The organism is Paraburkholderia sp. A1RI_3L (assembly GCF_048957895.1).
Classification (GTDB): domain Bacteria; phylum Pseudomonadota; class Gammaproteobacteria; order Burkholderiales; family Burkholderiaceae; genus Paraburkholderia; species Paraburkholderia kururiensis.
The window spans coordinates 1-50,130 of record NZ_JARCHA010000023.1; the positions used below are offsets into that span (position 1 = coordinate 1).

44 protein-coding genes and 1 pseudogene are annotated in these 50,130 nt (G+C 66.0%); 20 read left to right on the forward strand and 25 right to left on the reverse strand.

What is annotated here, in order from left to right; all coding sequences use genetic code 11:
• Window positions 1–385 (forward strand): T6SS immunity protein Tli3 family protein (locus tag PXJ20_RS31245; protein ID WP_421057472.1); only part of this gene is annotated, 385 nt, incomplete at its 5' end.
• Between the two features lie 42 nt (window positions 386–427).
• Window positions 428–685 (forward strand): PAAR domain-containing protein, encoded by a 258-nt coding sequence (locus tag PXJ20_RS31250; RefSeq protein ID WP_421032270.1) that lies wholly within the window; start codon window positions 428–430, stop codon window positions 683–685.
• A 15-nt stretch (window positions 686–700) separates the two neighbouring features.
• Here PXJ20_RS31250 and PXJ20_RS31255 read toward each other — a convergent pair.
• From PXJ20_RS31255 to PXJ20_RS31285, 7 genes and pseudogenes are all read right to left on the reverse strand, one after another.
• A pseudogene (locus tag PXJ20_RS31255) lies at window positions 701–1,184 on the reverse strand (transposase); the annotation flags it as partial.
• 100 nt (window positions 1,185–1,284) lie between these two features.
• Complete coding sequence (locus tag PXJ20_RS31260; RefSeq protein WP_421032271.1) at window positions 1,285–2,484, reverse strand: porin; 1,200 nt, start codon at window positions 2,482–2,484, stop codon at window positions 1,285–1,287.
• Window positions 2,485–2,546: 62 nt separating this feature from the next.
• Window positions 2,547–3,065 carry a TIGR00725 family protein gene (locus tag PXJ20_RS31265; RefSeq protein ID WP_421032272.1) on the reverse strand — a complete coding sequence of 173 codons (519 nt, stop codon included), beginning with the start codon at window positions 3,063–3,065 and terminating at the stop codon, window positions 2,547–2,549.
• A gap of 7 nt (window positions 3,066–3,072) precedes the next feature.
• The gene (locus PXJ20_RS31270) at window positions 3,073–3,912 is read right to left on the reverse strand and encodes an ABC transporter permease (protein ID WP_277598218.1); all 840 of its coding nucleotides are present in this window, start codon (window positions 3,910–3,912) and stop codon (window positions 3,073–3,075) included.
• Between the two features lie 40 nt (window positions 3,913–3,952).
• Window positions 3,953–5,041, reverse strand: a complete 1,089-nt coding sequence (locus tag PXJ20_RS31275; protein WP_026121654.1) for an extracellular solute-binding protein — start codon at window positions 5,039–5,041, stop codon at window positions 3,953–3,955.
• A gap of 115 nt (window positions 5,042–5,156) precedes the next feature.
• A complete protein-coding gene (locus tag PXJ20_RS31280) occupies window positions 5,157–6,197 on the reverse strand; it encodes an ABC transporter ATP-binding protein (RefSeq protein ID WP_421032273.1) in 1,041 nt (346 codons plus the stop codon).
• Between the two features lie 4 nt (window positions 6,198–6,201).
• Entirely contained in the window at window positions 6,202–7,050 is an 849-nt protein-coding gene (locus PXJ20_RS31285) for an ABC transporter permease (protein WP_277598215.1), read from the reverse strand.
• Between the two features lie 161 nt (window positions 7,051–7,211).
• Between PXJ20_RS31285 and PXJ20_RS31290 the strand changes: the two genes are divergently transcribed.
• The 3 genes from PXJ20_RS31290 to PXJ20_RS31300 all read left to right on the forward strand — a co-directional run bounded on the left by PXJ20_RS31290 (window position 7,212) and on the right by PXJ20_RS31300 (window position 10,973).
• Complete coding sequence (locus PXJ20_RS31290; RefSeq protein WP_017775750.1) at window positions 7,212–8,204, forward strand: LysR substrate-binding domain-containing protein; 993 nt, start codon at window positions 7,212–7,214, stop codon at window positions 8,202–8,204.
• Window positions 8,194–8,454, forward strand: a complete 261-nt coding sequence (locus PXJ20_RS31295; protein ID WP_421032274.1) for an endonuclease NucS domain-containing protein — start codon at window positions 8,194–8,196, stop codon at window positions 8,452–8,454. The genes PXJ20_RS31290 and PXJ20_RS31295 overlap by 11 nt, the downstream gene beginning before the upstream one ends.
• A 692-nt stretch (window positions 8,455–9,146) precedes the next feature.
• Complete coding sequence (locus tag PXJ20_RS31300) at window positions 9,147–10,973, forward strand: ATP-dependent nuclease (protein ID WP_421032275.1); 1,827 nt, start codon at window positions 9,147–9,149, stop codon at window positions 10,971–10,973.
• A 410-nt stretch (window positions 10,974–11,383) separates the two neighbouring features.
• On the opposite strand, the gene PXJ20_RS31305 is transcribed toward PXJ20_RS31300, so the two are convergent.
• From PXJ20_RS31305 to PXJ20_RS31320, 4 genes are all read right to left on the reverse strand, one after another.
• Window positions 11,384–12,247 carry a universal stress protein gene (locus PXJ20_RS31305; RefSeq protein WP_017775756.1) on the reverse strand — a complete coding sequence of 288 codons (864 nt, stop codon included), beginning with the start codon at window positions 12,245–12,247 and terminating at the stop codon, window positions 11,384–11,386.
• A complete protein-coding gene (locus PXJ20_RS31310; RefSeq protein ID WP_199541860.1) occupies window positions 12,244–12,786 on the reverse strand; it encodes a universal stress protein in 543 nt (180 codons plus the stop codon). Before PXJ20_RS31310 ends, PXJ20_RS31305 begins: the two co-directional genes overlap by 4 nt.
• A gap of 69 nt (window positions 12,787–12,855) precedes the next feature.
• On the reverse strand, window positions 12,856–14,118 hold the full coding sequence (locus PXJ20_RS31315) for an acetate/propionate family kinase (protein WP_421032276.1): 1,263 nt from the start codon (window positions 14,116–14,118) through the stop codon (window positions 12,856–12,858).
• Window positions 14,119–14,163: 45 nt separating this feature from the next.
• Window positions 14,164–15,003, reverse strand: coding sequence for a universal stress protein (locus tag PXJ20_RS31320; RefSeq protein ID WP_017775759.1), 840 nt, complete (start codon window positions 15,001–15,003; stop codon window positions 14,164–14,166).
• A gap of 451 nt (window positions 15,004–15,454) precedes the next feature.
• Here PXJ20_RS31320 and PXJ20_RS31325 point away from each other — a divergent pair, with 451 nt between their 5' ends.
• The 5 genes from PXJ20_RS31325 (at window position 15,455) to PXJ20_RS31345 (ending at window position 20,461) form a co-directional block, all read left to right on the forward strand.
• On the forward strand, window positions 15,455–16,069 hold the full coding sequence (locus tag PXJ20_RS31325) for a hypothetical protein (RefSeq protein ID WP_421032277.1): 615 nt from the start codon (window positions 15,455–15,457) through the stop codon (window positions 16,067–16,069).
• Complete coding sequence (locus tag PXJ20_RS31330) at window positions 16,059–16,805, forward strand: beta-ketoacyl-ACP reductase (protein ID WP_017775761.1); 747 nt, start codon at window positions 16,059–16,061, stop codon at window positions 16,803–16,805. The genes PXJ20_RS31325 and PXJ20_RS31330 overlap by 11 nt, the downstream gene beginning before the upstream one ends.
• A complete protein-coding gene (locus PXJ20_RS31335; RefSeq protein WP_421032278.1) occupies window positions 16,802–18,748 on the forward strand; it encodes a PHA/PHB synthase family protein in 1,947 nt (648 codons plus the stop codon). The genes PXJ20_RS31330 and PXJ20_RS31335 overlap by 4 nt, the downstream gene beginning before the upstream one ends.
• Window positions 18,745–19,788: a bifunctional enoyl-CoA hydratase/phosphate acetyltransferase gene (locus PXJ20_RS31340; protein WP_017775763.1), complete on the forward strand. Its 1,044-nt coding sequence runs from the start codon at window positions 18,745–18,747 to the stop codon at window positions 19,786–19,788. Before PXJ20_RS31335 ends, PXJ20_RS31340 begins: the two co-directional genes overlap by 4 nt.
• A 238-nt stretch (window positions 19,789–20,026) precedes the next feature.
• Window positions 20,027–20,461 carry an Hsp20/alpha crystallin family protein gene (locus PXJ20_RS31345; protein WP_421032279.1) on the forward strand — a complete coding sequence of 145 codons (435 nt, stop codon included), beginning with the start codon at window positions 20,027–20,029 and terminating at the stop codon, window positions 20,459–20,461.
• A gap of 308 nt (window positions 20,462–20,769) precedes the next feature.
• Here PXJ20_RS31345 and PXJ20_RS31350 read toward each other — a convergent pair whose 3' ends face one another.
• Complete coding sequence (locus tag PXJ20_RS31350) at window positions 20,770–22,167, reverse strand: MBL fold metallo-hydrolase RNA specificity domain-containing protein (RefSeq protein WP_126878295.1); 1,398 nt, start codon at window positions 22,165–22,167, stop codon at window positions 20,770–20,772.
• A gap of 246 nt (window positions 22,168–22,413) precedes the next feature.
• Between PXJ20_RS31350 and PXJ20_RS31355 the strand changes: the two genes are divergently transcribed.
• The 6 genes from PXJ20_RS31355 (at window position 22,414) to PXJ20_RS31380 (ending at window position 28,703) form a co-directional block, all read left to right on the forward strand.
• Window positions 22,414–22,956 carry a flavodoxin family protein gene (locus PXJ20_RS31355; RefSeq protein ID WP_421032280.1) on the forward strand — a complete coding sequence of 181 codons (543 nt, stop codon included), beginning with the start codon at window positions 22,414–22,416 and terminating at the stop codon, window positions 22,954–22,956.
• A gap of 19 nt (window positions 22,957–22,975) precedes the next feature.
• A complete protein-coding gene (locus PXJ20_RS31360) occupies window positions 22,976–23,437 on the forward strand; it encodes a CBS domain-containing protein (protein WP_421032281.1) in 462 nt (153 codons plus the stop codon).
• 186 nt (window positions 23,438–23,623) lie between these two features.
• The gene (locus PXJ20_RS31365) at window positions 23,624–25,711 is read left to right on the forward strand and encodes a phosphate transport regulator (RefSeq protein ID WP_421032282.1); all 2,088 of its coding nucleotides are present in this window, start codon (window positions 23,624–23,626) and stop codon (window positions 25,709–25,711) included.
• A complete protein-coding gene (locus tag PXJ20_RS31370) occupies window positions 25,708–27,540 on the forward strand; it encodes a PEP/pyruvate-binding domain-containing protein (RefSeq protein WP_421032283.1) in 1,833 nt (610 codons plus the stop codon). Before PXJ20_RS31365 ends, PXJ20_RS31370 begins: the two co-directional genes overlap by 4 nt.
• 185 nt (window positions 27,541–27,725) lie before the next feature.
• Window positions 27,726–27,977, forward strand: coding sequence for a hypothetical protein (locus PXJ20_RS31375; RefSeq protein WP_017775770.1), 252 nt, complete (start codon window positions 27,726–27,728; stop codon window positions 27,975–27,977).
• Between the two features lie 183 nt (window positions 27,978–28,160).
• Window positions 28,161–28,703 (forward strand): hypothetical protein, encoded by a 543-nt coding sequence (locus PXJ20_RS31380; protein WP_421032284.1) that lies wholly within the window; start codon window positions 28,161–28,163, stop codon window positions 28,701–28,703.
• Between the two features lie 19 nt (window positions 28,704–28,722).
• On the opposite strand, the gene phaZ is transcribed toward PXJ20_RS31380, so the two are convergent.
• Window positions 28,723–30,105 (reverse strand): polyhydroxyalkanoate depolymerase, encoded by a 1,383-nt coding sequence (gene phaZ, locus PXJ20_RS31385; protein ID WP_421032285.1) that lies wholly within the window; start codon window positions 30,103–30,105, stop codon window positions 28,723–28,725.
• Window positions 30,106–30,156: 51 nt separating this feature from the next.
• Entirely contained in the window at window positions 30,157–30,504 is a 348-nt protein-coding gene (locus PXJ20_RS31390; protein ID WP_017775774.1) for a hypothetical protein, read from the reverse strand.
• Between the two features lie 376 nt (window positions 30,505–30,880).
• Here PXJ20_RS31390 and PXJ20_RS31395 point away from each other — a divergent pair, with 376 nt between their 5' ends.
• The 3 genes from PXJ20_RS31395 (at window position 30,881) to PXJ20_RS31405 (ending at window position 35,118) form a co-directional block, all read left to right on the forward strand.
• Window positions 30,881–31,516 carry a hypothetical protein gene (locus PXJ20_RS31395; protein WP_421032286.1) on the forward strand — a complete coding sequence of 212 codons (636 nt, stop codon included), beginning with the start codon at window positions 30,881–30,883 and terminating at the stop codon, window positions 31,514–31,516.
• 120 nt (window positions 31,517–31,636) lie between these two features.
• Complete coding sequence (gene ppsA, locus PXJ20_RS31400) at window positions 31,637–34,060, forward strand: phosphoenolpyruvate synthase (RefSeq protein WP_421032287.1); 2,424 nt, start codon at window positions 31,637–31,639, stop codon at window positions 34,058–34,060.
• A 5-nt stretch (window positions 34,061–34,065) separates the two neighbouring features.
• Window positions 34,066–35,118 (forward strand): 1-phosphofructokinase family hexose kinase, encoded by a 1,053-nt coding sequence (locus PXJ20_RS31405; RefSeq protein WP_421032288.1) that lies wholly within the window; start codon window positions 34,066–34,068, stop codon window positions 35,116–35,118.
• Here the strand turns inward: PXJ20_RS31405 and PXJ20_RS31410 are convergent, their stop codons facing one another.
• The 11 genes from PXJ20_RS31410 to PXJ20_RS31460 all read right to left on the reverse strand — a co-directional run bounded on the left by PXJ20_RS31410 (window position 35,119) and on the right by PXJ20_RS31460 (window position 49,415).
• Window positions 35,119–35,814 carry a response regulator gene (locus PXJ20_RS31410; protein ID WP_421032289.1) on the reverse strand — a complete coding sequence of 232 codons (696 nt, stop codon included), beginning with the start codon at window positions 35,812–35,814 and terminating at the stop codon, window positions 35,119–35,121.
• On the reverse strand, window positions 35,811–37,688 hold the full coding sequence (locus PXJ20_RS31415) for a type IV pili methyl-accepting chemotaxis transducer N-terminal domain-containing protein (RefSeq protein WP_421032290.1): 1,878 nt from the start codon (window positions 37,686–37,688) through the stop codon (window positions 35,811–35,813). The genes PXJ20_RS31410 and PXJ20_RS31415 overlap by 4 nt, the downstream gene beginning before the upstream one ends.
• A gap of 181 nt (window positions 37,689–37,869) precedes the next feature.
• Window positions 37,870–38,391 (reverse strand): hemerythrin domain-containing protein, encoded by a 522-nt coding sequence (locus PXJ20_RS31420; RefSeq protein WP_421032291.1) that lies wholly within the window; start codon window positions 38,389–38,391, stop codon window positions 37,870–37,872.
• A 145-nt stretch (window positions 38,392–38,536) separates the two neighbouring features.
• Window positions 38,537–38,947 carry a SirB2 family protein gene (locus PXJ20_RS31425; protein WP_199541873.1) on the reverse strand — a complete coding sequence of 137 codons (411 nt, stop codon included), beginning with the start codon at window positions 38,945–38,947 and terminating at the stop codon, window positions 38,537–38,539.
• A 66-nt stretch (window positions 38,948–39,013) separates the two neighbouring features.
• Window positions 39,014–39,832, reverse strand: a complete 819-nt coding sequence (locus tag PXJ20_RS31430) for a peptidylprolyl isomerase (protein WP_421032292.1) — start codon at window positions 39,830–39,832, stop codon at window positions 39,014–39,016.
• A 22-nt stretch (window positions 39,833–39,854) separates the two neighbouring features.
• A complete protein-coding gene (gene narI / locus PXJ20_RS31435) occupies window positions 39,855–40,571 on the reverse strand; it encodes a respiratory nitrate reductase subunit gamma (protein WP_042301657.1) in 717 nt (238 codons plus the stop codon).
• Window positions 40,568–41,323 (reverse strand): nitrate reductase molybdenum cofactor assembly chaperone, encoded by a 756-nt coding sequence (narJ, locus tag PXJ20_RS31440; RefSeq protein WP_421032293.1) that lies wholly within the window; start codon window positions 41,321–41,323, stop codon window positions 40,568–40,570. The genes narI and narJ overlap by 4 nt, the downstream gene beginning before the upstream one ends.
• Window positions 41,324–41,325: 2 nt before the next feature.
• On the reverse strand, window positions 41,326–42,849 hold the full coding sequence (gene narH / locus PXJ20_RS31445; RefSeq protein WP_017775785.1) for a nitrate reductase subunit beta: 1,524 nt from the start codon (window positions 42,847–42,849) through the stop codon (window positions 41,326–41,328).
• A gap of 27 nt (window positions 42,850–42,876) precedes the next feature.
• On the reverse strand, window positions 42,877–46,683 hold the full coding sequence (locus PXJ20_RS31450) for a nitrate reductase subunit alpha (RefSeq protein WP_421032294.1): 3,807 nt from the start codon (window positions 46,681–46,683) through the stop codon (window positions 42,877–42,879).
• A 39-nt stretch (window positions 46,684–46,722) separates the two neighbouring features.
• On the reverse strand, window positions 46,723–48,132 hold the full coding sequence (locus PXJ20_RS31455; RefSeq protein ID WP_421032295.1) for a NarK family nitrate/nitrite MFS transporter: 1,410 nt from the start codon (window positions 48,130–48,132) through the stop codon (window positions 46,723–46,725).
• Window positions 48,129–49,415: an MFS transporter gene (locus PXJ20_RS31460; protein WP_413214883.1), complete on the reverse strand. Its 1,287-nt coding sequence runs from the start codon at window positions 49,413–49,415 to the stop codon at window positions 48,129–48,131. Before PXJ20_RS31460 ends, PXJ20_RS31455 begins: the two co-directional genes overlap by 4 nt.
• A 410-nt stretch (window positions 49,416–49,825) precedes the next feature.
• Here PXJ20_RS31460 and PXJ20_RS31465 point away from each other — a divergent pair.
• On the forward strand, window positions 49,826–50,130 hold a 305-nt coding region (locus PXJ20_RS31465; RefSeq protein WP_421057473.1), incomplete at its 3' end, for a hypothetical protein.

The window sequence follows — 50,130 nt, forward strand, 5'->3', positions numbered from 1 at the left end:
TAATGGCGAAAAAGGCTGCATCGTGCCTTTATGGTATTCGACAGACGGCGGGAAAACCTTCCATTCCAAGGTGTACATGGATCACAGTTTCAACGCGTTTGAGGACTCGAAACGATACACGGTCGCCGCCACCCAAAATAAGCTCTTTGTAGCTCAGGTCGATTACGGAGACGAGAATGGCGATCCTTATGTGACAGAGTATCCGCTAGTTCCTGATATCGACCTAAGCAAGCCATATCCCCCAGGAATCCACGGCTCTACATTTATGGCCTCGAAGCGACCAGGCATTTTTTCAAAGCTCAAGACGCCATCCGGACAGGACCGCATCATCTGCAATCCCTCCATCAAACCGACCAATCCCGACGCGCCGCTGGCTCCACAGTAAGGCATCGGGATTGATTACACAGCAGCAGCGAGCAACATCATCATGACCCCCCCCGTATGCCTCGGCGATCCAACCACGCACGGCGGCGTCATCAAAACCGCGTCGTCAACGTTCAACCTCGATGGCAGAAAAGTCGCCCTGTGGCACGACATCGTGTCGTGCCCCCAGCACGGCGATAACCCGATCATCGAATGCGCGGAGGGCTACAGCGAAGACGGCCGCAAATGGGCCGTCGATCTGTGCCGCACACGGTGCGGCAGCCAGGTCATCGCCCGCAGTACGGGAATGAACATCGCATGAGCCGGATGTGGGTTATTCGCCTAACGACAGCCAGGCCGAGAGCCGGCGATAACCGAAGCGCGGCACCTCTTGCGACGCTGCAATCAACTGATCGCCCAGCAGCTGGTCTTTCTCCGGCTGCTTGAGCGTGTAGGTCGGCATCCGGCGACTGAATCCCAGGTAACGATATGGCTTGCGTTGTGATAGACCCCGCCGAGTCGGGACTTCCAGCGCTTCGCGCCGGCCCGTCGGGGTGCTCGTTGTTTTCGACTGAACTCCTTCAGGCCGTCGATCACCAGCAGTTGCTCAGCAATCAGGCGTTTCAACCGGTCGTTTCTGATTCGAGCTCTTTGAGCCGACGGGCTTCGGCAACATCCATGCCGCCGAACTCATTTCGCCAGCGGTAGAACGTCTGCTCCGTGATGTTGTGCCGCTTGCACAGATCCTTGACCGGCTCCTCGCGGCGCTCGGCTTTCCGCAGGACACGGATGATCTGTTCGTCGGTATGGCGCTTCTTCATCGAGTTCTCCTTGCCTCCAGGATAAGAGAACTCACTTGCCGTTTGGCTACACAATCCGTCATTGAACCGCGCGAGCGGGCGTCGCCGCCCGCTGTGCACGCTAGAACCGATGCACGATACCCACGCCGGCCGCGACCTGACTGCGCGACGACGCCGGCGCGCCACTGAAACCATCGCCAATCGATGGCGTGGCGGCGACGACCTTGTGGTTACCCGACAAGGTATCGCCGTTCGCACGCTGATACGCTTCGACCATGTAGACGCCCGTACGCTTGGACACGGCGTAGTACTGCGACAGCGTGAACTGGTGATACCGCGCAGCGTTCGTGATGCCATTGGCTAGCGTGGCACGCGTGTAGCTATAGCCGCCCGCGAAGTCCCACGCTGTCGAAGGGTGGAAGTGCAGCACCGCGCCCGCGGTGTTGAAGATGGCCGTGTTGCGGAACGACGAACCCGTGCCGGGGATGTACTGGACGTTCGAATACGAAGCTGACACGTCCCATGCGTCCGAGAAGCGGTAGCCGCCCGTCACCGCGAAACGCTGCTGCGCCTGCGCGGTCTGGTAGCCGTTGTTGATGGCGGAGACGGCCGTTTCCGCACCGCCGTTCGATGTCGTCGACGAGGCACCCCACGCGCCGCCGCCGGGCGTCGAATTGTTCACGCGCTGATACGCCGCCCCGATGCCAAGAGGCCCGTTCGTGTATTGCAGGCCCGCGCTCCAGGTCGATCCGGCATTGATGCTGCCCGGCACGCCGCCGAACGCATACGAGGCGGCGAACGTGAAGCCGCCCAACGTCGGCGACTGGTAGACCAGTGAGTTGTTGGCGCGGTAGATGTTGTCGAGCGAGTCGATATCCCCGGGATGCGCGCCGAAGTAGCCGGTGATCCAGGTGGTCGGGCTCCACGGCGACAGAATCGTGTAGTAGGCCGTGTACTGGCGGCCAGCCGTCAGCGTACCGAAGCGCCGGTTGGTCAAACCCACCCACGACTGCCGTGTAAACATGCCACCGGAAAACTGCGAGGTGCCGTTCGCGCTGTTCACGCCCGCTTCGAGCGTGAAGATCGCCTTGGTGCCGCCGCCCAGATCTTCGCTGCCCTTCAGGCCGAAGCGGCTGCCCGCCCACACGCCGGCGGTCATCTTCACCACCGAATGACCGTTCGAGGTCGAGCCGACCGAGGTCGCACTGTTCTGCCAGGCAAGGCCGTTATCGACGATCCCGTACAGCGTCACGCCGCTCTGTGCATGGGCGCTCATGGCTGCGCCGCCAAGCACGCACGACGCGATGATGGTCTTTTTCATAATTAGTCATCCTATTTAATTGACAAAAAGATCTCTACTACCGTGAAACCCTGTTGCGTGTATCAGGAAAGCGTGGCGAGCCAGTGCGCCGCGCGCACGAGTACCGCATCCGCCGAATCGAAGCATTCGACGCCCGCCACCAGCGGTGCGTCGCAGACCGCGAACACCGGCTTGCCCCATTGCAGTCCGAGCACAATCTCGGACAGCGTGCCGAGGCCACCACCCACCGCGATGAGGCACAGCGACGCGCGTGCGATGAGCGCGTTGCGCGTGATGCCGAGCCCCGTGGGCAGCGCCACACCGAGGTACGGATTCGCGCCTTGCGCGTCCTCTTCGGGCAACAGTCCTATCGCGATGCCGCCCGCGCGCTGCGCGCCACGCGCGGACGCTTCCATCACGCCGCCCTTGCCCCCGCCAAGAATCGTCATGCCGGCCTGTGCAAGCGCATAGGCGATGGTCTCGGCGACGCGCAACTGCTCCGCGGTCGCCTCGCGCGGGCCGATCACGCCCACCGGCATCCGATGCCGGTTCTCCGTCCGCTGACGCGCGGCGAGGTCCGCGAGCGCGGCCTCGGCCAGCATCGGGCGTTCAATGTTGCCTTGGTCTGACAATCCATTCCCCCATTGCAAGAACACAGGTGCACAGCGCCGTCAGCACGATGGACAGCACAGCCGCCTGCGAGAAATCGGTCTGCCCATCGGACAGCTTCAGGTACATCAGCAGCGGCAGGATGTTGATCTGCGTGCCGGCCAGTGCGACGGCAGTGCCGTAGGTCCCGAGCGCGATCGCCGCAACGAGGCACCACGCCGACGCCACCGAGGGCCACAGCTCGCGCCACGCCACGTCGATCCAGGCGCGCCACGGCCCTGCGCCGAGCGTCAGCGCCGCGTCGAGCGGGCGTCGGTCGAAATTCGCGAAGGCCGGGTAGAGCATCAGCGCAACGCGTGGAATCAGGTAGTACGCGTAGGCGATCACCAGCCCGAAAGTGGTGTAGATCACCCCGCCCACGCGCGCCGGGTCGGCGCCCAGCTTCGCGAGCAACAGGGTTACGAACCCTGCGCGGCCGAACGTCAGGATGAAGCCGTAGGCAATCACCAGACCGGAAAACGCGAGCGGCACGCCGAGCATTGCCAGCCAGAGCCGGCGGCGCTGCGGCGACTGCCCGGCGAGCGCGATTGCCAGCGCGATGCCGACCATGGTGGACAACGTGCCCGAGGCCGCCGCAAGCCCGATGGAGCGGACGATCGCGTCGCCCACCAGTGGATCGCCGAACACGGCGCCAAACGCGTGGCCGCCGCCGTCGAACGCGGCCACGACCAGCGACGCGAGCGGCAGCGCGAACGCGACGGCGAACAGGATGGCGGCCGGCATCGCGCCGAAGCGGCGCAGCAGGCCCGCGTTGCGGGTATCGAGTGTCGGGTGTCGCATCACCGGCCGCCCTGGCTGTCGTGACAGAACGTCATGCCGTTCACTGGCCGAGCGTCGCCTGCGACCAGAGCTGGTCGACCAGCGCCTTCTTCGCCGCCGCCTTCGCGACGTCGAGCGGATGCACCTGCGGCGCGTCCGGCATTCTGGCGGCCACCTCCGGCGCGAGCGTGACAGCGGGCACGGCGGGGCGCACGTAACCGCGCGCGAACAACGCCTGCCCCGCATCGCTCATCACGTAGTTGAGCCAGAGCTGCGCCGCGGAAGGATTGGGTGCGTTCTTGACGAGGCTCATCGCGTAGGGGGCCGACACGCTGCCGTCCTGCGGAATCACGACTTCCGCCGTGTCGCCCATGCCGTCCACGTAGCGGGCCTTCAGCCCGTCGTTCTCGTAACCGATCAGAACCGGAATCTCGCCCTTCACGAACTTCGCGTAGGGCGTGGTGCCCTCCACGCGCATCACGTTGCCGACGGTCTTCAGCTTGCCGAAGAAATCGGCGCCCGGTTTCGGATCGTCGACGCTGCCGCCCATCGCGTAAGCCGCCGCGAACACATCCACCTGGCCCTGGCCCGTGGAACGCGGATCGAGGTAGACGACCGCATTGTGGTACTCGGGCTTGAGCAGATCGGACCAGCGCCGCGGCACTTCCTTCACGAGCTTGCGGTTGACGAGGAACGCGATGTTCAGCGAGTGGACGGTGAACCAGCGGCCGTCGGGATCGCGGAACACTTGCGGCAGCTTGTCGAAGTTGAGCGGCTTGAACGGTGCGACCAGGTCCTTCGCTTTCGCGTCGAGTGCGGAAGCGGCGAAGTAGTACGCCGTGTCCGCCTGCGGACGGCGGCGCGCCTTGTCGAGCGCCACCACGGTAGCGGCCGAGCCGATGTCGTTGTAGGTGATCTCGACCTTCGGATAGCGCTCGCGAAAGCCGGCGAACAGCGACTTCCAGTTGGCCCACTCGGGGCCGGTATCGAAAGAAACGACGAGGCCTTCGTCGGTCGCCTTCTCGTAGAGCGCCTGCTCGCCAGCGTACAGCGGCACACGCGGCTCGGCATGAGCCGCGCACGCGAGCAGCGCGCCGAGCGCGAGCGCAACGGCACGCATACGTTGGATCAAGGTAGGTGTGGCAAACATCGTGGTTCTCCGGGATGCGTAAATGCGTAAGAGAGGCCGGTCAGGTATCTGACGAAGCAGAGGGGTGTGTGGATTTCAAGAAAAGCCGGCTGCGCACGGCGCGCCGCACGCGCATTTATTCGCGCGCCGCTGCCGGCAGTACACGCAGATGGCGCGGGTCGATGGCAATGCTGTGCTCCGCCACGACGCGGCCCTCGCCGAGCAGCGGCGCGGCGGCCCCGTGCGGGAGGAAGTCATAGCGGTGTGTTGAGCCGAAGTAGCGGACCTCGCCTCGGGTGCCGCAAACCCGATTTGCGCGGCCCGGCTCGGGGTCGGCCTGCACATGCTCGGGACGAAGCAGCAGTTCGACGGCGTCGCCGGGGCGATGCCTGCCTGTCTCGGCGCAAAGCGTCGTGAAGCCGACGTCGATGCGGTCGGTGGTCGTCACGCGTCCGCGCAGAATCGTGGAATGTCCGATGAAGCGCGCGACGCGCACCGAGGCCGGCGCCTCGTACAACTCGCGCGGCGTGCCCACCTGCAGCACCCGCCCGTCTTCGACGATGGCAACGCGATCGGCCATGCTGAGCGCCTCGTCCTGATCGTGCGTCACAAACAGTGTGGTCGCACCGCACGCACGTTGTAGCGCGCGAATCTGGTCGCGCAGTTGATGGCGGATGCCGGCATCGAGTGCCGCGAGCGGCTCGTCGAGCAGCAGCACGCGCGGCTCGATGACGAGTGCGCGGGCCAGCGCGACGCGCTGCTGCTGACCTCCCGAGAGCTGCGCCGGCGGCCGGTCAGCGTGATTCGCGAGGCCCACGCGGTCCAGCATGGCGAGCGCCTGGCGGCGCCGTGTGCCGCGCTCGACGCCGCGCATCTTCAGGCCGTAGGCCACGTTGTCCGCCACGCTCAGGTGTGCGAACAGCGCGTACTGTTGAAAGACCATCCCGACGCCGCGCCGCCAGACCGGCTCGCCGGCAACGTCTTGCCCGCCGATCGCGATGCGACCGGTGTACCCGGTCAAGAGCCCCGCCGTGAGGCGAAGCAGCGTGGATTTGCCCGATCCGCTCTGGCCGATCACGGCCAGCAGCTCGCCGGGCGCGGCCTTCAGGGAAATGTCGGCGATGCCGTGCGACGCGCCCGGATACGTGTAGCTGACGGTGTCGAATTCGAGACTCATGGTTTCACTTCAGTCGTTGCACGGTGGTGATCGAGGCAAGCGTCGCAGCAACGGCGAGCACGAGCAGCACGACGGTCGCGGCACAGGCAAAGCCCGAGGCGCCATAAAACGCCTGCAGCAACACGACGGGATAGTTTCGATAGCGGAAGCCCGCAATCAGGTTGGATATCTGGAATTCGCCTATCGACAGTGCGGCCACCATCACCAGACCCGCAAACAGGCTGTGACGCAGGCTGGGCAGCGCAATGGTCAGGAACTGGCGCAGCGGCGTGGCGCCGAGCGTGGCCGCGCAGGCTTCGAGCGTCGCGAGATCGAGGTGGCGCAGGTCGGCCAGCAGCGTTTGCAGCAGGTACGGCATCGTCAACACCGCATGCGCGGCGATCATCAGCCACAACGTACCGAGCCACGGCAGCGCATCGCCGCCGAACACGGCGATATAGCCGAACCCGAGCGTCAGCGCAGGCACGGCGACAGGCAACAGCATCACAAGCCGCGCGGCGAGGCCGTGACCGGCGCGCGCCCGGTGATGAAGCGCATAGGCGAGCGGAACGCCGAGCACGGTGTTGAGCGCGCAGCACGCCAGCGCGACCGTGAGGCTCGTGCCGAACGCGCGGCGAAAGCTCGGATCGGCTGCGAGGTCGGCGTACCAGTGTGCGGTCAATCCGGTCGGCAGCAGCGTATTGGTCCAGCTCCGGCCGGTTGAGCCGATCAGAAGCAGCGCGATGGGCAGCAGCAGGTAGAGCGCGAACAGCACGACGACTGCCCGCACCAGCATGCGCCCCGGCGCCGGGGCGCGCGTGCTGCGACAAACAGGAACACCAGCCGGGCGAGCCGTGGCGGCAGGAGAGTGCATCGGGCAATTCCGTAAACGAGCGACAGGACGGCGCTAAAACCAGTTGAATCAGTCACCTGGCTTCGCGATGACGGTCGCCAGTGTGCGATCCCGACATGGCATCGTCATGAAAAAAACGTACAAACCACGCATCGATCTTTGCGAATCCGGAATACCTCGCGATGAAGCACCTCTATCCGAACATGGCCGAACTGCATGCGTTCGCAAGTTCAGCGAAACATCTGAACTTTTCGTATGCCGCGCGCGAACTGGGGCTCACGCCGAGCGCGGTCAGCCGCCAGATCGCCAACCTGGAAGCGCTGTTCGGCGTGAAGCTGTTCACGCGCGAGGGGCGCAATCTGTCGTTGACGAGGGCGGGGCAGCTCTATCACGGACGCGTGACGGCGCCGCTTCGTGAGATCGGCAATGCTTCACTGGAACTGCTGAGCGTGCGCGAAGACAGCGACCTGCTGACTATCGCGAGCGTGCCGACCTTCACGACCAAGTGGCTGGTGCCCAGACTGCCGTCGTTTCTGGCGGCGGCGCCGAACGTCACACTGAGTTTCCGGCGCCATCTGGCACACGGCGACCCGTTCCCGCTCGGGCTCGACGCGGCGATCCGCTATGGCGACGGCCGCTGGGACGGCCTGTGCTGCGACTATCTCGACGGACGCACTTTCGTGCCGGTCTGTTCACCCGGCTTCGCGGCAAAGCACGCGCTGCGCACGCCGGCCGACCTCGCCGCCGCGCCGCGGCTCGTGCATGAGCAGGCCGAAAGCGTCTGGTTTCAGTGGTCGCAAGCCTATGGCGTTGCACCCATGAACGCATTCTCGGGACCGCGTTTCGAGCAGTACGCGGTGTTGATCCAGGCGGCGCAGTCCGGGCTTGGCGTCGCGCTCGTCCCGGCGTTCCTGATAGGCGTACCGCTCGCTGCGGGCGCGCTCGTACAGCCCATGGACGCGCCCGTCGACGTCGACGATCAGGGGCACTTCCTCTGCTATACGCCCGAACGCTTCGATACGAGTACGGCATTACGCAAACTGCGGGACTGGATGCTGGGAGAATTTGCTGCCGCGCGACGCGGTGGTTTCGGCACCGCATCGTCTGTGACACGGGTTGAAGACGGGGCCGCCAAATGGAGCCCGATCAGGCAGACGCCAGGCGATGTTGCGTAGGACTGTCGTGAGGGCACCTCCAGAGCATCTGATTCGCAAAATAAACTCGCTTGAGAAGGGACTGCGTTTCGTTGAAAGGCAGGTGGTCAGCGATGTCGGTCGGATCGAAACACTTGCTCAGGACGCAAGCGGGCGCCGGGTCGTTATCGAGTTGAAGGTCGGAGAGGTGAAGGATGCCGCAGTCGGTCAGATTGACAGGTACCTCGGTTGGTACGCCCGGCGGGATGGTAACCCCCGCGAGGAATGTTGATAGCCAGCGATTTTCCCGAAGCCGTGCGCTCTGCGGCGGAATCTGTAAAGTAGCTTGCGCGGGTGCGGTATGCCCTTGCGCGGTTGTTCGACGGGAACCGGAAGGCGCAGATCGCGCTATCGACCGAACCGGTAGCTCATCAGAACGGGCGCTGCGCACGCCTGGCATCCTCTTTCGGCGGGCTGTGGCGTGGCATGTCGCTACTCCGTGCGCGACGCTGAGGCCTGTACCTGAAGTATTCGCCGCGCGTCGTCTGGCCGGTACCGTAACGTAGACCGTATTAATCGTGTCAATACGGCGTGTCGATGCGCGCTGACATCGGATCGGCCTTGCGGGACAAGCGTTTGCGGGCGCAAATTAAATGTGTCAACGACTACGGGACATCTGATCTGGCCGACTCCATCGATGTCGGGACGTCCGTCTCGGCTCGACGGACTGAGCGGCCGTGCGAAGGCAAGTGCGAAGCGGCTAGGTCTCTGTACGGCCATCTCCGGTCACTCACTCTCGGGTGTTCCCGGGCGTTCAAACGTCGGTTCTGTTTTCGATACCGGACAGTGGCTGCCTTTCGCTTTTAGTCCTATGATATAAATTAATCGAATCCCGGACTCCAGCGTCAGACTTTTAGTGCATAGGGCGTCCAGCCTATCCACAGCGCGTCCTCAAGCTTCAATGTTTGCTTACAAGGGATTGTCATGAAACTGCACTCGTTGAAGATTGACGGCTACAAGCGTATTCAATCTGTGAAGCTGCTCTTTGGTGACGCGACTTTTCTCATCGGTCCCAACAATGCTGGCAAGAGCACTGTCCTAAAAGCCATTGAGTGGCTGCTATCAGCCAAGAAGGCAATTCCCAGCTCTGAGTACTTTTCTGTTGTCGACGGCGAGACGGGGGAAACAAAGCCCGTTGTTGACACTATAACGTTGGAAGCTGAGTTCAGAAATCTTCCCATGGAAGCGAAGCAGTGGCGAGGATTCAAAGGCCGTATTTTTTCCTACCCAACAGACGACGAATCAGACACTGGCCTATCGGTGACCTATCGAAAGACCTTTTCACTTGGAAAAGATGTTGTCATCGAATTCAGGTCAAAGGAACGTGAAATTAAGCCGGAATTTTCCGACTACAAGACGGGACAAGATCTCATTGACAAAGGGGCGCCACTGACGGAGGTCAAAGAACTATTTGCTGATCTCGGAGCCAAGATCGGCTCAAGCAAGGGCGCACTCGAGAAGCTGGAGCAGCTCGACGCCATTTGGGATACCAAGGATTCGGAAACTTGGTTTCAAAATCCTGGAGGTATTCCAGGCGTGGTCCTGAAGATGTTGCCCCGATTCCTTCTCATACCTGCCGATACGTCTGTAGCTGAAATTGAGGGCACTTCATCGGGCGTACTCGGAAAGACTCTTAATGAACTGTTTGAGGATGTTCGGAGTGCGTCTGAAAATTACAACAAGGCTCAGGAGTATCTGAATAAGCTGGCTCTTGAGCTCGATCCAGAGGACAGTGGCTCAGAATTCGGAAAAATGATTATTGAGCTAAATGCGGTTCTTGCCGGGGTATTTCCCGAATCACAACTCCATGCCACCGCGAATTTGAGTGACCCGAATACTGCCCTCAGGCCGACATTCAATGTCGAGATGTCCAGTAACGTCAGAACTCCCGTTGCCCATCAGGGTTCCGGAATGATCAGGGCTGCTGCATTTGGCATGCTTCGATTTAGGCAAAGGTGGCTTTCTCGAAGAGAGGACGATCACGCTCGGTCACTGATCGTTTGTTTTGAGGAGCCGGAAATCTATCTTCACCCAAGTGCTGCGAATCAAATGCGCGACACTATTTATGAGTTGAGCGGGCAAGAATCTCAAATTATTGCTACTACGCACTCCCCATTCATCATTGATTTATCGAGAAAGCCAAAGCAGATATTGAATAGCCTCAGATTTGATGGGTCAGGCATAACATCTTCTCCATTCAATGTGACAGATGCCTTTCGTTCTCTTGAAGAGGATGCAAGAGATCATGTAAAAATGCTCCTGCGCGTTGACGATCATGTCGCCAGAGTGTTTTTTACAAGGCACGTTGTCATTGTTGAGGGGGATACAGAAGAGATAGTTATCAAGGAGACTCTTAAGCGCCTGCCAAAGGATCGCTATCTTAAAATTGTCTCGAATTTCGAAATAATCAAAGCGAGAGGAAAGGCATCCATTATTGGCCTAGTTAAGTACCTCGTTTCCATGGGTATTGAGCCAATTGTTGTCCATGATCGCGACAACGGCGTGATTGGGGCTGAGATATTTAACCAGCCAATTGCTGACGCACTTTCTGGTAAAGGCAAAGTCATCCAGATGCATGAGAACATTGAAGATGAAATGGGGTACGCAGCCCCGTCCTCAGAAAAGCCTTTTAGGGCATACCAAGAGACGCAGAAGTGGGGCGATGATTGGGGTGGAGTCCCAGAAGCATGGCGGGCAAAGATGGTCGAAATATTCGGTGAATACGTCGAGAACGTTGGCTCAGATATCTAGTCTCAAGCCACGCCGATTGTTGTTGCCCATATAGGTGCGCTGGCGCCTGCAGGTCGAGGCGGCGCCTGAAGTGGCGCCCTTAGTTTCGTGGATTATCTAACCCCACACCACGCGGCGGGTGCCTTTCTTCTCGGGCCAAGGTCCCCTAACTAGTCGCGAGCCGACCGACAGACGCCGCTGGATCAAAAGACGGCTCCGGGTCGACAACCGTCACCAATCTCCCCAACTCCCCCCCAAAAAAAACGCCCACCACTCACCTGTCCCAAAAAGTGAATGGCGGGCGCAGCCGATGCGCGAGGGCTTGTCGCGCTTCCGGGACCGAAGATTCAGTCGCCTTTCCTGCATTCGTTCACGGCGCTTTGCCGGTGCCCCTCAAGGCGCCGATTGATGCGTCAATTAATGGCCCCCCCTCAATGCGCCATCAAAACCGGCACCGTCATCGCCTCCAGCATCGTGCGCGTCACCCCGCCCAGCACGCGCTCCTGCACCCGCGTATGCCCATACGCGCCCATCACGAGCAGATCGGCATGCACGTCTGAAAGGCGGTTCAGCAGCGACGTGCCTACGCTCATGCCCGCCACGTGCGGCATCGTCGCGAACGACGCGCTCACGCCGTGGCGCGCCAGATAAGCGGCGAGGTCGATGCCTTCGGGCGCGTCGAGCGAATCCAGGTTCTCGTTGCGGCCGTGTTGCACCACCTGGATCGTGACGAAGCGCGCGCGGCGCAGAATGGGTAGCGCGTCGTGCACGGCGCGCGCGGACTCACGGCTCGCGTCCCACGCAATCAGCACGTTTTCGCCGAAGGTGCGCATCTTGCCGATGTACGGCAGCACGATGGCCGGCACACCGCTCGCCATGACGAGATCGCCCACGAAGTTGCTCGCGATGTACGCGGCGGGGTCGTCCGGGTCGTACTGGCCCAGCACGAGCACGTCGGCGTGGCGCGCGTGGAGCGTGGCGGCGTCGATTGCCTCGCCGCGCGGCGCGCGCCATTCCGCGGAGACGCCCGCAAGGCGCGCCGCTTCGTTGAAGCCTTCCTCGGCGCGGCGGGCGCGTTCGGCCTGCTGTGCTTCGTTCACGGCGAGGCGCAGGCTTTCGTCGTCGCGATAGATCGGCCGGAACAGATCCTGGCAGACCACGTAGAGCCCGATCAGATGCGCGTCGTTGCGGCGCGCGAAGTCGCAGGCGAAGGCGAGGCGCGTAGCCGCCTGACGGCTGTCGTCCAGGTGAACGATGATCGTGCGCCAGGCGGTGGTGCGGGCAGACGCGTTCATGACGGCTCCTTCGCGCTTTCGGGCGACTGCTTTTCGGGCGACTGTTCGGAGGCTGCGTTGTGCACCGGCTCAGGCTGATCGGGGTGGACCTCGCCGTGCGCCGGTATCAGCAGCACGGCGCAGGGCGCCGTACGCAGCACGCGTTCGGCCACGCTGCCGAGCACCAACCGCCTGAAGCCGCGTCGTCCGTGCGTGCCCATCACGATGAGATCGGCGGGCAGGGCCTGGGCGGCGAGGCGAATGCGATGCGCTACGTCTTCGCCCGGCGGCTCCACTTCCACGATGGTCGGTGTGCCGTGCACGCCGTGCTCGGTCATGCGTTGCGCCGCATCGGCCATGACGCGCGCGCCTTCGTCGCGAAACGCGTCGCGCACGATGGAGGGGTCGTAGCCCGGCGCGTCGAACGGCAGTACGGGAATGTCGATTACGTAGAGCGGCGTCAACTGCGCGCCGCTTTGCTGCGCGAGCTGCAATGCTGTGTCGAGTGCGCGCGACGACGTTTCGCTACCGTCCAGCGCGACGAGAATTCGGGTGTACATGGCGGGCCTCGGCTCGAATGACATGCGTTCAATCATCGGTAGAGGACCGGCAGGCGGTCCTGATCTGGATCAAGCGGCGGGGTCGCGTGAAACGGAGGCGACTGGGCGAGTGGCGTCGCCCAGCAACTGCCACGCGCTTTGCGCGGCCACCCATTCCTCGTTGGTGGGTTCCACCACCACGGTGACGCGACTCGACGGCGTCGAAATGACGTGGGCGTTGGCGCGGTTCGCATCGCTATCGAGTTCGATGCCGAGCCATTGCAGCGCCGCGCACACACGTTCGCGCACAGGCGCCGAATGCTCGCCCACGCCCGCGGTGAAGACGAGCATGTCGAGCCCGCCCAGCAGCGCCACGAGCGCGCCCGTTTCGCGCACGATACGGCGCACGTAGAGCGCAAGCGCGTCGCGGGCGCGTTCGTCGTGGCGCTCGGTGTCGAGCAGCACGCGCGGATCGCCCGACGTTCCCGACACGCCCTTGAGCCCTGCTTCGTCGTAGAGCAGCCTGCCGAGCGCGCGGTGCGACAGCCCCCGCACTTCGATCAGGTGCAAGAGCACGCCGGGGTCGATGGAGCCGCAACGGGTGCTCATCATGAGCCCGTCGAGCGCGGAGAAACCCATCGTGGTGGCCACGCTTTGCAGGTTCTGCAGCGCGCAGAGGCTCGCGCCGCTGCCCAGATGTGCGGCCACCACGCGACCGCGCGCCTGCGCGCCGAACGCTTCGCTGAGCGCGACCGAAAGGTACTCGTACGAGAGCCCATGAAAACCGTAGCGCCGCACGCCTTCGTCGAACATGGCGTGCGGCAGCGGCAGCAGTTGCTCGCAGCGCGGCAGCGTGCGGTGAAACGTGGTGTCGAACACGGCGACCTGCGGCACGCCGGGCAGGGCGCGCATCAGAATCTCGATGGCGCCGATGTTGTGCGGCTGATGCAGCGGCGCGAGCGGAATAAGCGTGCAGAGGTCGTCGAGCACGGCTTCGTTTACCACCACGGGCGCCGTATGGCGCGCACCGCCATGCACGACGCGATGCGCAACGGCGGCAAGCTGTACGTGATCGTTCTGCGTGCGCACCCATTCGATCACGGGCGCAAGCGCCGCGCGGTACGGGTCGCCGTCCGACGCCCCCGGCTTGATGGGCACGTCGACACCGTCCACGCGCATCCGCAGCGTCTCGCCGATGCCCTCCACTTCGCCCGAGCGCCGCGGCCGGCGCGGCGGACCTTCGGCGGCGCGATCGCTGCGTTCCTCGTCAGCAGGGCAATCGAACAGCGCGAACTTGATGCTGGACGAACCCGCGTTGAGCACGAGAATGGCGGCGGGGGTGGGCGAAGGCATCGGCGAAGGCATCGGTGTCGGCATGGGCATCGACGGCATTCGCCTTCAGTGCGACATCAGCACAGGCATCGTCATGGATCGCAGCAGCGTGCGCGTGGCGCCGCCCATCACCAGTTCCTGCCAGCGCGCGTGGCCGTAGCCGCCCATCACGATGAGGTCGGCACCGGCGTCGGCTGCGCGCGAGAGCAGCGTTTCGCCCACCGGCACACCCGACGGACTCTCGAACTCCACGACCTCCACGGTCACGCCATGGCGCGCGAGCACGAGCGCGACGTCCGCGCCCGGAATGCGGCTGCCGGACGGCTCGCCGCGCGTGCCGTTGATGGTGAGCACCGTGGTCTTCTTCGCGTGGGCGAGCAGCGGCAGTGCGTCGTGCATGGCACGCGTGGCTTCGCGGCTGCCGTCCCAGGCCACCACCGCGTGGTGTCCGATGGACGGAAACACGCCCGTGTAGGGCACGAGCAGCACGGGGCGCCCGCAGGTCATCACGAGGTTCTCGGCGAAGTGGTCGGCGATGTACGAGTCCGGGTCGTTGGGGTCGTTCTGGCCCGCCACGATCAGGTCCGCATAACGCGCGCGGCGCGGCACGGAAAGGTTCGCGTATTCCGTGGTGGCAACCCATTCGCCTTCCACCTTTGCGCGCGCGATCTCGGCGTGAAAGAGCCGCTCCAGCGCCGCGCGGTGCTGCGTGCGCTTGCGCTCGTGTTCGATGAAGTAGTCCGCCGACCCGGCCATCACGTAGAACGAGCGCGGCTCGGGCGTGAAGGTGGCGAAGAGGCCGGTGAGATGCGCCCCGAACTGGCTCGCGAGCCGCAGCGCGATTTCGAGGCGCGGATGCGCCCGTTCGCTCGTATCGAGGTGAACAACGATGCTCTTGTAGCTCATCGCGCGTGCTCCGCAAAAAAGAACCAGGGTGACGGTATGCCATGGAGTCTAGAAAGCGCCGCGCGTACCCCGTTGATACAGATCAAGCGCGAAGGAGTGCGACTGTCTTGCGCCGATGCCGCGGCGTGTTGCGCCGGTGCCGTATGTGCCATATGTGCCCTATGCGCCGTACGCACCCTACGCACCCTACGCACCGTATGCGGGGCCGCTTCGCTTGCTGCGTATGAAAGCGCCGCCTTCGGTGCACCGCAGCAGGGAACGCCTGGCGGGATTGATACAGGTCAACGCCCGGGAGGACCGGTCGCCTACAGTGAAACCCGACCATCCGGCAGCGGCGTGCTTCACTCGACTGAACCGGTCGAACCCATCGAACGGGCTCGGCCGGCGCACCCGTGCCGGAGCGCCCGAACATGGGAACGCGCGGGGTCGTCGACACACGAGGAAAGGGATCATGGCAAACGAATACAACGCGTTGCTGGAAACCTGCCGGGCCAACGCGACCATTGCACTACGCATGCTCGCGCTCGGCCAGCAATGGCGACAGCAGGCGCTCGCATGGCAGCAGCGCCGCGTCGAGCGTGACCGCAACGCCGTGCAGCAGGCGCTTGGCGCCCTCGCTCACGCGCAGGACTGGAACGAGATGGTGGCGGGCTACCACACCGTGGTGCGCGACTACCTCAGCGTGAGCACGTCGCTCTGGCAGGACGGCATCCAGATCGCCACGCAGGCGCCGCGCGAGGCCGGCAACGGCGTGCAGGAAGCACTGCGCCAGTGGCAAGGCGCGTGCACGGGCGAGTGGCACAAGCTCACCGCCGCCAACGGCGCCGCGCTGCCCATGCGCGACTGGATGGCCGCGTTCGAGCGCACGGCCGAGTCGGTGGCGCATGCGGTTGCGCAGGCATCGACCTCATTGGCCTCATCGGCCTCATTGGCCTCATCGGCCCCATCGACCTCATCCCCGGCCAGCACCGAAACCGCAGACTCAACGACCACTGCCGGACCCTCGGCCAGACAAACAGCAGCCGCGCGTTCGCGCGCCGCGAAAGGAGACCGCCATGCCGACTAAACGCGTTGCATTCGTGACGGGCGGCATGGGCGGCCTCGGCGCCGCGATCAGCCGACGGCTTCACGACGCGGGCATGACCGTGACCATGTCGCATTCCGAGGCCAACGACCACGTGTCTACCTGGCTCACGCACGAGCGCGACGCTGGCCGCACGTTCCACGCCTACGAGGCCGACGTCGCCGACTTCGATTCCTGCGAGCGCTGCGCGCAGCGCGTGCTCGAAGAGTTCGGCCAGATCGACGTGCTCATCAACAACGCCGGCATCACGCGCGACTCCACGTTCATGAAGATGAACAAGACCGACTGGGAGACCGTGATCCGCACCGACCTCGACGCGCTCTTCAACATGACCAAGCCGTTTCTGCCCGGCATGGTGACGCGCCGCTTCGGGCGCATCGTGAACATCGGGTCGGTGAACGGCTCGCGCGGCTCGTTCGGGCAGACCAACTACTCGGCGGCGAAGGCGGGCATTCACGGCTTCACGAAATCGCTCGCGCTCGAAGTGGCGAAGCACGGCGTGACGGTCAACACCGTGTCGCCCGGCTTTCTCGCCACGCACATGGTGGAAGCCATACCGAAGGACGTGCTGGAGGCGAAGATCCTGCCGCAGATTCCGGTAGGGCGCCTCGGCCAGCCCGACGAAGTGGCGGCGCTCATCGCGTTCCTGTGCTCGGACGACGCCAGCTTCATCACCGGCGCGAATCTCGCCATCAACGGCGGCATGCACATGCAATGACCGAGGCCAACGCACAGCCGACCGCGCCGGCGAACGCACACACGCCTGAAAACGAGCCGGTTTCCACGAAACCCGCGAAGGTCACAAAGGCCGCGAAACCCGCGAAGGCCGCGAATGTTACGAAGGCGCGCAGGAACGCTGCGCATCGTTCGGGGCAGGCCATCGAGCCTGTCGAGGTCACGCTGCATCCCGACCGGCTACCCGCGCCCACCACTCGCGACGACCCGCTCGACCGCGCCGCGCATGCCGCGCTCGCCATGACGACGGGTGGCCTTTCGCCCGCTTCCATGGCACTCGCCTGGCTCGACTGGAGCATGCATCTGTCGGCCTCGCCGGGGAAATGTCTGGAGCTTGCGCTGCGCGCCTGGCGCGACGCGTGGCTGCCGGGCGCGGGCAGTGCGCTGGCGGCGCACGCAGCACCCAACGACACGACCCACCACCCGCCGCCCAGCGAGCAAGCCGCCCCGGCCACGCCCGACCCGCGCTTCGCCGCGCCCGCCTGGTCGCTCTGGCCGTTCTGCGTGTATCGCGACACGTTTCTCGGCATGCAGCGCTGGTGGGAAGACGCCACCACGGGCGTGCCCGGCGTGGAGCGGCATCACGAAGAACTCGCACGCTTCGGCGCGCGGCAATGGGTCGACGCCTGGTCGCCCGGCAATTTCGTGGCGACGAATCCCTCCGTGCTCGAAGCCACCGCGAAGACGGGCGGCGCGAACTTCGTCGCGGGCGCGCAGCAATGGCTCGCGGACTTCGAAGACATGGCGGCAAGCCACGTGGCGGGCCGTCCGCGCAGCCCCTCGGCCTACCAGCCGGGCCGCGACGTGGCCATCACGCCGGGCAAGGTGGTGTGGCGCAACGCGCTCTGCGAACTGCTGCAATACGCGCCCAGCACGGCGCACGTGGCGCGCGAACCGGTGTTCATCGTGCCGTCGTGGATCATGAAGTACTACATCCTCGACCTGCAGCCGCACGATTCGCTGGTGCGCTTTCTCGTCGATCAGGGCTACACGGTCTTCATGATCTCGTGGCGCAATCCCGGCGCGGAAGCGCGCGACCTGGGGCTCAACGACTACCTCTCCAACGGCCTGCTCGCAGCCCTCGCGCAAGTGCGCGAACGCTGCGGCGAGCCTGTGCATGCGGTGGGCTATTGCCTTGGCGGCACGCTGCTCGCCATCGCTGCCGCGACGCTCGCGCGCGACGGCCACACGGACGCGCTGCGCTCCGTCTCGCTGCTCGCGGCGCAAACGGATTTCACGGAGCCCGGCGAACTCGGCCTCTTCATCGATGCGAGCGAACTGGCCGCGCTCGATGCGTTGATGTGGCGCCAGGGCTATCTGGACGGCGCGCAGATGGCCGCCGCGTTCCAGTTGCTCAACGCGCGCGACCTGATCTGGTCGCGCATGATGAGCGAATACCTGCTGGGGCGCCGCTCGAAGCCCAACGACCTGATGGCCTGGAACGCGGACACCACGCGCCTGCCGTACCGCATGCACACGGAGTACCTGCACAGCCTGTTTCTCGACAACGACCTCGCCGCAGGCCGCTATCACGTGGACGGGCGCAACGTGGCGCTCTCCGACATCGAATGGCCCACGTTCGTGGTGGGCACCGAACGCGACCACGTTTCGCCGTGGCGCTCGGTCTACAAGCTGCTGCTCTTCACGCACAACCCCGTCACGTTCCTGCTGACGGCGGGCGGCCACAACGCCGGCATCGTTTCCGAGCCGGGGCACGCCGGGCGCCACTACCGCTGCGCCACGCGCGAGCGCGGCGCCCCGTATCGCGGACGGCAGGAATTCCTCGACGAAACGCCCGTGACCGAAGGCTCCTGGTGGCCGCGCTGGACCGAATGGCTGCGCACGCAGTCGAGCGGGCAAGTGAAAGCGCGCGCCGTGCCGGATGGTCTCGGTGACGCCCCTGGCACCTATATCTTCGAACCATGAACGACATCCTCAAGACAGACGGCGAGCCCGCGCTCGAATACGACACGCGTGTGCCCGTGGGCGGTGTGACCCAGCCGCTGGTGGTCGGACTGCCGGGCCTTTTGCCCGCCGCAAACGGCGAGATGCCCGCGCTGCTCGCCATGGCGCATCGGTGCGGGCCGGTGCGCACGGCGATCGTGCATCCGTGCGACGCATCGAGCCTTGCCGCGCTGGTGGAAGCGAGCGTGGGGCGGGGCGCGGGCTTCATCGACCCCGTGATCGTCGCGCCGCGCCGCAAGGTGGAAGCCGCAGCCGCGCAGGCAGGTATCGACCTCAGCGGCATTCCAATCGAAGACGTGCCGCACAGCCACGCGGCCGCGCAGCACGCCGTGGAGCTGGCCGCGCGCGGCCAGGTGCATGCGCTGATGAAAGGCAGCCTGCACACCGACGAGCTGATGGGCGCCGTGGTGGCGCCGGCCTCGGGCCTGCAGACGGGCCGGCGCATTTCGCATTGCTTCCTGCTGCATGCGCCCGCCTACGAGCGCCCGTTCATCATCACGGACGCCGCCGTCAACATCGCGCCGGACCTCGCGCAGAAATTCGAGATAGCGCGCAACGCCATCGGCCTGGCGCACGCGCTCGGCGTGGAAGAACCGCGCATGGCCGTGCTGTGCGCGGTGGAGACCGTGAACCCGCAGATGCATTCCACGCTCGACGCCGCCGCGCTCGCCAAGATGGCCGACCGTGGGCAACTGGCGGGCGCCGTGGTGGACGGCCCGCTCGCGTTCGACAACGCGATCTCCGACGTCGCTGCGCGCATGAAGGGCATTACCTCGCCGGTGGCAGGCCGCGCCGACATCCTGCTCGTGCCCGACATCGAAGCCGGCAACATGCTCGCGAAGCAGCTGGAGTTTCTGGGCGGAGCCGCGAGCGCCGGCATCGTGCTGGGCGCGCGCGTGCCCATCGTGTTGACGAGCCGCGCGGACAGCGTGCCGGGGCGCATCGCGTCGTGCGCGCTCGCGGCGATTCTGGGCGCGCGCGAACGCGATGGCGCAGGCTGAACGCGGCACGGCATGCCGGGGAACGTCGAGCGCCGTCGACGCGCATCAACGCTGATCGGCGCCCATCGAAGCCGGTTGATACACGTCAACGGCATGCGGGCACCGGGTTCTAGAGTAAGAGCATGCAGCCACGCGCTTCGACCAAGTGGCATGCGGACTGGCCCGCTCCCGGGGCGCCGGACCCGGGAGTCGAACGGGGCGCTTTCAACCGGACCTGAAAACGTTTGAGGAGCAAGCAATGAGCAATCTGACCCGTTACGACCCGTTTTCGCTCGAACCTGTCAGCGACCTGTTTCAGGGGCTGTTCCGGCCGCTGCGCGGTATCGCGCCCGCGGAGGAAGAACAGCTCGCCGCCATGAAGATCGACGTGACGGAAGACGACAAGGCCTACATCGTGAAGGCGGAACTGCCGGGCGTGGAGCGCAACGACATCGACGTGAAGATCGACGGCAATCTGGTGTCGATCAACGCGAAGGTGGAGCGCAACAAGGAACTGAAGGAAGGCGAGCGCGTGGTGCGCCGCGAGCGCTATTCGGGCACGTTCAGCCGTTCCTTCACGCTCGCCGCGGACGTGGACGAAGCCGGCGCCACCGCGCAGTACAAGGACGGCGTGCTCGCGCTGACGCTGCCGAAGAAGGCACCCACGGCGCGCAAGCGTCTCGAGATTCAGTGAGGTTTCAGCAGGGGCTCGGTACGGCCCCCGTATGGCCCCCGTATGGCCCCAGTACGGCTTCACGATTCACGAGCGGAAAGTACGCCACGTGAGTGGCGTGAAAAACCGGGCGCATCGTTGCAGATGCGCCCGGTTCTTTTTTTGCGCGGCGCGATGGTGGCGACGGGTGGCGACGGGTCGGGGCGTGGGCAGCTTCCATGCGGCGCGCGGTATCAGGCAACCGCCAACTGGCGACTGGCAACTAGTAACTAGTAACTAGTAACCGGCAACAGCCCCCCCGCCGCGTGCACGTAAGCAAGCGTCAGCGCCTACACCTTGCAAGGCTCCGCATCGGGGTGATCCGGCAGCTCAGGCAACTCCACCGATTGCATCCACGTCGGCACCTCGCAGCGCCAGTGCAGCGTTTCCTCGATGCGGCGGCGCAGGGCGTCCGCGGCCGCGGGCTCGCCGTGCGTGACGAAGGTGCGCTCGGGCGGAATGGAAAGATGGCCCAGCCACGCCAGCGTCTCGCTGTAGTCGGCATGCGCCGAGAGCGACGAGATCGTTTCCACGTGGGCGCGCACGCGCACGTACTCGCCGTGAATCTTGATGGACGGCTCGTGCGCCGCGAGTGCCGCGCCGCGCGTGCCGGCCGCCTGATAGCCGACGAGCGCGATGGTGTTGCGCGGGTCCGGCGCGTACGCCTTCAGGTGATGCAGCACGCGGCCGCCCGTGGCCATGCCGCTGCCCGCGATGATCACCATCGGCCCGCGATGCTCGCCAATCGCCTTCGACTGGTCCACCGTGCGCACCATGATCGCCGCCTTGCCGATGGCCTCGGCCTGCGAAAGCGTGAGCCGATGGTCGCGCAGATGGTGGCGGTAGATGTCCGTCACGCTCGTCGCCATCGGGCTGTCCAGGTAGACGGGCACGTTCGGCATGCGGCCCGCCACCTTCAACTGCGCGATGTAGTGAAGGATCTCCTGCGCGCGGCCCACGGCGAAGCACGGCATGACCACGACGCCGCCGCGCGCGAAGGTCTTCGAAAAGAGCGCCTCGAGTTCGTCGATGGGGTCGCCCGGCTCGTGCAGACGATCGCCGTAAGTCGATTCCACCACGAGGTAGTTCGCGTGCACGGGCGGGGCGGGTGCCCGCATGATCGGATCGTTCGGACGCCCCAGGTCGCCCGAGAACGCGATGAGCTTGTGGCCGCAGCACAGCACCACGCTCGCGGCGCCCAGAATGTGGCCCGCGGGCAGCAGCCGGAACGCGACGCGTTCGTTGAGCGGCGTGGGCACGTCGAAATCGCGCGGCACGAACTGGCGCAACACGCGCTCCGCGTCGTCCACCGTGTAGAGCGGCAAGGCGGGATGGTGCTTCGAATAGCCATGCCGGTTCGCGAATTCGGCCTCTTCTTCCTGAAGCCTTGCGCTGTCGCGCAGCATGACCTCGCAGAGATCGAGCGTGCCCGGCGTGCAATACACCGGCCCGCGGTAGCCGTTGCGCGCGAGCACGGGCAGGTAGCCGCTGTGGTCGATATGCGCGTGCGTGAGGATCACGGCATCGAGCGAATCCACCGGCACCGGCAGCTCGCCCCAGTTGCGCAGCCGCAGGTTCTTCGTGCCCTGAAACAGCCCGCAGTCGATGAGAATGCGCAGACCGCCCGCTTCGAGCAGATATTTCGATCCGGTGACAGTTTCGGTTGCGCCGAGAAAAGTGAGTTTCATAGCAGGTCCATAGGGGAATGCGCGGTCGCATTTCTGTTGCGCTTGCTGTTGCGCCTGTCGGAAAAACGCCGCCTGCCTCATTGCACTCGCGAGGGTCCGATGGGCGCTTGATATGGATCATGAAACGCGGGCTGGCGCTTTCTATCCTGTGCGCATGTGGTTTCGCCGGACGTGCATCGTCGGCGCGCCAGACCGCCGTCTTCCACATCAATGAGCCAATCCCGTCGTCCCGCACGGAGGCCTGCCATGCCGGCTGCCCGAGTTCTCGTGGTCTATTTTTCCCGCTCCGGCACCACGGCGCGTCTTGCGTCCATGCTTGCCGGCATGCTGCACGCAGACCTCGAAGCGATTCGCGAAAGCGGTGCTGACCCGGATGCGGAGCGTCGCGGTGCACGTAAGGGCGCGCGCGGCTATCTGCGCTCGCTCATTGAAGCGGTGCGGCAGCGGCCCGCCGCCATCGAGCCGCCCGTGCACGATCCGGCCGCCTACGACGTCGTGATCGTCGGCTCGCCCGTCTGGGCGCGCAGCGTGAGTTCGCCGGTGCGCGCGTGGCTCGTGGCGCACCGCGCGTCGCTGAAGCACGTGGCGTTCTTCTGCAGCCTGGGCGGCAGCGGCGCGGCGAACGCGCTCGACCAGATGCGTGTACTCGCGGGCAAACCGCCCGTCGCGCAGTGCGAAGTGACGGCAAGCGACCTGCATGCCGGCAAAGATCAACGGCTGATCGCGGAATTCGCCCAGCGCATCGGCCAGCGCCTGACCGTGCTCGACACGGTCGAATGGACCTTGTGACGAACTGAGGAGAACGCTCATGAAAGTCGAGGAATGCCACAGCGAGGGGACGGTTCACATCCCCATGTCGTGCAACCTTCAGGAAGCAGCCACACAGATGCGCGCGCAGCACGTGGGCGCGCTGATCGTGACCGACCCGGCGGGCGATCGCATCGTGGGCATCGTGACGGATCGCGACATCGTGATCGAGTCCGTTGCCAAAGGCACATCGCCTACGGACACGCTCGTGGGCGAGGTGATGACGCCGCGCGTCGCGACGATCGACGAAAAGGCCGACCTTGCCGACGCGATGCAGACCATGGCGAGCCAGGGCGTGCGGCGGCTCGCCGTGACACGCGAAGGCGCGAGCATTGTCGGCGTGCTTTCGCTCGACGACGTGGTGGAAGCGATGGGCCGCGACTGGACGCTGCTTGCCAGCATCGTGCGCCACGAGCAGAACCGCGAGCGCACGGCGAGCGTGCAAACGCCGTTGCCGATGTGAGTGCCGCCTGTGAACCTGTTTATGTGAACGCTATTTCTGCGCCCTGAAGAAAGACCCGCTCCGGCGGGTCGTTTTTTGCCCGCGCCCGCGCCCGCTCATACGTTCGCGCCTGTATCGCTTTCTGCTTTTTGCGCTGCTCTTTGCCGTGACCCCCAACCCGTTTCCGATCCGAGCCACGCACGCATCATGCAAAAAACCGAAGCCGTCGACGCCATGGGGCAGCGCAGTCTGTTGCTGCCCGCGTGGATCCAGCAGGCTCTCGCCGCCAACGAGCGCCTGAAGCTCTATCTGAGCGTGTTGCAGGCCGCGGCCTCGCACGCGGATCATCCCGAGCGCGAGGCGCTCGATTTCTCGGCCGAAATGGCCGCGGCGCAAACCGACGCAGCGTGGCTGCGCAATCTGCCGGCCACCGCCTCGCGCGTGGACGACGCGTTGCTGCTGCCCGAACTGCCGCGCCTCGTGAAACGCCTGGCCGAAGAGCTCGCGACAATGGCGCGCCCGCTGATCGAGACCGAGCCGGAACGCGAAGGCGCAGCGAACGCGTTCCGCGCGCGCGTCGCGCACTGGAGCGCATGGCTCGGCGCGCTGGAGGGCGACCAGCTCACCACGGCCCAACTGCATGCGCTCACAAGCGGCGAACGTGGAGGCGAGCGCGACAGGCAGCACGGCGGCCCACACCACAACCAGTGCGACAACCAGCACGACAGCCAGCGCGACAGCCAGCGCGACAGCGAAGACAGCCTGCACCTGCTCGTCATGGACCTGCACCGCCAGCTCAACCAGCTGGCCGCAGCGCTCGCGACCGAAGACGTCGATGGCGCGCACGTCTGGCAGGTGCTGCCCGACGACAAGCTGCGCATTGCCGCGTTCATGCGCGGCCTGAACCGCACGGCGCCGCTGCGCTTCGACCACCCCGGCCTCGGCACGGCGGCCACGCGCGACGGCACGCGGCTGCTGCTGCAAAACGACATCGGCGAAAACGACGTGCACGTGCTCGTCGTGCAGGTGGAGGGCCGCACCATCACGCTGCGCTATTCGGACCTGCATCGCGTGCGCTTCGAGTTCTTCCAGTCGTTGTTGCAGCCGTACGGGGCGCGCTGGGGCAATCTCGAATCGAAGATCGAGGCACGTTTGAACGAGGGCGACGCGTTCACCTTCGGCACCGCCTGGTTCGAATGCGCCGACGACGCCGCGCTCGACGCCACGCTCGAAGGCATCGGTTCGCGCATCGTGTTCTTGATCGACTGGAATCGCGCGCGCAAGCGGCTCTTGCCGTTCGTCGGCAAGGCCGGCGCGATCGCGGTGTTGAAAGAGGCCGCGCGGCTCGACGCAGGGCACATGGCGTGGCTCAAATGCGGCGGCGAAGCGCTCGTGTACGCAGCCATGCAGGACGTGGGGCAGGGCGCGTTCCGCACGTTTCGCATCGGCGACCGGCTCGACACCGTGCTGGGCGACGAAGACGCGCAGGCGTTTCTCGTCGAAGTGCTGCGGCTCGCGAGCGCGGCGCTGCTAGCGGGGCAACCCGCTGCGCTCGTGGCCGACGAAACGCGTCTTTTGCTCGCGCGCAGCGTGCGGCATCGCAGCGAGGAATTCGAGCTGCTCGAAGAGCACGCGGCGTATTGCCATGCGTTGGCACAGGCCGTGAGCGACGGGCTGGAACACGACGTGATGCAGCCGGTGGCCAGCGGCGCGGGCGCTGGCTCGTCATCTGCGCCGGCCAGCGACGCGCAGGACCTCGCCGCACGCGCGAAGCGCTGGGAGCGTCAGGCCGACCACCTCGTCATGCGCGCCCGCGAAGAAGCGCAGCGTCAGCCGCGCTGGCAGCCCTTTGCGCGCGTAGCCGAGCTTTCCGACGACATCGCCGACGCCCTCGAAGAAGCAGCGTTCCTGATGAGCCTGATTGCAGACGGCCACCAGCAAGGCTTTACGGGCGACGTGCGCGAGACGCTGTTGCAACTGGCGCGCACGGTGCTTTCGGCCATGCAGGAGCACATCAAGGCGCTCGCCATTGCGCGCGACCTCGGCTCCGCCGCGGACATGACCGACAGCGACGCCTTTCTCGCCGCCACCTGGAACGTGCTGCGTTCGGAGCGGCAATGTGACGAACTGCTGCGCCACGCCCGGCGCGCGATGCTCGCAAGCCTGCGCGACGCGCCCGCGCTGATGCTCGCCAACGATCTGGCGCAGGCCCTGGAACTCGCGTCGGACCGCTTGCTCGCCGCGGGCTATGCCTTGCGCGACGTCGTGTTCGGACAAACCGGAGAGCGCCGATGAGCGTGCAGATAACCATGCAAACCGCAGCGCAAACCGTCGCGGTCGCGGACGAACGCACGGGCCGCGGCAACGGCAACGGCCAGTGGCCCGAGGACGTGCATCTGATTGGCTGCGGCGGGCCGCAACGTGGGGGCTCGAAAGCCGCGGGCCATACACGCGCGCAACTGGGCGACGAACGCGCCGCGGCCATTCGCACACCCGGACACACCGACACCGCGCTCGTCGCGCAGATCGGTTTCAAGGCTTATGGTCTCTCGCGCATGGCGGCGCTCGGCTTGCCGGTGCCGCCGGCCTTCGTGCTGGGCACGCGCTATTGCAGCGACGACAACGCCTGCCGTCGCGCCGTCGAACGCGCGGTGTGGGGGCCGCCGCTGCAACAAGTGGAACAAACCTGCGGTCAACGTTTCGGCGACCCGCGTAGGCCGCTTCTCGTTGCCGTGCGCTCGGGCGCACCGGTTTCGATGCCGGGCATGCTCGACACGCTGCTCGATATCGGCCTGTGCGATGCCACGGTGCCGGGCTTCCTGCGGCAGACCGGCAATCCGCGGCTGGTGTGGGACACCTACCGCAGGCTGGTGGCGAGCTACGGCGAGTTGATCGACGGTATTTCGCCCCAGGTCTTCGCCGACGAATACGCCGCGCTCGCCAACGTGGCAGGAATGGCTGGCGGCAGCGGCGACGAACGCGACGCCCTGGACTTCGCGCAGCTGCGCCAGCTCACGCGGCGCTATCTCGCCGCCTACGAGCGCGCGGCGGGTCGTCCGTTTCCGCAGGCGCCCGAGGCGCAACTGGCCGGCGCCATCGGCGCCGTGCTGGCGAGCTGGCAGTCGGAGAAGGCCGTCGCGTTCCGGCGCCAGTGCGCAATCAGCGAGGACGTGGGCACCGCCGTCACCGTGCAGGCGATGGTGTTCGGCAACGGCGGCGGGCGTTCGGGCGCGGGCGTCGGTTTCACGCGCGACCCGTCCACCGGCGAGCGGGCGCCCTGGGTGGATTTCCTCTTCAACGCGCAGGGCGAAGACGTGGTGTCGGGGCGCCGCGAAGCGTTCGGCCACGATGAACTGGCGCGCGTGATGCCGGCCGTATGGGACGCGCTGCGCGATGCGGCAAGCAGGCTCGAACAGGCGTTCGGCGACATGCAGGACTTCGAGTTCACCGTGCAGGACGGGCGCCTTTTCCTGCTGCAGACGCGCAGCGGCAAGCGCACGCCGCAAGCGGCGGCGCAGATCGCGCTGGATCTGCTCGACGAAGGCGTGATCGACGCAGGCACCGCGCGCGAGCGTACCGCGGCGATCGCGGAGTCTGCTCTCGCGCGCACGCGCGTGGTGTCGGCGTGCGACGCAGGGCGCCATGCAGGGAGTGACGATGCGGGCGGCGCGCAGCCGCTCGTGCCACTGGTGCCGCTGGTGCCACTAGCCCGCGCGGCAAGCGCGACAAGCGGCGTGGCCACGGGCGAGATCGCGCTCGACGAACCCTCGGCGCGCGAGCGGCACGCCGCGGGGCGTCCCGTGATTCTCGTGCGACGCGACGCGGACACGCACGACCTCGTCGCCTTGCAGGCCGCGGCGGGGCTGCTGACGCGCCGCGGTGCCCGCACCTCGCACGCCGCGGTGGTCGCGCGGCAACTCGGCAAAGTTTGCCTGACCGGTTGCGAGGCGCTCCAGATCGACGACGCGGCCCGCACGGTGCAGATTGGCGGCCGCACGTTCAACGAAGGCGACACGCTGACGCTGGACGGCAACGAAGGCGCGATCTACGCCGGCGAGACGCGCACGGTAACGGAACCGCTGACGGAACTGAGGGCGCGGTTGGCGCGGCTGCGGTCGGCGTGAACGGGGTTCGGGCCGGACGACTGTTCTGTAGGCACGCGCCTACACGCCGTGCCTCGCGATTACGTGAATTTCCGCCGGCGCTGATTTAAGCCTTGGCCGTTGCTGCCGATACTGTAGTCATGGACGCGCACGCGACGGGGATGTCCCGATTCCCCGCCGCGAAGGCACGAATGAAGGAGCGGACCATGAACGGCAATGCACTCTCCCTGCGCGCACTGGCGAACAAGTGGGTAGCGTCCACGGCTCACTCTGCCCACGTGACGCACGGCAGACTGAGCGCGAGCCGGCGCCGCTACGTCTGCGTCGAGTACGGTTCGCAGAAGGGCCGGCTCGCCATCCTGTTCTTCCGTCACGACGACGGCTCGTGGAACGTTTTTCCGCCCACGAGCGACCTGCTCGCGACACGTTGCGCACCAACACACGCTTTGGCCGCCTAACCGGGAGCCCGCCATGAACGCGATTACCCGACACCTCAGACGCGCCCGCCGCGACAGCCGGACGTTCCGTTTCGCCATGCCGCGTGGGGCGGGCACGTCGTCCTGCCGCCGTCTGCGGCTCACCGGTTTTTCGCACGGCGCGCTCTGCCTGCTCGGCGCGCCGCCTGCGCGCCAGGCTTCGCGATGAGTTTTCTTCTCGCCCGCTCGATTGCGATGGCCTTGCGGCGCGGCGTCGCGATGCCTCACGCGTGGCCAATGCGCGTGATGCACCTCGGGCACCTGAGGCCCCTGATGCTGGCTGCCGCGCTGGCGAGCCTCACCGCCTGCGCCAGTAACGCGGACGTCACCGCGTTGCGCCGCAACGAAATCCAGTTGCAGCAGGCGCGCGCCCAGGCGTCGGTGACCTGCGCGAGCGAGGCGCAATGCAATGCCGCCTGGCGGCTCACGCAGGACTACATTGCGAGTCACTCGGTAACGGACATGACGCGCGCCGACGCCAACGTGATCGAGACCGCGCAGCCGCACGGTTTCGGCAAGGTGTGGCTCGCTGCGTCGAAAGCCCCTGCGGATGGCGGCGGCTCGCTCATTCGCCTCAAGGCGATGTGCGAGGGCATGTATCGCAGCGACGGCACGCCGGGGTGGTTTTATCAAACCTGCTCGGATGCGATCCGGCGCATCGACGAAGGGTTTCGCAGTTTTGTGGAAGCGGGCTTGAAGCAGAAATAACGCGCCTCAAGCGCACGAACTAAAGGTCCGCCCAGAACTGCTCCAGCATCGGATGCACTTCTTCCCGCCAGCGCGGGCCGAGAAACAGGTCGTAGTGGTCCGCGCCCGCAATCGTGCGCTGCATGCGCCGCGCTGCGGGTATCGCGGTGCACAGCGCCGCAGCCGCGTGCGTTTGTCCCGCGCCTACGATGTCGTCGCGGTCGCCCTCCACCGTGCAGAGCGCCGTCGACGTCAACGCCTCCAGAGCGACGCGACGCCCCGCGACGTGCCAGGTGCCGTGCGGCAGCAACCGTTCCTGAAAGATCACGCGAATCGTGTCGAGGAAATAGCGCTCGGTCATGTCGAGCACGGACGCGTACTCGCTCAATTCGCGCAGCCGGCGCGTCATTGCGACCAGATCGCCGGTCATGCAACTCGCCCAGTAATGCGCCTGCAACTCGAGGTAACGGTGCGGATGCGCGGCCACGAGCGCGGCGTGCTGGATGAAGCCCGGATACACGCGCCGCCCTTTGCCCGCATACGGCGGCGGCACGACGTCGATGACGTGGCGTTTGAACCAGTCGATCTCGTGATCGTGCGCGAAGCGGTCGATGGGCGTGGGATGCAGGCTCGTATCGATGGGGCCGCCCATCAGCGTCACGCTCAACGGCGCAAAACCGTTGTCCGCCTGCGCATCCGCGGCGATCAGCGCCACGGCGGCGAGCGCGGGCACGGTGGCCTGGCACACCGAGAGTACATGGACGGCGCCCGCCGCGCGAATGAAGCGTTCGAGCGTAAGCACGTAGTCGTCGAGCCCGAACGGACCGGCTTCGGCGGGCACGTCGCGCGCGTTGGCCCAGTCGGGCACATAGACGTCGTGCTGTTCCAGCAGCGTTTCTACTGTTTCGCGCAGCATGACCGCATGGTGGCCGGCGAGCGGCGGGCAGAGAAACACGGCGGGCGAGCCGGACGCTGCGCGCGGCGCTTCGGCTGTGGCGTGGTAGGGGACGGCGGGGGCGGCAGCAGAGGAGGCAGCAGAGGCGGCAGCGTTGGCCGTGTCCTCGCGGGCGGCGGAAGCGGTGTCAGGATCAACCGCATCGGACGCCACGCGACGGAAGCGGCGCAGCGTGCAGAACGGCACGCGCGCCACCACGTCCTCGACGACAGCGACCGGCGTGCCGTCCACCATCACGTGTTCGATGCCGAAAGGCGGCGGCTCGGGTGACGCGTAGCCCACGGCGGTGAGCCAGTCGATGCCTTCTGAAGCGTCCGTCGGCTCGGCTGGTGGTGCGTCGTGCAGCGTATCCGACGGTGCACGCGAAGCGCTTCCTGCACCCGATGTGCCGCATGGCTCTCGTTGCGCGTTCGCATTTCGCGATGCACGCGAGGGTGGTTGTGCCCACGGCTGCATCGTGCGTGCCATACCTCGCTGGGCCTCAAGCCACGCGTACCACATCCTGTCTCCCGTCGGTCCCTAGAACGCCACCTGGAGCACGTAATCGAAGGCGAGCACGCCGGCCGACACCAGGAGGCCCAACGTGAGATTGCCGAGCCGGTGTTCCAGGTCCGGATGCCGGCCCAGCCACGTCCACGCGAGGAACGCGGCCTGCACGGCAAGCTGGATCGCGAAGGCCGTGAGCATCAGCAGATACTCGTAGCCCATTTCCTTGAAGGCGGCGAAGTGAAAACCCTGCATCGCGATCCATTCGCCCACACGATATATCTCGTAGAGCACGAAGAGAACCGGGAAGACGTAGCTGACGATATAGGTCGGAATCGTCGCGTGGCGCAGTTCCAGATGGAAGGGGTGAGCGATTTGCATGACAGTCTCCTCACAGGGCGCCGAAGCGGCACCCTTGTCAGATTAGAGCTTAGATAGCGCGCTAAGGTCCGGCTTGATGCGTATCAAGCCGTGCATCGGGCAGAGCGGGCTGAAGGGACAGAAGAAGGCCATAGCACCAGAAGGGCCGTTGATGCCGAACACCGCAACGTGGCTTTTGATCGCACTGTCTCGCGCGATCGCCCTTCGTCGCGCGCGGCAACGTGCCTGCGATAGACTCGAACCGATCGTCTGCGGGTGCCGGCGCGTGGTTTGCGACGGTGCTTGCCCCGGCAAGGCGACAACAGCGACATCGGTTACGAAAGAGATACCGCTGCCGGCATCCGACCCGCGGACTCCATGCAAGAGGAACGAGCAAATGAAAGACGCATATGAACGACGCGCGCTGCTGCTTCATCTGGGCAGAGTGCTGCATGCCACGAGCCAGATCGCGCAACGCAAACCCGGCGTCGTGTCCGCAAGCCATTGGCGTACCGCAGGCGATCTCGCGCAAGCGCTGCCTTGGCTCGAACATCTCTCGCCGCGCATCAGCGGTCCCGAGTTCGTGACGCGCGCATTGCAGGCGTTCCGCACGTGGCCCGAAGCGCTGCTCGCGCTGCCGCTCGATCACGCGAAGCTGGCCGAGCCGGTGCGCGAGCATCTGTTCGCGGGCAATCCGCGCGGATGGCAAGCCTATGTCGCGACGCTGCGCGCCGACGTGCCGTGGTTCGGCGAGGGCATAGGCGCTGAAACGTCGGGCGAATCCGGATCCGCGGCGCAAACACTCGATGAAGCGGATACGGGTGAGCGCGAAGACGAAGCCAACGAAGCCCCCGACAGCGGCGAAACCGAAGCCGCCGACGACGGCGCGGGCGGCGTGGAAGGTGCGGGCGGCGTGGGGTGGAAACGCGAAAGCATGGAAGGGACCGGTGAAGATGGCCAGAACGTAGAGCGCCAAAGCCCGGAAGGGCAGGCCCCGATCTATCCCTCCTGGCCGTGGAAGCCGGGCGTCTGAGGTAAATGAGGGGGCGAGGTCGCGGGCACCCGCAGCGCGCCCCGACCTTTGATCCCCGTCAAGCCCCGACCCGCCTGCAATGGCACGCTTGTCTGCACATTCGTAAGACAGGAGCGCGCCATGGCCACGCATACCACGCAGGTCGTCTGGTTCGAAGATCTGCGGCGCAGCGACGTACCGACCGTAGGCGGCAAGAACGCATCGCTTGGCGAAATGGTGGCTACGCTCGCCCCAAGCGGCGTGAAGGTGCCGCCCGGTTTTGCGACCACCGCCGACGCGTACTGGCATTTCGTCGAGGCGAACGGCCTGCGGCAGACGCTTGCCGTCACGCTGCGCGAACTCGCCGAAGGCAAGCTCACCCTTGCGGAGGCGGGCGACGCCATTCGCCGTGCGATTTTGCGCGGCGAATGGCCCCAGCAAACCGCCGATGCCATTCGCGCCGGCTACCGCTCACTGTGTGCGCGAGCCCATCGTGACGATCTCGACGTGGCCGTGCGCTCCAGCGCCACCGCCGAAGACCTGCCCGACGCCAGCTTCGCGGGCCAGCAGGAAACCTACCTCAACATCCGCGGCGAACGGGCGCTGCTCGACGCGTGCCGCCGCTGCTACGCGTCGCTGTTTACGGACCGCGCCATCGCCTATCGCGAAGCCAAAGGGTTCGACCATCTGAAGGTGGCGCTCTCGGTGGGTATCCAGCAGATGGTGCGCTCCGACGTGGGCGGCGCGGGCGTGATGTTCTCCATCGACACCGAAACCGGCTTCGACAAGGTCGTGCTCATCAACGCCGCGTGGGGCCTTGGCGAAAACGTCGTGCAGGGGGCGGTGGACCCGGACGAATACGAGGTGTTCAAGCCGCTGCTGGAAGACGAGGCGCACGTGCCGATCATCGGCAAGAAGCGCGGCGAGAAAGCGCAGAAGATGATCTACGCGAAGGCCGATGCCCAATCCGCCGTCGCCACGGCGCCCACTAAAAACGTGCCGGCGTCGAAGGCCGAACGTGCCGCGTTCGTGCTCACCGACAGCGAAATTCTCACGCTCTCGCGCTGGGCCTGCATCATCGAAGGACACTACGGCCAGCCGATGGATATCGAATGGGCCAAAGACGGCCTGACGGGCGAGATGTTCATCGTCCAGGCGCGGCCGGAGACGGTGCAATCGCGGCGCGAGGCGAGCGCCGTGAAGACCTACCGCATCACGCAGGCGGGCCGCAAGCTGGTTGCGGGCGTGAGCATCGGCGAAGCGGTGGCGGCGGGCACGGTGTGCGTGATCGAGAGCCCGCGCGACATCGACCGCTTCGTGGACGGCTCAGTGCTCGTCACCGAGACCACGGACCCCGATTGGGTGCCCATCATGCGCCGCGCGGCAGCCATCATCACCGACCACGGCGGACGCACCTCGCACGCGGCCATCGTGAGCCGCGAGCTGGGCTTGCCGGCCATTGTCGGCACGGGCAACGCCACGCATCTGCTGCACGACGAGCAGGAAGTGACGGTCTCGTGCGCCGAAGGCAGCGACGGCTTCGTCTACGAAGGCATCGCGCAATACGAAGTCGAGGAGATCGACTTCAGCAGCATTCCCGCCACGCAGACGAAGATCATGCTGAACCTCGCGAATCCCGCCGCGGCGTTTCGCTGGTGGCGCATTCCGGCCGACGGCGTGGGCCTCGCGCGCATGGAGTTCGTCGTGAGCAACCACATCAAGATTCATCCGATGGCGCTTGCGCGCTACGACACGCTCACGGACGAAGCCGCGAAAGCCACCATCGCGGCGCTCACCGAAGGCTACGAAGACAAGACCGAGTACTTCGTGGAGCGCCTCGCGCGCGGGCTCGGGCGCATCGCGGCGGCGCATTATCCGCGGCCCGTCATCGTGCGCATGAGCGACTTCAAGACCAACGAATACGCGCATTTGATTGGCGGCGCCGAGTTCGAGCCCGCCGAAGAAAACCCGATGCTCGGTTTTCGCGGTGCGTCGCGCTATTACTCGCCGCGCTACCGCGACGGCTTCGCGCTGGAATGCCGTGCCATCGAGCGGCTGCGCAACGAAATGGGCTTTTCCAACGTGATCGTGATGATCCCGTTTTGCCGCTCCACCAAAGAGGCGGACCGCGTGTTGCAGGTGATGGCCGAGAACGGACTCAAGCGCGGCCAGGACGGCCTGCAGGTCTACGTGATGTGCGAGATTCCGTCGAACGTGATTCTCGCGAAGGCCTTCGCGCAACGCTTCGACGGCTTTTCGATCGGCAGCAACGACCTCACGCAACTCACGCTCGGCGTGGACCGCGATTCGGCGGATCTGGCCGGCCTCTTCGACGAGCAGGACGAAGCGGTGAAGTGGATGATCGGCAGCGTCATCGCGCAGGCGCACGAGGCCGGCGCGAAGGTGGGGCTCTGCGGCCAGGCGCCCAGTGACCACCCCGAGTTCGCGGAATTCCTCGTAGCCTGCGGCATCGATTCGATTTCCGTGAGTCCGGACAGCTTCATCGCCGTGAAGCGCCGCGTCGCGGCCGCTGAATCGGCTGCTTCAAAGAAAACCACTCAATGACGCGAATGACGCCTCAACCGATGCAGACCACCTTCCACGCAGACCCATCGCCCACACCCGGGATTCTCACGGTCACGCTGAATCCCGCCGTCGATGTCGCGACCTCCGTGGAGCGGCTCGTGGAGTCGCACAAAATGCGCTGCACGCACGCGCAGCGCGACCCGGGCGGCGGCGGCATCAACGTGGCGCGCGTGATCCAGCGGCTATCCAGTGGTAGCGGCGGCAGCGGCAACAGCGGCAGCGACAACAGCGGCAGCGACAACAGCGGCAACTGTGTCGCGCTCTACCTCGCGGGCGGCGCAACGGGGCAGATGCTGCGCGAACTGCTGGACGCAGAGCACGTGAGCGGCGTGTGTATCGAGATTGCCGGCGAGACGCGCGAGAACTTCTCGGTGCGCGAAACATTGACGGGCCGCGAGTACCGCTTCGTGTTGCCGGGGCCCACGGTCACGGCGCACGAATGGCAAGCCTGTGCCGACTATCTGGCTTCGCTCGATCCGCCGCCGCGCTACCTCGTGCTGAGCGGCAGCCTGCCGCCAGGCCTGCCCGCCGATGCCTGGGCGCAACTCGCCAGAACAGCAAAGGCACGGGGCACGCGCGTGGTGGTCGATACGTCGGGGCCCGCGCTGGCGGCCGCGCTCGACGCCGGCGTGTATCTCGTCAAGCCGAGCCTGGGCGAACTGCGCGCACTCACGGGTCGGCCGCTCGACACGGAGCCCGAATGGCGCGAGGCAGCGCGGCAACTGGTGCGCGAAGGCCGCGCGCAGAGGGTGGCGCTCACGCTGGGCGAGCGCGGCGCGTTGCTGGTCAGCGAGGACCGCACGCTGAGCGCTCCGGCGCTCGACGTGCCGGTTTCGAGTTCGATCGGCGCGGGCGACAGTTTTCTGGGCGCGATGGTCTGGGCGCTGAACCGGCAAGCCGGCCTCGACGAGGCGTTCCGCTACGCGCTTGCAGCGGCCAGCGCCACGCTGCTCACCTCGGGCACGCGGCTTTGCAGTGCGGAAGAAGTGGCGCGGATGGTGGGGGAAATGGCGAAGGGGGGAGCGTCGGTAGACTGATTACGCCGCCCGTTCCGCCGCATACACCGCCGCCTGCACGCGCGAGGTCAGATTGAGCTTGCGCAGGATGTGCTGCACGTGAATCTTCACCGTGGTCTCGGCAATCGCCAGCGAGCGTGCGATTTCCTTGTTCGTGGCGCCGCGTGCGATGTGCTGAAGAATTTCGGCCTCGCGGGTGGAGAGCGTATCGATCGGGTCGCGCTCCACTTCGGTCGCGGGCGCTGCGGGCGCAGCCTGCAACTGCTGGAACGCGCTCACGAGCTTGCCCGTCATCTCGGGGCTGATCGTCGATTCGCCCGCCACGGCGCGCACGATGGCGTCGGCCATCACGTCGCTGTCCACCGTCTTGAGCAGATAGCCGCGTGCGCCGCCGCGCAGGGCGGCCGCGAGATCGCGTTCGTCTTCGCTCACCGTGAGCATCAGCACGCCGGCGCGCGGCGCCGCTTCCTTGAGGCCCGCGAGCGCATCCACGCCGTTCACGCCGGGCAGGTGATTGTCAAGCAGGATGATGTCGGGCTGCGTATCCGCAGCGCGGCGGTAGGCTTCGCCCGCGTCGCCGGCTTCGGCCACCACCTCGAAGCGTTCGTCGGAGGCGAGCAGCGCGATCAGGCCGCGGCGAAAGAGCGTGTGATCGTCCACCACGAGCAGGCGCGCAGGCTTGCGCGCTGTAGTGGCCGGCAGGGTTGGCGTGTTCATGCGGCGAGCCTCCGCGGTTCGGGCAAGGTGAGCACGACGCGCGTGCCGGCGCCTCGCGCGGAAGTCACCGTGACCGTTGCGCCCACGCGCTCGGCGCGCTCGTGCATGATGCGCAGCCCCACGTGTGTCTGGTTGCCGGCGTGCTCTTCGGCGGCGAAGCCGCAGCCGTCGTCGCAGACTTCGACGCTCCACTGCGGCGCCTGCTTGACCTTCACCCACACCTGCGTGGCGTGCGCGTGCTTGCGCACGTTCGAGAGCGCTTCCTGCACCACGTGCAGCACCTGGACCTGAACGTCGGCGGGCAGCGGCACGCCGTCGTCGTTCACCGAAAGATGGGTGGCAAGGCCCGTCTGATGCTCGAACTTTTGCAGCGTGATGCGCAGCGCGGCCGCGATGTCCTCTTCGTTCGTGCGGGTGCGGAAGTGCACGAGCAGTTCGCGCACGTCGGAGAGGCTTTCGTGAATGCCCGCTTCGAGCTCGCCCACGGTGCGCGTCACTTGCGCGTCGTCGTCGCGGCGCAGCGCCGCGCGCAGCAGCGCGATCTGGATCTTCATGAACGCGAGGCTCTGCGCAATCGAATCGTGCAGTTCGCGGGCGAGCAGCCCGCGTTCCGCGGCCACCGCGGCTTCGCGCTCCAGTGCGCTCGCGCGCAAACCTTCGATCGCCACGGCCAGATGGTTCGCGAGCGTGTCGAGCAGGCCGCGGTCTTCGTCCGTGAGGGCGGCCTGGGTTTGATAGAACAGGTCCATTTCGCCGACAAGGCGGTCCTGCAAGCGCACGGGCACGCTGACTACGGTCCGGTAACCGGCGCGCTCGCAATGGCCGAGCATCGCTTCGGCGCTTTCGGAGTGGATCGGGATGACGCGTGTGAGCGCCTCTTCCTGCGGCTGCGCGCACAGGCAGTCGCCCGTCATCACGCAGTGTTCGTTGGCGGCCACCTCGGCGGGCAGGCCGTCGGAGGCCAGCATCACATAGCGGCGGTTCGCTTCGTCGGACCAGCGGATGGCGGCCGCATCGGCGTGGGCCGCGCGCCGCACGCGCTGGGCGAAGCCCTGGGCCAGTTCGTCGAGCGTCGCGGCGTGCGCGGCGAACGCGGTGGCCTGGTAGAGCGTGCTCAACCGTTCGTGCTGGGCGGCAAGGCGCACCGTCTTTTCCTCGACCTTGACTTCGAGGTTCTGGTAGAGCCCTTGCAGCGTTTCCGCCATGCGGTTGAAGCCCTCGGAGAGTTGGCCGAACTCGTCGCTCGAATCCACGGCGACGCGCGCCGAGAGGTCGCCTTCGCGGGCGCGGGCGAGCCCCGTTTGCAGCCGTTCGAGCGGATTGAACACGAACAGGTAAGCCGAGTAGAGCAGCGTGACGGCGCTTGCCACGGTCAAGGCCACCATGAAGAGTTGCAAGGCATTGAGAATGCCGGTGAGCGACGAAAGCCGTGTTTCCACCGAAGACACCAGCACGTCGATGTGTTCGACGAACGCCTCGGCCTGCCGCGCGGCCTCGGCGGCGCTGGGCGCCGCGGGGCCGGTCCATTGCGCGCGCAGCGTTTGCCAGTCGCGCTGGACGTCGAGAAAGGCTTGTGTGGAGCGGGCATCGTGGGGCAGGAACAACGGCCGGGCGGGGTCGCCGCTTTGCAGCAGCACAACGCTGCGGTCGAACTGCGCGACCTGCTGCGCCAGTTGGACCGCATCGCCGCGGCCGAGCGTCTGGGCGATGCGCCAGGTCTGCATCCGCATGCGCCCGGCCTCGTTGACGGCCGCGGCGCCGCCTTCGAGCTGCCAGCTCGCCCACAGCGTAAAGCTGATGGAGGAGAGGGCGACCAGCAGCAGCGTGCCGCCGATCAGGCCGAGTTTGGCCGAGAGGGTACGAAACCGGCTCATTGAAGTCCTTCTATTGCGCTTTTCTGGGTGCGGCGGGGTGCTATGGGTGTTCTACGCGTGCCGCAGGTGCCTGGGATGTGGCCCACCGCATCCCGTCGCTCGCCTGCCGTGGCTTTCCGCCGCCTTCCCGGTCGCTCGGGCGCCTTCGCGACCGGTCAGCCGGCGAGGGCGCGAGCGCGTCTCAGGACTCGGGCGGCCAGCGCACGCTGCGTCGCTTCGCCATCTCGCGGCCCATTTCGGTGCGGACGGTTTCGTCCATAGCGGCCTGCACGGCGGGATACGCCCCGCTTTCCTCCGCCTCGATGTGGGCGCGGTACAGCGTTGCAAAACCGGCCCAATCGGCAAAGGCGTCTGGTTCGGCATCGCGGCCTGCGGCACGTTGTGTTTTTACCGTCCACTGGCCGTTGATCACTTGATCGAGGTCAAGCTTGATGGCCTGCCAGCGTCTGGACATCTCGACGTGATCCTGCTTCAGGCGCTCCACCAGGTGCTTCTGTTCGGGCGTCCCGTGGGCGGCCAGGGCGGGAAAGACGTGCCGTTCCTCGTCCTCGTGATGGGCGGGCGCCGCGATGTCGAAATATCGGACCACATCGCGGGCGGCTTGCTGCGCGGCTTCATCGCCCCCCGTTTCGGCAAGTCTTGCCGCGAGGCGTTCGAGCAGACGCAGCATGCGTTCGGCGTTGCCGTGGCGGGCGGCGAGCATCTCGAACGGCTCGTCGAAGCTGGCGGCGGGTCGGGAACCGGGAAAGAGTAAGGGCGGCATGGCGGGGCTCGGTCAAAGGCGGCGTTGAAGGGGGGGCAGTGTTGCGCGGAGGTCCGCTCGCTATGAGCCAGCACTTCCCGAACCTTCAACGCGCCCACAGGTAACTGAAGACCCCCGCCGGGCTGTGCGTAATCGCGACGGAGGCGATGAACAGGTAGAGCGCAAGCGCGGTGCCATAGGCGGCGCCGCGCGCCGTGAGCGTTTTGCCGCGCTTGAGCGCGACCGACCCCGCCAGGATGTACGCCACCAGCACCAGCAGCTTGGTGCCGAGCCACGCGTCGTGTACCGGGTTCAAACGCAGCGTGGCCCACAAGGTGACGCCGGCCGCGAGCAGCAGCGTATCGATCACGTAGCTGGCCATACGCCAATGGCGGCGCATGGGCCACGGCCGCTGCAGCAGCACGGCCGCGCCGCGCGTGGCGAAGAGGGCGCCGCTGCACGCGGCGAGCGTCATGTGCGCATGCCGCAGCGCGGGCCACATTTCGATCAGGGACATGGTGCGGGAGAAGAGCGTCCGGTTGCGTCGGCGAGGAGTCCACCCACGCAACCTTCGACGGAACCGCTATTGGACCAGCGGCGTAGGCACGCTGTCGAGATCCACGCCCGTGACGTCCGCCTCGCCTGCCAGCACGGTCACGTACTGGCGCAGCGCCGTGACGAACGCCTGCTGCCGCAGCGACTGCGCGGCGGCCTGGCTCACCGCCTCGAAGGGCGGCACGGTGCCCGGCTCGCGCGCCTGCACGTCCACCACGTGCAGGCCGAAGCGGCTGTGCACGAGTTGCGGCAGCACGCCTGTGTCGCGAATACCGAAGATGGCGCGCGCGAACTCCGGCGCACATTCCTCGGCGCGCAGCCAGCCCAGCTGTCCGCCTTCGGCGGCGCTTGGGCAGTTCGACAGTTCGGCCGCGGCGCGGGCGAAGCTCTCGTCGGCGCTGCTCGCGGAATCGGTGTCGTGGCAGCGCAGCTGGAGCAGGCACGCTTCCGCGCGCTGGCGCAGCAAGGTGATGTCCACGCCCGGCGTCACCGCGAACAGGATGTGCCGCGCGAGCAGCCGTTCGCCAATGGCGTAGCGGTTCGGGTTGGCGTCGTAGTAACGGCGGCATGCTTCGTCCGACGGCTCGGGCATCTTGAGCGCGGTTTCCAGCAGCGCCTCGATGGCGGCTGACGCCGCCGCGCTCGTGGCGCCCTGTACGGGCGCCGGGTCGTCGGCGGGGAGCAGGCCGGCGGCGATCGCGGCCTGGCGCAGCAGTTCGGTGCAGGCGCGCTGGCGCAGTTCGTCGGGGCTCAACGTTTCGTCGGCCTGATGCAGCGGCACGCCGTTGACGGTAGCGACATCGACGAGGTCAGCGGGAGCCGCGACGGGCGAGTCCAGGGTGTTCATGGTGTTGTCTCCTTGCTGGGCGTTATGCCTTGCGGCGCGCCGAGGGCAAATTCATGCGGCGCGAGCGCACCAGCTGATAGGGGCGGAACAGATAGCCGACCGAGGCGAATCCGCTCCAGATATGCACGAGCCGGCTGAACGGAAACAGCAGGAAGATGGTCATGCCCAGCACGATATGCACCTTGAACGGCCATTCGACAGCGGCGAGGAAAGCCGCATCGGGACGGAACGTGACGACGTGCTGCGCCCATTCGGCCAGCGAAAGCATGGTGGCGGCGTCGCCGCGGTCCGCGTACGAAAACGGCAGGGTCACGAGACCGAGGCACAGCTGGAGCCAGAGGATCGCGAGAATGGCGAGGTCGGTGCGATGGCTCGTCAGGCGAATGCGCGGGTCGAACATGCGCCGGTGCAGCAGCAGCGTGAGGCCGATGAAGCAGATCACGCCGGCCGTGCCGCCCGAGAGAATGGCGAGCATCTGCTTGTGCTGCGCGCTGATGAACGGCGAGTAGATGAAGTGCGGCGTGAGCAGGCCCACCGTGTGCCCGAACAGCAGGAACAGGATGCCGATGTGGAACAGGTTGCTGCCCCAGCGCAGTTGCCCCGCGCGCAGCAGTTGCGACGAGTCGCTCTTCCACGTGTACTGGTCGCGGTCGAAGCGGGCGAGGCTGCCCATCAGGAACACCGCGAGGCAGATGTACGGGTAGACGCTGAACAGGAAGGTATTGAGGGCGGAGTTCATGCGGACGCTCCCTGCGAAGAAGAAGGACTGGACGATGAGCGATGCGACGCCGCGGCGCCGCGCACGATGCGAATGGGTTGAGGCGCGCCGGCCTGCGCCGCCGCCGCTGCCTGGGTATCCGGCGAGATGCTCGCCGACGCACAGGCGCCGAACGCCTCCGGCTCGCTCCAGCTTTCGTCGAGCGCGGGCTCGGCGGGCACGGCCACGGGCTGCGCCGGTTGTCCGGCCAGATCGAGCAGGGCGCCCAGCACGCTTGCGTAGTCGCTCTCGCGCTTGGTGAGCGCACTGAAGATGGTCTGCACGATGTGCGCGACTTCGCCCAGCAGGCCCATCGCCGATTGCGCCGGCTGCGTCGACGCGTATTCGAGCAGCACGGTCAGGTGGTCGGGCAACTCGTTCGAGGCGAGGTACATGCCCGCGGCCTCATAGGTCTGGATGAGGTCGATCATCGCGGGGCCGCGGTCGCGCGAATCGCCGTGCACGTGCTCAAAGAGATGCAGCGCCGTGCCGCGGCCGCGATCGAACAGGTCCACGTAGACCGCTTCGGATTCGAGGCCTGGGCGCGTGGTCAACGTGTCGATCAGCGTGTCGAGCGCCGCAAGCCGCGCCGCGCCGAGCACGGCCTGCGCATGCAGCGCCTCGCGCACGTCGGGCAGGTCGGCGCGCATGGTGGCGTCCGGGTAGTCGAGCAGGCGCGCCAGCGCGCGCAGCGTCACCGGCAGGCCGTGGGAAGAAAGGGTGCGGGACGTCATGCTCAGATCTCCACCTTGATCGGAATGGTGCGTTTCTTTTCGCTGCCGAAGAGGCTCGTTTCCGTCGTGCCTTCCGAGCAGCCGTTGCCGAAGCTGAAGCCGCAGCCGCCGCGCACGTTGAACGCGTTCTCGGCGTACTCGCGGTGCGTGGTGGGAATCACGAAGCGGTCTTCGTAGTTCGCAATGGCCATCACGCGGTACATCTCTTCCACCTGGGCCGGCGTCAGGCCCGTTTGCGTGAGCGCCGCGTGGTTTTCCACGCCGTCCACGTGCTTGCCGCGCTGCCAGGCGCGCATGGCGAGCATGCGTTCGAGCGCGCGCACCACCGGCGCCGTGTCGCCCGCCGTCAGCAGGTTGGCCAGGTACTTCACGGGAATGCGCAACTGGCGCACGTCCGGAATCTCGCCGTTCGCGCTCACGTGGCCCGCCTGCGCAGCGGACGTGATGGGCGAGAGCGGCGGCACGTACCAGACCATCGGCAGCGTGCGGTATTCGGGGTGCAGCGGCAGCGCCACCTTCCAGTCCACGGCCATGCGGTAGACCGGGCTCGAACGCGCGGCTTCCAGCCAGTTTTCGGGCACGCCGTCGCGACGGGCCTGCTCGATCACTTCCGGGTCGTTCGGGTCGAGGAAGATGCCGAGCTGCGCCTCATAGAGGTTGCGGTCTTCGGCCACGCTTGCCGCTTCTTCGATGCGGTCCGCGTCGTAGAGCATCACGCCCAGGTAGCGGATGCGGCCCACGCAGGTTTCCGAGCACACCGTGGGCTGGCCCGCTTCGATACGCGGATAGCAGAAGATGCACTTCTCGGCCTTGCCGCTCTTCCAGTTGTAGTAAATCTTCTTGTACGGGCAGCCCGACACGCACATGCGCCAGCCGCGGCACTTGTCCTGGTCGATCAGCACGATGCCGTCTTCTTCGCGCTTGTAGATGGAGCCCGACGGGCACGACGCCACGCACGCCGGGTTCAGGCAGTGCTCGCACAGGCGCGGCAGATACATCATGAAGGTGTTCTCGAACTGGCCGTAGATGTCCTTCTGGATGTCGTCGAAGTTGCGGTCCTTGCTGCGCTTCGAAAATTCACCGCCCAGAATTTCTTCCCAGTTCGGACCCCACACGATCTTCTCCATGCGCTGGCCCGTAATCAGGCTGCGCGGGCGCGCGGTGGGCGCGGCCTTCATTTCGGGCGCGCTGTGCAGATGCTCGTAGTCGAACGTGAAGGGCTCGTAGTAGTCGTCGATCTGCGGCAGGTTCGGGTTCGCGAAGATGCGCATCAGGAGCTTCCACTTCGCGCCCTGGCGCGGGACGATGGAGCCGTCGGCCTGACGGATCCAGCCGCCGTTCCACTTGTCCTGGTTCTCCCATTCCTTCGGGTAGCCGATACCCGGCTTCGTTTCCACGTTGTTGAACCACGCGTATTCCACGCCTGGGCGGCTCGTCCACACGTTCTTGCAGGTCACGCTGCAGGTGTGGCAGCCAATGCACTTGTCGAGATTCAGCACCATGCCGATCTGTGCGCGTACTTTCATGTCTGGCTCCTTGTGATCGACGATGCTTCAGGGGTTCTCGCCCTGCGACTGGAAGGCTTTCGCGAGCTCGTCGCCGCGCGGCGTGTCGAGCCAGTCCACTTGTTTCATCTTGCGGACCACGACGAACTCGTCGCGGTTGGTGCCGATCGTTCCGTAATAGTTGAATCCGTAGGCAAGCTGCGCGTAGCCGCCAATCATGTGAGTGGGCTTGAGCACGATGCGCGTGACGGAGTTGTGAATGCCGCCGCGCACGCCCGTGATCTCCGAGCCCGGCGTGTTGATGATCTTTTCCTGCGCGTGGTACATGAGCACCATGCCCTGATTCACGCGCTGGCTCACCACCGCCCGGGCCGCAATGGCGCCGTTGATGTTGAAGAGTTCCACCCAGTCGTTGTCTTCGATGCCGGCGCGCTTCGCGTCGTCTTCCGAAAGCCATACGACGGGGCCGCCGCGGTTGAGCGTGAGCATCAGCAAGTTGTCGCTGTAGGTGCTGTGAATGCCCCACTTCTGGTGCGGCGTGATGAAATTCAGCACGATCTCGGGCTCGCCGTTCGAGCGGATGTTGTGAATCTCGCTCGTCGCTTTCAGGTCCACGGGCGGCCGGTAGCTCGAAAAACCTTCGCCGAACGCGATCATCCACGGGTGGTCCTGGTAGAACTGCTGCCGCCCGGTGAGGGTGCGCCAGGGGATCAGTTCATGCACGTTGGTGTAGCCCGCGTTGTAGCTCACCGTCTCGCTTTCGATGCCGCTCCACGTAGGCGAGCTGATGATCTTGCGCGGCTGCGCCTGCACGTCGCGATAACGGATCTTCTCGTCTTCGCGATAGAGCGCGAGGTGCCGGTGTTCGCGGCCCGTCGCCTTCGAGAGCGCGTCCCACGCCTTCACGGCGACGTGGCCGTTGGTTTCGGGCGCGAGTTGCAGGATCACCTCGCAGGCGTCGATGTCGGTGACGATCTTCGGCATGCCTTGCGTCACGCCGGGTTCACGCGTCACGCCATTGAGTTCGCCCAGTTGCCGCACTTCGGTTTCGGTCTGCCACGCAATGCCCTTGCCGCCGTTGCCCACGCGGTTCATGAGCGGCCCGAGCGCTGTGAAGCGCTTGTAGAGGTTCGGGTAGTCGCGCTCCACCACGTTGATCTGCGGCGCCGTCTTGCCCGGCACCACGGGGCATTCGCCCTTGTGCCACTCCTGGACGCCGAACGGTTGCGCAAGCTCGCCCGGCGAGTCGTGCATGAGCGGCGTGAGCACGACATCTCTCTCGACGCCCAGATGCCCCACGCTCACTTCGCTCACGGCCTTGGCGAAACCCTTGTAGATCTCCCAGTCGGAGCGCGCTTGCCAGACCGGGTCCACCGCTGCGGAAAGCGGGTGGATGAACGGATGCATGTCGCTCGTGTTGAGGTCGTTCTTCTCGTACCAGCTTGCGGTGGGCAGCACGATGTCCGAATAGAGGCACGTGGTGCTCATGCGGAAGTCGAGCGTGACGAGCAGATCGAGCTTGCCTTGCGGCGCGTGCTCGTGCCATTTCACTTCGGCGGGCTTCGCGTCGTCGCGGCCCAGGTCCTTGCCTTGCACGCCGTTTTCGGTGCCGAGCAGGTGCTTGCAGAAATACTCGTGACCCTTGCCCGACGAACCCAGCAGGTTCGAACGCCACACGAACATGTTGCGCGGCCAGTTTTCGGGCGCGTCCGGGTCTTCGCAGCTCATGCGCAGACTGCCGTCGGTGAGGCCCTGCACCACGTAGTCCTTCGGCTCCATGCCTTTCGCCGCCGCGGCTGCCGCGATATGCAGCGGGTTGGTCTCGAGTTGCGGCGCGCTGGGCAGCCAGCCCATGCGTTCGGCGCGCACGTTGTAGTCGATCATGCTGCCGCCGTACTGCTTGCGGTCGGCGAGCGGCGAGACGATTTCGTCGACGTTGAGCTTCTCGTAGCGCCACTGGTCGGTGTGCGCGTAGAAGAAGCTCGTGCTGTTGGTCTGGCGCGGCGGACGCACCCAGTCGAGCGCGAAGGCGAGCGCGGTCCAGCCCGTTTGCGGGCGCAGCTTTTCCTGGCCCACGTAGTGCGCCCAGCCGCCGCCGCTCTTGCCGATGCAGCCGCACATCATGAGCAGGTTGATCACGCCGCGGTAGTTCATGTCGGCGTGGTACCAGTGGTTCATGGCGGCGCCGATGATGACCATCGAGCGGCCCTGCGTCTTGTCCGCGTTGGCGGCGAATTCGCGGGCCACGGTGACGATCTGCTCGCGCGGCACGCCGGTGATGCTCTCGGCCCAGGCGGGCGTGTAGGGCGCGTCGTCGTCGTAGCTCGCGGCGCCGCTGCCGAAGCCGCGGTCGATACCGTACTGCGCGGCCTGCAGGTCGAACACGGTGGCGACAATCGCTTCGCGCACTTCGCCGTCTTTGCCGAGCGGCAGGCGCACGGCGGGCACGTGCGCCATGTTGATGTCGCCTTGCTGCGCATTGGCCGGGAAGTGCGGCGAGGTGATGCCGCCGAAGTAGGGGAATGCCACGTCGACGATCTCGTGGGCCTGTTCCTCTCCTTCGATCACGGAAAGCTTCAGGTGCACCGGCCCGCCGTGGCGCGCTTCCTTGTCTTCGAGGTTCCACTTGCCTTCGTCGTCGCGGCCTTCTGCGCCCCAGCGGAAGCCGATCGAGCCGTTCGGCAGCACGGCGTGGCCGGCCATGTCGAACGCCATGGTTTTCCATTCGGGGTTGTTCGACTGGCCCAGCTTGCCGTTGAAGTCGCTTGCGCGCAGATAGCGGTCGGGCACGAGCGTCACGCGGCCGTCGGGCAGCGTGTGCTCGCGCAGCAGCACGAGCATGGGCAGGTCGGTGTAGCGGCGCGCGTAGTCGTCGAAATAGGCGCTGCGCGTGCGGAAGTAGAACTCGTTGAGCGCGACGTGGCCCATCGCCATGGCGAGCGCGGCGTCCGTGCCCTGGCGCGGGTGCAGCCAGAGGTCGGAGAGCTTGGCTACTTCGCTGTAGTCGGGCGTGACGGCCACCGTCTTCGTGCCCTTGTAGCGCACTTCGGTGAAGAAGTGCGCGTCCGGCGTGCGGGTCTGCGGCACGTTGCTGCCCCACGCGATGATGTAGCTCGAGTTGTACCAGTCGGCCGATTCGGGCACGTCGGTCTGCTCGCCCCACACCTGCGGGCTCGAGGGCGGCAAATCGCAGTACCAGTCGTAGAAGCTCATGCACACGCCGCCGATCAGGCTCAGGTAGCGGCTGCCCGCGGCGTAGCTCACCATGCTCATCGCGGGAATGGGCGAGAAGCCGATGATGCGGTCCGGCCCGTGCTGCTTGATGGTGTAGACGTTGGCGGCGGCCACGAGCTGGTTCACCTCGTCCCACGTGCTGCGCACGAAGCCGCCCATGCCGCGCACCTTCTGGTAGTCGCGGCGGGCTTCGTCGTCTTCCACGATGGACGCCCATGCGGCCACCGGATCTTTGGCCACGGCAAGCGCCGCGCGCCAGCGCGAGAGCAGCCGGCCGCGCACCATCGGGTACTTCACGCGGTTGGCGCTGTAGAGGTACCACGAGTAGGAGGCGCCGCGTGCACAGCCGCGCGGTTCGTGATTGGGCATGTCCCAGCGCGTGCGCGGATAGTCGGTCTGCTGGGTTTCCCACGTGACGATGCCGCCCTTCACGTAGATCTTCCAGGAGCACGAGCCCGTACAGTTCACGCCGTGCGTGCTGCGCACGATCTTGTCGTGCGACCAGCGGTTGCGATAGGCGTCTTCCCACGTGCGGTCCTCGCCCGTGGTGACGCCGTGTCCGTCCGAGAAGCGTTCCCTGGGCAACACGAAGTGCGTCAGGCGATCGAGGAAGTGACTCATGTAACGGCTCCGTTTGAAATCAGCAAGAATCAGCAAGAATCAGCAGGGCATAGGCGCGTTGCGGCGGGCGTAGTGCCACCAGGTCACGGCGATGCAGATGAGGTAGAAGGCGATGAACACGTAGAGCGCCGCTTCCGGGCCGCCCGTGAGCGCAATCGAGCTGCCGTAGCTCTTCGGGATGAAGAAGCCGCCGTAGGCCGCCATGGCTGCGGAAAAGCCGAGCGTGGCGGCGGCTTCGGTGTTGCCTTCCTTCGTGGCGCGCGCCACGGCGTCGCGGTCCTTGGGGTTCACTTCGCGCAGCTTCAGCGTCTGGAAGATCACGGGGATCATGCGGAACGTGGAGCCGTTGCCGATGCCCGTGGTGAGAAAGAGCACGAGGAAGCTCGAAAAGAAGCCGCCGAACACGCCGCCCGAAGGACCGGTGGGCAGAAAGTACAGCACGCCGCCCACGGCGCAGGCCATCACAACGAAGTTCCAGAGCGTGACGCGCGCGCCGCCCAGCCGGTCGGCGAGCCATCCGCCGAACGGACGCACCACCGCGCCGACGAGCGGCCCGAGCCACGCGTAGGCAAGCGGGTTGATGCCGGGGAACTGGCTCTTGATGAGCAGCGGAAAGCCTGCCGCATAACCGATGAACGAGCCGAAGGTGCCCAGATAGAGCACGCACATGAGCCAGTTGTGCTTGCGGCGAAAGATCACGGCCTGCTCGGAGAACGACGCCTTGGCTTCGGCCAGATCGTTCATGCCGAACCAGGCGGCAAGCGACGCAATGGCGATCCACGGCACCCAGACGAACGCGGCGTTCTGCGTCCAGACCTGGATCGTCTCGTGATTCTTGATGATGGTTTGCGGCGCGCCGCCGAAGATGCCGAAGACGCCGGCGGTCACCACGAGCGGGCTCAGGAACTGCACAACCGAGACCCCGAGGTTGCCGAGGCCCGCGTTCACGCCGAGCGCCGAACCCTTGCGCTCCTTCGGAAAGAAGAAGCTGATATTGGCCATGCTCGAGCTGAAGTTGCCGCCGCCGAAGCCGCACAGCAGCGCGAGCAGCAGCATGGTGGGGTAGCTCGTGGTGTTGTCCTGCACGGCAAAGCCGATGCCGAGCGCGGGAATGAGCAGCGACGCGGTGGAGATCGCCGTCCAGCGGCGACCGCCCACGAGCGGCACCATGAACGAGTAGAAGATGCGCAGCGTCGCGCCGCTCAGCGCGGGCGCGGCGGCGAGCCAGAACAGCTGGTTCGTCGAGTAGTGAAAGCCGAGCGAGGGCAGGCTCACGGCCACCACGCTCCACACCTGCCAGATGGCGAAGGCGAGAAATAGCGCCGGCACCGAGATCCACAGGTTCAGTCGCGCGACGGCTTCGCCCTCGCGTTCCCAGAACGCCTTGTCTTCAGGCGTCCAGATTTCGAGCAGGCGGCCGCGCCGCGAGCCCAGGGGTTGGGAGTTCATTTGGATTCTCCTTGAGAGGGGCGCACATTCGGTACATTCGGCACATTGAGCACGTTGGCCGTGCGCACTTCGGTCCAGTACATCCAGATCAGCGAGACCCAGACGATTCCGTAAAGCAGCATGAAGGCGCTGGAGCGGATGCCGGTGAGGTCGAGCAGTGCGCCGAACAGAATGGGCAGCAGGAAACCGCCGAGGCCGCCCGCGAGGCCCACGATGCCGCTCACGGCGCCGATGTTGTGCGAGAAGTCGTTGCTGATGTACTTGAAGACGCTCGCCTTGCCGAAGGCCCAGCAGATGCCGAGCAGGAACATGAGCGCGGTGAAGGTGTAGACGTTGAGGCCGACGTGGAAGGTCTTCGCGCCGGCCACCGTCGATACGGTGAACGAGGTTTGCGGGTAGCTCAGCAGGAAGAGGCAGACCCAGCTCACCCACATCACCCACCAGGTGACGCGGTGCGCGCCGTGACGGTCAGAGAGCACGCCGCCAATGGCGCGCAGCACGCCGCCCGGCAGCGAGAAGCAGGCCGCGAGCAGGGCGGCCACGCGAATGTCGAGCCCGTATTCGCCGACGTAGTACTGCACCATCCAGAGGCTCAGGCCCACATAGCCGCCGAACACGATGCTGTAGTACTGGCAGTAGCGCAGCACCTTCGGGTCTTTCAGCACGCGCAACTGTTCGGTGAAGGTGGTGTTGGCGGGCACCACATGCTTCGGGTCGCTCGCGCTGCCCAGCCAGAAGACGATCAGCGTGCCGAGCAGCAGCGCGGCGTAGACCTTGGGCACGCTCGTCCAGCCGTAGGCCACGAGCAGTGCGGGCGCGAGAAACTTGTTGACCGCCGCGCCCGAGTTGCCGGCGCCGAACACGCCCATCGCCGTACCTTGCCGCTCCTTCGGGAACCAGCGTGCGACGTAGGGCGTGCCCACGGAGAAGGCACCGCCCGCCAGCCCCAACACGATACCGATGGCGAGGTAGTGCCAGTACAGCGTCGCATACGCCATCAGCCACACGGCGGGCACGACCACGGCGAGCAACACGGCCATGACGATGCGGCCGCCGAAGCGGTCGGTCCAGATGCCGAGCGGCACGCGGATCAGCGACCCGGAAAGCACCGGCATCGCGGTGAGCAGGCCGAACTCCGTCGCGTTCAGTCCGAGCGTCTTACGGATGGGAATGCCGATCACGGCAAACATCATCCAGACCATGAAGCACACGGTGAACGCGAAGGTGCTGACCGCGAGTACGGACCAGGCCTTGCGGGGAACGGGAGTGGGAGAGCTGCGCACGGCGTACCGCCATCGTTGACAGGATGGCTCATTGTGGTTGGCGCGCCGGTGCCTGAATATCCGCCCGGTGGGTGCACGGGGCGAAGCGGAAGAACGATGCCGAAGGGGTCGGGGTAGTTCGAAAGAACTATGTCGTGGGGCGCGTGCCGATAAAAGACCAGGCGCGAATGGCGTCGTGCGCCGACAGGCATGCGGCGTGCGGCCCCATGCGAAAGCGTGCGCACAACCAGGGCATGCACAAGTCGCCGGGCAGCGGTTGCGTAGAAAGGCCGCGCGGAAAGATCCGCTTACAAAAACGCTACGGCGTTCGACAACGCAGGGGCGGGGCTTGTGGTCAAATGCGCATCGACCTTGAGTTTTGTGAAGCCATGTGTACCCAGCATTCGAGCATTAACCCCTCCGGCAGTCTGATGAATGGCGCGCGAGCGCGTGCAGCGGGCCTGCGCCGCATCGCGTTGCGAAGCGCGGCGGCGCTTGCCGTGCTGACCGTGGCAGGCTGTGCGGCGTATCCCTACAACACCTACGGCACCTACGACAGTTCGTATTACGGCGGCGCGGTGGACAACGGCTATTACTACGCGCCGTACGGACCGGCAACCGTCTATGACAACGGCCCCGTCTACTACGGGCCGGGCTACGGCGGCTGGTATGGCGACCGCGGTTACTGGCGCGATGGCGACCGTGATTGGGGACACGGGTCGTGGGGCGACCGCGG

Coding starts and splice junctions, on each gene's coding strand:
- PXJ20_RS31320 (WP_017775759.1), bottom strand. CDS start 15,003: ATGAGCTACAAGAGCATCGTTGTTCACCTCGATACGAGCGAACGGGCG.
- PXJ20_RS31380 (WP_421032284.1), top strand. CDS start 28,161: ATGAGTTTTCTTCTCGCCCGCTCGATTGCGATGGCCTTGCGGCGCGGC.
- PXJ20_RS31425 (WP_199541873.1), bottom strand. CDS start 38,947: ATGTCCCTGATCGAAATGTGGCCCGCGCTGCGGCATGCGCACATGACG.
- PXJ20_RS31260 (WP_421032271.1), bottom strand. CDS start 2,484: ATGAAAAAGACCATCATCGCGTCGTGCGTGCTTGGCGGCGCAGCCATG.
- PXJ20_RS31430 (WP_421032292.1), bottom strand. CDS start 39,832: ATGAACACCCTGGACTCGCCCGTCGCGGCTCCCGCTGACCTCGTCGAT.
- PXJ20_RS31290 (WP_017775750.1), top strand. CDS start 7,212: ATGAAGCACCTCTATCCGAACATGGCCGAACTGCATGCGTTCGCAAGT.
- PXJ20_RS31250 (WP_421032270.1), top strand. CDS start 428: ATGACCCCCCCCGTATGCCTCGGCGATCCAACCACGCACGGCGGCGTC.
- narJ (WP_421032293.1), bottom strand. CDS start 41,323: ATGACGTCCCGCACCCTTTCTTCCCACGGCCTGCCGGTGACGCTGCGC.
- PXJ20_RS31275 (WP_026121654.1), bottom strand. CDS start 5,041: ATGTTTGCCACACCTACCTTGATCCAACGTATGCGTGCCGTTGCGCTC.
- PXJ20_RS31405 (WP_421032288.1), top strand. CDS start 34,066: ATGACGCCTCAACCGATGCAGACCACCTTCCACGCAGACCCATCGCCC.
- PXJ20_RS31285 (WP_277598215.1), bottom strand. CDS start 7,050: ATGCACTCTCCTGCCGCCACGGCTCGCCCGGCTGGTGTTCCTGTTTGT.
- PXJ20_RS31455 (WP_421032295.1), bottom strand. CDS start 48,132: ATGAACTCCCAACCCCTGGGCTCGCGGCGCGGCCGCCTGCTCGAAATC.
- PXJ20_RS31420 (WP_421032291.1), bottom strand. CDS start 38,391: ATGCTCGCCGCCCGCCACGGCAACGCCGAACGCATGCTGCGTCTGCTC.
- PXJ20_RS31395 (WP_421032286.1), top strand. CDS start 30,881: ATGAAAGACGCATATGAACGACGCGCGCTGCTGCTTCATCTGGGCAGA.
- PXJ20_RS31345 (WP_421032279.1), top strand. CDS start 20,027: ATGAGCAATCTGACCCGTTACGACCCGTTTTCGCTCGAACCTGTCAGC.
- PXJ20_RS31310 (WP_199541860.1), bottom strand. CDS start 12,786: ATGTACACCCGAATTCTCGTCGCGCTGGACGGTAGCGAAACGTCGTCG.
- PXJ20_RS31325 (WP_421032277.1), top strand. CDS start 15,455: ATGGCAAACGAATACAACGCGTTGCTGGAAACCTGCCGGGCCAACGCG.
- narH (WP_017775785.1), bottom strand. CDS start 42,849: ATGAAAGTACGCGCACAGATCGGCATGGTGCTGAATCTCGACAAGTGC.
- PXJ20_RS31415 (WP_421032290.1), bottom strand. CDS start 37,688: ATGAGCCGGTTTCGTACCCTCTCGGCCAAACTCGGCCTGATCGGCGGC.
- PXJ20_RS31265 (WP_421032272.1), bottom strand. CDS start 3,065: ATGCTGGCCGAGGCCGCGCTCGCGGACCTCGCCGCGCGTCAGCGGACG.
- PXJ20_RS31330 (WP_017775761.1), top strand. CDS start 16,059: ATGCCGACTAAACGCGTTGCATTCGTGACGGGCGGCATGGGCGGCCTC.
- PXJ20_RS31335 (WP_421032278.1), top strand. CDS start 16,802: ATGACCGAGGCCAACGCACAGCCGACCGCGCCGGCGAACGCACACACG.
- PXJ20_RS31305 (WP_017775756.1), bottom strand. CDS start 12,247: ATGAACGCGTCTGCCCGCACCACCGCCTGGCGCACGATCATCGTTCAC.
- PXJ20_RS31410 (WP_421032289.1), bottom strand. CDS start 35,814: ATGAACACGCCAACCCTGCCGGCCACTACAGCGCGCAAGCCTGCGCGC.
- PXJ20_RS31300 (WP_421032275.1), top strand. CDS start 9,147: ATGAAACTGCACTCGTTGAAGATTGACGGCTACAAGCGTATTCAATCT.
- PXJ20_RS31360 (WP_421032281.1), top strand. CDS start 22,976: ATGAAAGTCGAGGAATGCCACAGCGAGGGGACGGTTCACATCCCCATG.
- phaZ (WP_421032285.1), bottom strand. CDS start 30,105: ATGGCACGCACGATGCAGCCGTGGGCACAACCACCCTCGCGTGCATCG.
- narI (WP_042301657.1), bottom strand. CDS start 40,571: ATGAACTCCGCCCTCAATACCTTCCTGTTCAGCGTCTACCCGTACATC.
- ppsA (WP_421032287.1), top strand. CDS start 31,637: ATGGCCACGCATACCACGCAGGTCGTCTGGTTCGAAGATCTGCGGCGC.
- PXJ20_RS31270 (WP_277598218.1), bottom strand. CDS start 3,912: ATGCGACACCCGACACTCGATACCCGCAACGCGGGCCTGCTGCGCCGC.
- PXJ20_RS31315 (WP_421032276.1), bottom strand. CDS start 14,118: ATGCCTTCGCCCACCCCCGCCGCCATTCTCGTGCTCAACGCGGGTTCG.
- PXJ20_RS31350 (WP_126878295.1), bottom strand. CDS start 22,167: ATGAAACTCACTTTTCTCGGCGCAACCGAAACTGTCACCGGATCGAAA.
- PXJ20_RS31390 (WP_017775774.1), bottom strand. CDS start 30,504: ATGCAAATCGCTCACCCCTTCCATCTGGAACTGCGCCACGCGACGATT.
- PXJ20_RS31340 (WP_017775763.1), top strand. CDS start 18,745: ATGAACGACATCCTCAAGACAGACGGCGAGCCCGCGCTCGAATACGAC.
- PXJ20_RS31355 (WP_421032280.1), top strand. CDS start 22,414: ATGCCGGCTGCCCGAGTTCTCGTGGTCTATTTTTCCCGCTCCGGCACC.
- PXJ20_RS31450 (WP_421032294.1), bottom strand. CDS start 46,683: ATGAGTCACTTCCTCGATCGCCTGACGCACTTCGTGTTGCCCAGGGAA.
- PXJ20_RS31365 (WP_421032282.1), top strand. CDS start 23,624: ATGCAAAAAACCGAAGCCGTCGACGCCATGGGGCAGCGCAGTCTGTTG.
- PXJ20_RS31370 (WP_421032283.1), top strand. CDS start 25,708: ATGAGCGTGCAGATAACCATGCAAACCGCAGCGCAAACCGTCGCGGTC.
- PXJ20_RS31375 (WP_017775770.1), top strand. CDS start 27,726: ATGAACGGCAATGCACTCTCCCTGCGCGCACTGGCGAACAAGTGGGTA.
- PXJ20_RS31295 (WP_421032274.1), top strand. CDS start 8,194: ATGTTGCGTAGGACTGTCGTGAGGGCACCTCCAGAGCATCTGATTCGC.
- PXJ20_RS31280 (WP_421032273.1), bottom strand. CDS start 6,197: ATGAGTCTCGAATTCGACACCGTCAGCTACACGTATCCGGGCGCGTCG.